This window comes from Chromohalobacter moromii (assembly GCF_023091865.1).
GTDB lineage: Bacteria > Pseudomonadota > Gammaproteobacteria > Pseudomonadales > Halomonadaceae > Chromohalobacter > Chromohalobacter moromii.
Genome location: NZ_JAHXDI010000004.1, coordinates 1 through 57671, shown reverse-complemented (window position 1 = coordinate 57671; position 57671 = coordinate 1). Strand labels below are relative to the sequence as shown.

54 protein-coding genes and 2 pseudogenes (1 of these 56 running past the window's edge) are annotated in these 57671 nt (G+C 59.3%); 21 read left to right on the top strand and 35 right to left on the bottom strand.

Annotated features, from left to right (window positions below):
- Positions 1–8 carry the 5' end (the start) of a Txe/YoeB family addiction module toxin gene (locus KZO83_RS13150; RefSeq protein WP_040239129.1) on the bottom strand. Its footprint begins 256 nt before the window's first position, so 8 of the gene's 264 nt are visible here — the first part of the coding sequence; it begins with the start codon at positions 6–8; its stop codon lies beyond the left edge, outside the window.
- A complete protein-coding gene (locus KZO83_RS13145) occupies positions 1–261 on the bottom strand; it encodes a type II toxin-antitoxin system Phd/YefM family antitoxin (RefSeq protein WP_075368827.1) in 261 nt (86 codons plus the stop codon). The genes KZO83_RS13150 and KZO83_RS13145 overlap by 8 nt, the downstream gene beginning before the upstream one ends.
- 231 nt (positions 262–492) lie before the next feature.
- On the bottom strand, positions 493–1353 hold the full coding sequence (locus KZO83_RS13140; RefSeq protein ID WP_247621132.1) for a nitrilase-related carbon-nitrogen hydrolase: 861 nt from the start codon (positions 1351–1353) through the stop codon (positions 493–495).
- A 256-nt stretch (positions 1354–1609) separates the two neighbouring features.
- On the opposite strand from KZO83_RS13140, the gene KZO83_RS13135 reads away from it, so the two are divergent.
- The 7 genes from KZO83_RS13135 to KZO83_RS13105 all read left to right on the top strand — a co-directional run bounded on the left by KZO83_RS13135 (position 1610) and on the right by KZO83_RS13105 (position 8490).
- Entirely contained in the window at positions 1610–2272 is a 663-nt protein-coding gene (locus KZO83_RS13135) for an ABC transporter permease (protein ID WP_075370130.1), read from the top strand.
- A 61-nt stretch (positions 2273–2333) separates the two neighbouring features.
- Positions 2334–3515 (top strand): ABC transporter ATP-binding protein, encoded by a 1182-nt coding sequence (locus KZO83_RS13130; protein WP_247621131.1) that lies wholly within the window; start codon positions 2334–2336, stop codon positions 3513–3515.
- Between the two features lie 4 nt (positions 3516–3519).
- A complete protein-coding gene (locus KZO83_RS13125) occupies positions 3520–4251 on the top strand; it encodes an ABC transporter permease (protein WP_097023069.1) in 732 nt (243 codons plus the stop codon).
- Positions 4252–4337: 86 nt separating this feature from the next.
- The gene (locus KZO83_RS13120; protein WP_247621130.1) at positions 4338–5222 is read left to right on the top strand and encodes a glycine betaine ABC transporter substrate-binding protein; all 885 of its coding nucleotides are present in this window, start codon (positions 4338–4340) and stop codon (positions 5220–5222) included.
- An 86-nt stretch (positions 5223–5308) separates the two neighbouring features.
- Entirely contained in the window at positions 5309–6211 is a 903-nt protein-coding gene (locus tag KZO83_RS13115) for a glycine betaine ABC transporter substrate-binding protein (protein ID WP_247621129.1), read from the top strand.
- A 104-nt stretch (positions 6212–6315) separates the two neighbouring features.
- The gene (locus tag KZO83_RS13110) at positions 6316–7635 is read left to right on the top strand and encodes an MmgE/PrpD family protein (protein ID WP_247621128.1); all 1320 of its coding nucleotides are present in this window, start codon (positions 6316–6318) and stop codon (positions 7633–7635) included.
- Between the two features lie 12 nt (positions 7636–7647).
- Complete coding sequence (locus tag KZO83_RS13105; protein ID WP_247621127.1) at positions 7648–8490, top strand: nitrilase-related carbon-nitrogen hydrolase; 843 nt, start codon at positions 7648–7650, stop codon at positions 8488–8490.
- Positions 8491–8573: 83 nt separating this feature from the next.
- Here the strand turns inward: KZO83_RS13105 and KZO83_RS13100 are convergent, their stop codons facing one another.
- Positions 8574–9050 (bottom strand): YbhB/YbcL family Raf kinase inhibitor-like protein, encoded by a 477-nt coding sequence (locus KZO83_RS13100; protein ID WP_247621126.1) that lies wholly within the window; start codon positions 9048–9050, stop codon positions 8574–8576.
- Positions 9051–9276: 226 nt separating this feature from the next.
- On the opposite strand from KZO83_RS13100, the gene KZO83_RS13095 reads away from it, so the two are divergent.
- A complete protein-coding gene (locus tag KZO83_RS13095) occupies positions 9277–9423 on the top strand; it encodes a DUF1153 domain-containing protein (RefSeq protein ID WP_247621125.1) in 147 nt (48 codons plus the stop codon).
- A gap of 184 nt (positions 9424–9607) precedes the next feature.
- Here KZO83_RS13095 and KZO83_RS13090 read toward each other — a convergent pair whose 3' ends face one another.
- From KZO83_RS13090 to KZO83_RS13065, 7 genes and pseudogenes are all read right to left on the bottom strand, one after another.
- Entirely contained in the window at positions 9608–11275 is a 1668-nt protein-coding gene (locus KZO83_RS13090; RefSeq protein ID WP_247621124.1) for a UvrD-helicase domain-containing protein, read from the bottom strand.
- Entirely contained in the window at positions 11272–13197 is a 1926-nt protein-coding gene (locus tag KZO83_RS13085; RefSeq protein ID WP_247621123.1) for an ATP-dependent nuclease, read from the bottom strand. Before KZO83_RS13085 ends, KZO83_RS13090 begins: the two co-directional genes overlap by 4 nt.
- A pseudogene (locus KZO83_RS13080) lies at positions 13187–13440 on the bottom strand (IS481 family transposase); the annotation flags it as partial. The pseudogene KZO83_RS13080 and the gene KZO83_RS13085, both read right to left, overlap by 11 nt.
- 320 nt (positions 13441–13760) lie before the next feature.
- Positions 13761–13975: pseudogene (locus KZO83_RS13075) on the bottom strand (aldehyde dehydrogenase family protein); the annotation flags it as partial.
- Between the two features lie 66 nt (positions 13976–14041).
- A complete protein-coding gene (locus tag KZO83_RS16500; RefSeq protein WP_418904311.1) occupies positions 14042–14524 on the bottom strand; it encodes a GNAT family N-acetyltransferase in 483 nt (160 codons plus the stop codon).
- A 97-nt stretch (positions 14525–14621) separates the two neighbouring features.
- Complete coding sequence (locus tag KZO83_RS13070; protein WP_247621122.1) at positions 14622–15026, bottom strand: VOC family protein; 405 nt, start codon at positions 15024–15026, stop codon at positions 14622–14624.
- A 459-nt stretch (positions 15027–15485) separates the two neighbouring features.
- Positions 15486–15851, bottom strand: coding sequence for a winged helix-turn-helix transcriptional regulator (locus KZO83_RS13065; RefSeq protein WP_247621121.1), 366 nt, complete (start codon positions 15849–15851; stop codon positions 15486–15488).
- Between the two features lie 92 nt (positions 15852–15943).
- On the opposite strand from KZO83_RS13065, the gene KZO83_RS13060 reads away from it, so the two are divergent.
- Entirely contained in the window at positions 15944–16678 is a 735-nt protein-coding gene (locus KZO83_RS13060) for an SDR family NAD(P)-dependent oxidoreductase (protein WP_247621120.1), read from the top strand.
- A gap of 225 nt (positions 16679–16903) precedes the next feature.
- Here the strand turns inward: KZO83_RS13060 and KZO83_RS13055 are convergent, their stop codons facing one another.
- From KZO83_RS13055 to KZO83_RS13015, 9 genes are all read right to left on the bottom strand, one after another.
- Positions 16904–17293: a VOC family protein gene (locus KZO83_RS13055; protein ID WP_247621119.1), complete on the bottom strand. Its 390-nt coding sequence runs from the start codon at positions 17291–17293 to the stop codon at positions 16904–16906.
- A gap of 129 nt (positions 17294–17422) precedes the next feature.
- Complete coding sequence (locus tag KZO83_RS13050) at positions 17423–18190, bottom strand: TIR domain-containing protein (protein ID WP_247621118.1); 768 nt, start codon at positions 18188–18190, stop codon at positions 17423–17425.
- A 176-nt stretch (positions 18191–18366) separates the two neighbouring features.
- Entirely contained in the window at positions 18367–18729 is a 363-nt protein-coding gene (locus tag KZO83_RS13045; protein WP_247621117.1) for a hypothetical protein, read from the bottom strand.
- A 644-nt stretch (positions 18730–19373) separates the two neighbouring features.
- Complete coding sequence (locus KZO83_RS13040; RefSeq protein ID WP_248287616.1) at positions 19374–20723, bottom strand: FRG domain-containing protein; 1350 nt, start codon at positions 20721–20723, stop codon at positions 19374–19376.
- 62 nt (positions 20724–20785) lie between these two features.
- Positions 20786–21457, bottom strand: a complete 672-nt coding sequence (locus tag KZO83_RS13035) for a hypothetical protein (RefSeq protein ID WP_247621115.1) — start codon at positions 21455–21457, stop codon at positions 20786–20788.
- A 142-nt stretch (positions 21458–21599) separates the two neighbouring features.
- Positions 21600–22253 carry a hypothetical protein gene (locus KZO83_RS13030; protein WP_247621114.1) on the bottom strand — a complete coding sequence of 218 codons (654 nt, stop codon included), beginning with the start codon at positions 22251–22253 and terminating at the stop codon, positions 21600–21602.
- Positions 22254–22688: 435 nt separating this feature from the next.
- Positions 22689–24176: a CoA-acylating methylmalonate-semialdehyde dehydrogenase gene (locus KZO83_RS13025; protein ID WP_247621113.1), complete on the bottom strand. Its 1488-nt coding sequence runs from the start codon at positions 24174–24176 to the stop codon at positions 22689–22691.
- 128 nt (positions 24177–24304) lie between these two features.
- On the bottom strand, positions 24305–25588 hold the full coding sequence (locus tag KZO83_RS13020) for a M24 family metallopeptidase (protein WP_247621112.1): 1284 nt from the start codon (positions 25586–25588) through the stop codon (positions 24305–24307).
- 124 nt (positions 25589–25712) lie between these two features.
- The gene (locus KZO83_RS13015) at positions 25713–26594 is read right to left on the bottom strand and encodes a HalD/BesD family halogenase (protein ID WP_247621111.1); all 882 of its coding nucleotides are present in this window, start codon (positions 26592–26594) and stop codon (positions 25713–25715) included.
- A 120-nt stretch (positions 26595–26714) separates the two neighbouring features.
- Here KZO83_RS13015 and KZO83_RS13010 point away from each other — a divergent pair, with 120 nt between their 5' ends.
- A complete protein-coding gene (locus KZO83_RS13010; protein ID WP_247621110.1) occupies positions 26715–27599 on the top strand; it encodes a LysR family transcriptional regulator in 885 nt (294 codons plus the stop codon).
- Positions 27600–27650: 51 nt separating this feature from the next.
- Here the strand turns inward: KZO83_RS13010 and KZO83_RS13005 are convergent, their stop codons facing one another.
- From KZO83_RS13005 to fadB, 3 genes are all read right to left on the bottom strand, one after another.
- On the bottom strand, positions 27651–28253 hold the full coding sequence (locus KZO83_RS13005) for a Yip1 family protein (protein WP_247621109.1): 603 nt from the start codon (positions 28251–28253) through the stop codon (positions 27651–27653).
- Between the two features lie 207 nt (positions 28254–28460).
- Complete coding sequence (gene fadA, locus KZO83_RS13000; RefSeq protein ID WP_040239174.1) at positions 28461–29639, bottom strand: acetyl-CoA C-acyltransferase FadA; 1179 nt, start codon at positions 29637–29639, stop codon at positions 28461–28463.
- 26 nt (positions 29640–29665) lie between these two features.
- A complete protein-coding gene (gene fadB / locus KZO83_RS12995; RefSeq protein ID WP_247621108.1) occupies positions 29666–31849 on the bottom strand; it encodes a fatty acid oxidation complex subunit alpha FadB in 2184 nt (727 codons plus the stop codon).
- A 328-nt stretch (positions 31850–32177) separates the two neighbouring features.
- On the opposite strand from fadB, the gene KZO83_RS12990 reads away from it, so the two are divergent.
- Entirely contained in the window at positions 32178–33308 is a 1131-nt protein-coding gene (locus KZO83_RS12990; RefSeq protein ID WP_247621107.1) for a DUF5924 family protein, read from the top strand.
- A 79-nt stretch (positions 33309–33387) separates the two neighbouring features.
- The gene (gene slyA, locus KZO83_RS12985) at positions 33388–33834 is read left to right on the top strand and encodes a transcriptional regulator SlyA (protein WP_247621106.1); all 447 of its coding nucleotides are present in this window, start codon (positions 33388–33390) and stop codon (positions 33832–33834) included.
- A gap of 127 nt (positions 33835–33961) precedes the next feature.
- Here slyA and KZO83_RS12980 read toward each other — a convergent pair whose 3' ends face one another.
- Complete coding sequence (locus tag KZO83_RS12980) at positions 33962–34462, bottom strand: preprotein translocase subunit YajC (protein ID WP_247621105.1); 501 nt, start codon at positions 34460–34462, stop codon at positions 33962–33964.
- Between the two features lie 96 nt (positions 34463–34558).
- Between KZO83_RS12980 and KZO83_RS12975 the strand changes: the two genes are divergently transcribed.
- Positions 34559–35014 carry a universal stress protein gene (locus KZO83_RS12975; protein ID WP_247621104.1) on the top strand — a complete coding sequence of 152 codons (456 nt, stop codon included), beginning with the start codon at positions 34559–34561 and terminating at the stop codon, positions 35012–35014.
- A 96-nt stretch (positions 35015–35110) separates the two neighbouring features.
- Here the strand turns inward: KZO83_RS12975 and KZO83_RS12970 are convergent, their stop codons facing one another.
- Positions 35111–37060 carry an ATP-binding cassette domain-containing protein gene (locus KZO83_RS12970; protein WP_247621103.1) on the bottom strand — a complete coding sequence of 650 codons (1950 nt, stop codon included), beginning with the start codon at positions 37058–37060 and terminating at the stop codon, positions 35111–35113.
- 162 nt (positions 37061–37222) lie between these two features.
- Here KZO83_RS12970 and KZO83_RS12965 point away from each other — a divergent pair, with 162 nt between their 5' ends.
- Together KZO83_RS12965 and KZO83_RS12960 are read left to right on the top strand one after the other, a co-directional pair.
- Positions 37223–38029 carry a TatD family hydrolase gene (locus KZO83_RS12965; protein WP_247621418.1) on the top strand — a complete coding sequence of 269 codons (807 nt, stop codon included), beginning with the start codon at positions 37223–37225 and terminating at the stop codon, positions 38027–38029.
- A gap of 1 nt (position 38030) precedes the next feature.
- Entirely contained in the window at positions 38031–38507 is a 477-nt protein-coding gene (locus tag KZO83_RS12960; RefSeq protein ID WP_247621102.1) for a hypothetical protein, read from the top strand.
- A gap of 11 nt (positions 38508–38518) precedes the next feature.
- Here KZO83_RS12960 and KZO83_RS12955 read toward each other — a convergent pair whose 3' ends face one another.
- Both KZO83_RS12955 and KZO83_RS12950 read right to left on the bottom strand, forming a co-directional pair.
- A complete protein-coding gene (locus tag KZO83_RS12955) occupies positions 38519–39055 on the bottom strand; it encodes an HPP family protein (protein WP_261507621.1) in 537 nt (178 codons plus the stop codon).
- A 90-nt stretch (positions 39056–39145) separates the two neighbouring features.
- Positions 39146–39691, bottom strand: a complete 546-nt coding sequence (locus KZO83_RS12950) for an elongation factor P hydroxylase (protein ID WP_246942531.1) — start codon at positions 39689–39691, stop codon at positions 39146–39148.
- 159 nt (positions 39692–39850) lie between these two features.
- Here KZO83_RS12950 and KZO83_RS12945 point away from each other — a divergent pair, with 159 nt between their 5' ends.
- From KZO83_RS12945 to KZO83_RS12920, 6 genes are all read left to right on the top strand, one after another.
- Entirely contained in the window at positions 39851–41308 is a 1458-nt protein-coding gene (locus KZO83_RS12945) for an MATE family efflux transporter (protein WP_247621101.1), read from the top strand.
- A gap of 101 nt (positions 41309–41409) precedes the next feature.
- Positions 41410–43323, top strand: a complete 1914-nt coding sequence (locus tag KZO83_RS12940; RefSeq protein ID WP_097023095.1) for a sensor histidine kinase — start codon at positions 41410–41412, stop codon at positions 43321–43323.
- Positions 43316–44701: a sigma-54-dependent transcriptional regulator gene (locus KZO83_RS12935; RefSeq protein ID WP_097023096.1), complete on the top strand. Its 1386-nt coding sequence runs from the start codon at positions 43316–43318 to the stop codon at positions 44699–44701. Before KZO83_RS12940 ends, KZO83_RS12935 begins: the two co-directional genes overlap by 8 nt.
- A gap of 311 nt (positions 44702–45012) precedes the next feature.
- The gene (locus KZO83_RS12930) at positions 45013–45990 is read left to right on the top strand and encodes a TAXI family TRAP transporter solute-binding subunit (protein ID WP_179000167.1); all 978 of its coding nucleotides are present in this window, start codon (positions 45013–45015) and stop codon (positions 45988–45990) included.
- An 86-nt stretch (positions 45991–46076) separates the two neighbouring features.
- Complete coding sequence (locus tag KZO83_RS12925; protein ID WP_247621100.1) at positions 46077–48254, top strand: TRAP transporter permease; 2178 nt, start codon at positions 46077–46079, stop codon at positions 48252–48254.
- 167 nt (positions 48255–48421) lie between these two features.
- Positions 48422–49123 (top strand): hypothetical protein, encoded by a 702-nt coding sequence (locus KZO83_RS12920; protein ID WP_179000165.1) that lies wholly within the window; start codon positions 48422–48424, stop codon positions 49121–49123.
- 12 nt (positions 49124–49135) lie between these two features.
- Here KZO83_RS12920 and tusA read toward each other — a convergent pair whose 3' ends face one another.
- The 8 genes from tusA to KZO83_RS12880 form a co-directional block, all read right to left on the bottom strand.
- On the bottom strand, positions 49136–49387 hold the full coding sequence (gene tusA / locus KZO83_RS12915; RefSeq protein ID WP_247621099.1) for a sulfurtransferase TusA: 252 nt from the start codon (positions 49385–49387) through the stop codon (positions 49136–49138).
- Between the two features lie 57 nt (positions 49388–49444).
- Positions 49445–50518, bottom strand: a complete 1074-nt coding sequence (rlmM, locus tag KZO83_RS12910; protein ID WP_247621098.1) for a 23S rRNA (cytidine(2498)-2'-O)-methyltransferase RlmM — start codon at positions 50516–50518, stop codon at positions 49445–49447.
- Positions 50519–50634: 116 nt separating this feature from the next.
- Entirely contained in the window at positions 50635–51762 is a 1128-nt protein-coding gene (locus KZO83_RS12905) for an ABC transporter ATP-binding protein (RefSeq protein ID WP_247621097.1), read from the bottom strand.
- 14 nt (positions 51763–51776) lie between these two features.
- Positions 51777–52655, bottom strand: coding sequence for a carbohydrate ABC transporter permease (locus tag KZO83_RS12900; RefSeq protein ID WP_179000161.1), 879 nt, complete (start codon positions 52653–52655; stop codon positions 51777–51779).
- Complete coding sequence (locus tag KZO83_RS12895; protein ID WP_179000160.1) at positions 52648–53577, bottom strand: carbohydrate ABC transporter permease; 930 nt, start codon at positions 53575–53577, stop codon at positions 52648–52650. Before KZO83_RS12895 ends, KZO83_RS12900 begins: the two co-directional genes overlap by 8 nt.
- Positions 53578–53649: 72 nt before the next feature.
- A complete protein-coding gene (locus tag KZO83_RS12890; protein WP_179000159.1) occupies positions 53650–54903 on the bottom strand; it encodes an ABC transporter substrate-binding protein in 1254 nt (417 codons plus the stop codon).
- A gap of 360 nt (positions 54904–55263) precedes the next feature.
- Positions 55264–56706 carry an ATP-binding protein gene (locus KZO83_RS12885; protein WP_247621096.1) on the bottom strand — a complete coding sequence of 481 codons (1443 nt, stop codon included), beginning with the start codon at positions 56704–56706 and terminating at the stop codon, positions 55264–55266.
- Entirely contained in the window at positions 56703–57416 is a 714-nt protein-coding gene (locus tag KZO83_RS12880) for a response regulator (RefSeq protein WP_179000158.1), read from the bottom strand. The genes KZO83_RS12885 and KZO83_RS12880 overlap by 4 nt, the downstream gene beginning before the upstream one ends.
- Between the last annotated feature and the right edge of the window lie 255 nt (positions 57417–57671).

Below are 57671 nucleotides of genomic sequence, written 5' to 3'. Positions count from 1 at the left end.
CTATTCATCCCCATCTATCAACTCACGCTCGGCGACTTTTCCAGCCTTGTATTGTGCAATTGACTTATTCAGATGTTCGGCATTGGCAGGGGAACGCAGCAGATGGACCGTTTCCATCAGGCCATTGTAATAGTCAAGCGACATTACCACCGCGTTCTCGGCATCACGACGCGTAATGACCGTGGTGTCGGCATCGTTGACCACGTTATCCAGTACTGCCTTGAGGCTATTGCGAGCCTCGGTGAAGGAAATAATTCTCATCGGCTCTCTCTCCTGTACCGCTTACTGTACAATTCTAGCCTAACCTGCAGACATGTACAATATCCTGTCACACTCAACGCGTATCGGCACTTCTCTAGGCACTGCCTGAAAAGTCGACGAGCGAAGGTCAGACAAGGCGACGTACTGCTCTCGGTGCGTCAGGGCGAAATAATCATGCAGCGAGAACCATCTCGGGTAACCAGCGAACGCTATATTCTGGCCTGACTCGCCTCAACCACGCCGCTCCCGCTCCAGCCGCTGCGCCATCAGCGAGGCCACCAGCGGCGTATCGGCGTCGCGGTGGGTCGGCATCGCGAAGCGCGCGGCGTCGATCTCGTCGGTGTCGATGTCGGCGCTGACGAGGGTCTCGCCGTCCTCGGCCCGCGCCAGCACCCGGCCGTCGACGCCGACGATGCAACTGCCGCCCCAGAACCAGGCGTCGCCCTCGGCCCCGTAGCGATGCGCCATGACCATCGGCGTGGCGTACATCATGGCGTAGAACTTCAGGCAGATAAGCCAGTTGCCTTCGTCGTCGAAATCGCCGTCGACCATCCCGGTCGCCGCGTTGACCGGCGCCAGCAGCACGTCGGGCCGCTCCAGCATGGCCGCGTGGGCCAGGCCCGGATTCCAGAGGTCGGCGCAGATCATCACCCCGCAGGCGAGGCCGTCGGCATCGGTGACGGTGAGCGTCTGTCCCTTGCCGAAATGCTTGCCCTCCTCGTGCCCACCGTAGGTGCAGAGGTTGAGCTTGCGATGCACGGCGACGACGCTGCCCCCGCACAGACACGCCATAGCATTGGCGTACTCGCCGCGGGCGCAGCGCTCGACGAAGCCGACCACGGTCAGCATGTCGCCGGCGGCATCCGCCAGCTGGAGCAGACGCGGATCATCGCGGTCCATTGCGACCTCAGGGACGCGCGCGCCCAGGTCGTAACCGGTCAACGAAAGCTCGGGGAACACCAGGACATCGACGTCCCGGTGGCGCGCCGACTCAATGACGCGACGATGCGTCTCGAGATTGCACGCGACATCGGCCAGGACGCAGTTCATCTGGGCGGCGGCGAGTCGGTAATTCGTCCGGCGAGTGCTCAAGGGGCGGCCTCCTGCAAGGAAAATCAAAACACGGCATTATCGCCAACGAGCATACGGCGAAGTCGATGCGTTGCCTATCGAACGCCCATTGCCACTGAAAATGAATGAGATGACACATCCTAATGCCCAAAACGGGGGGCACTCGCGGAGAGCGTGTTATGCTCTTCACATAATACGAACTTATAAAAAGCCTTTCATATAAGAAATTTATACAAGTTCAAACAAACCACTCCATCGCGAGTGCGAGGTCCGTGCCGTGGAATTACTGCAATATTTTCTCGACAATCTCGAGTTGCTGGGGACCCTTACCCTCGAGCATATCAGTCTGGTGGGTGTCGCGGTGGGGATCGCCACGCTGACCGGCGTCCCCATCGGTATCGCCATCACGAAAAATGAGCGCATCGCCAAGACCGTGCTCTACATCGCCTCAATCATCGTGACCATTCCCTCCATCGCGTTGTTCGGGATCATGATTCCGATCCTCTCGATCATCGGCCAGGGCATCGGCTACATGCCGGCGGTCATCGCGGTGCTGCTGTACTCGCAGCTGCCGATCATCCGCAACACCTACACCGCCATCAACAACGTCGACCCGGCCCTGCGCGAAGCCGCGCGCGGCGTCGGCATGAGCCAGAACCAGCGCCTGCGCATGGTCGAGATCCCACTCGCCGTGCCGGTGATCATGGCCGGCGTGCGTACCGCCGTGGTGCTCAACATCGGTGTCATGGCGATCGCCGCCTACATCGGCGCCGGCGGGCTCGGCACGCTCATCAGTCGCGGCATTTCCCAGTCCGATCCACGTCAGCTGATCCTCGGCGCCGTGGCTGTCAGCGTGTTGGCGATCATCGTCGACTATGCGCTGCTGGCCCTGCAGAAGCGGCTGACGCCCAAGGGCATGGAACGCGCCGCCATCACCTGATTCGCCTCCGCGCCACGCGCTGCAAACCACAACAGGCTGCCGACCCGACAAGGACCGCTTCATGATTCGACTCGATAACTTGACCAAGGTCTTCGACACGCCCAAGGGCGCGGTGACCGCCGCCGACCACATCAGCATGGAGGTGCCGAGCGGCGAGATCTGCATCCTGCTCGGCCCCTCGGGCTGTGGCAAGACCACCACCCTGAAGATGATCAACCGCATCATCCGCCCGACCTCGGGCAAGGTGTTCATCAACGGCGAGGACACCACCAGCCTCGACACCCAGGACCTGCGCCGCAACATCGGCTACGTGATCCAGCAGATCGGTCTGTTCCCCAACATGACCATCGAGGAAAACATCACCGTGGTGCCCAAGCTGCTGGGCTGGGACAAGGCCAAGTACCGAGAACGCGCCCGCGAGATGATGCACATGATCGCGCTGGAGCCGGATGCCTTCCTCAAGCGTTATCCCAGCGAGCTTTCCGGCGGGCAGCAACAGCGCATCGGCGTGGCCCGGGCGCTGGCCGCCGATCCCCCCGTGATGCTGATGGACGAACCGTTCGGCGCCATCGACCCGATCAACCGGGCGGTGATTCAGGACGAATTCCTGAAGATGCAGCAGGACCTCAAGAAGACGATCATGTTCGTCAGTCACGATATCGACGAAGCGATCAAGATGGGCGATCGCATCGCCATCTTCCGTGAAGGCAAGCTGGTCCAGTACTCGGAGCCGGACGAGCTGCTCGCGGCGCCCAAGAACGACTTCGTCGAATCCTTCCTGGGCGAAGACCGGGCGTTGAAGCGCCTCAACCTGGTCAAGGTCCGCGATCTGGCCAGCGAGGAAATCGGCCTCGTCCGTCCTGACGACACCCTGGCCACCGCGCTACAACGCATCGAATCCTACGGTTATCTGAACAGCATCGTGATGGTGAACCACAAGCGTCAGCCGGTGGGCATCATCACCGCCCCCGTCGCCCGCACCACTCAGGGCCATTGTCGCGATCACTACCAGAGCGTGCCGGTGGTGGTCAGCCTCGACGACGACCTGCGCAAGGTCGCCTCGCTGATGTTCGCCCACGACATGACATGGGTGCCTTGCGTCGACGACGACGGCCGCATCGTCGGCCAGATCACCCAGCGCGCGATCACCCATCACCTGGGGTCGCGCTACCGCGCCCATTCCAAGGGCGATGACGGCGTCGCGCTCGACGAGGCCTCTCCGTCATCGGCCCCCAAGGAGTAAGCCCATGCCGACGCTGAATCTTGCCGGCGCCGGGCGTTTGCTGGTGCTGGTGGCCGTCTTCCTCGCCGGTGTCTGGAGTCAGTCCAGCGGCGTGATCGACGACTTCATCTTCTATCTGCCCGACGTCCATTACCTGGCCGTGCAACACCTGTGGCTGACCGTCATGTCCGGTGGCCTGGCGATCCTGGTCGCCATCCCGCTGGGCATCTGGCTATCGCGCCCCAGCATGGCGCGGGTCGCCGAATCCATGATGCAGGTCCTCAACGTGGGCACCACCATCCCCACGCTGGCCGTGCTGGCGCTGTCGATGAGCTTTCTCGGCATCGGCACCGTCCCGGCGGTCTTCGGGCTGTTCGTGGCCACGCTGCTGCCCATCGCCCGCAACACCTATACCGGGCTCAAGGGCGTCGATCCGGCCCTCAAGGAAGCCGCGGCGGGCATCGGCATGTCGCCCACCCAGCGCCTGCTGCGGGTCGAACTGCCCAATGCGCTGTACGTCATCTTCGCCGGCATCCGCACGGCGCTGGCGATCAACATCGGGACGGTGCCGCTGGCCTTCCTGATCGGCGCGGGCGGTCTCGGTGAGCTGATCTTCACCGGCATCGATCTCTACGACCCGGTCATGATGCTCTCCGGCGCGATTCCCACGGCGTTGCTGGCGGTCGTGGTGGACATGCTCATCGCCATCACCGCCTTCGTGGTAGTGCCGCGCGGGGTGAATCCGGGCCGCGCCTAGCGGACGCCCTCGACGGCTCGAACCCGACAATCAACCGCTATCCAACAAGCAACGGCTGTCCAACAAGCAACGAAAGGAGCGACACCATGAAAACCTTGATTCCCCTGCTCACCGGCGCAGTGCTGGCCAGCAGCCTGGCCACCGCCCAGGCGAACGAGATCGTGGTCGGCGGCAAGAACTTCACCGAGCAGCAGATCCTTTCCAGCATGACCACCCAGTACCTGGAAGGCCTCGGCTACGACGTCGAGAAGCGCGCCGGGCTGGGCTCCGCCGTCCTGCGCCAGGCTCAGGAAAACGGTCAGATCGACCTCTACTGGGAATACACCGGCACCTCGCTGATCAACTACAACGACGAATCCGCCGAAGGGTTGACCGTCGACGAGACCTACCAGAAGGTCAAGGAACTCGACGCCGAGAAGGGCCTGGTATGGCTCGAGCCCTCCGACGCCAACAACACCTACGCGCTGGCCATGCGCGAGGCAAGCGTCGAGGAAACCGGCATCACCTCGCTCAGCGACCTGGCCCAGGCAGTCAACGACGAGCAGGGGCTGACCTTCGCCATGAACGCTGAATTCTACGCCCGTGAAGACGGCTGGCGCCCGCTGCAGCAAGCCTATGACTTCCGCGCCAGCCGGGGCGACGTCAAGCGCATGGACTCCGGCCTTGTCTACCAAGCGCTGCGCGACGAGCAGGTCGACGTGGGGCTGGTGTTCGCCACCGACGGCCGCATCCCCGCCTTCGACTTCCAGGTGCTCGAGGACGACCAGAACTTCTTCCCGGCCTACGCGCTGACGCCGGTGGTGCGCCAGGCGACCCTGGACGCCAATCCCGAGCTGGCCGAGCAGATGAACACCCTCTCCGGCCTGCTCGACAACGACACCATGTCCACCCTCAACGCTCAGGTCGATGTCGACAAGACGCCCATCGAACAGGTGGCCGAGAACTTCCTCGAGGAAAACGACCTGCTGTAATCGCCATTCCGCAGACAGCGGGCACCGTGCCGGCCGACGGCGCACGGTGCCCGCTGCCTTCCCCTTCTCAGGCAAGAGTGTCACCCATGCGACAATCCCTGCTCCCGCTGATCGGCGGCCTGGCTCTCGCCAGCACCCTCGTCAGCCCCCTCACCAGTACCGCCGCCCACGCCGAGGACATCACCGTCGGCGGCAAGAACTTCACCGAACAGCTCATCCTGTCGAGCATGACCACGCAATACCTCCAGGCCCATGGCTACGAGGTTGACCAGCGCGCCGGCATGGGCACCACGGTGCTGCGCCGCGCCCAAGAGAGCGGCCAGGTGGATCTCTACTGGGAATACACCGGCACCTCGCTGATCAGCTACAACAAGGTGACCGAGGACCTCTCGCCGGAGGCCACCTACGCGCGCGTCAAGGAACTCGACGCCGAGAAGGGGCTGATCTGGCTCGAGCCCTCCGAGGCCAACAACACCTACGCCCTGGCCATGCGGAAAGACGACGCCGAAGCACGCGGCATCGCCACCATTTCCGATCTCGCCGACGTCATCAATGGCGGCCAGGAACTGGTGCTCGCCTCCAACGCGACCTTCTACTCGCGCGATGACGGCCTGCGCCCGATGCAGGAGACCTATGGCTTCGAGTTCGGCCGGCGCAACGTGAAGCGGATGGACCAGGGCCTGACCCTGACCTCGCTGGATCAGGAAGAAGTCGACGTGGCGATGACCACGGCGACCAACGGGCGCATCCCGGCCCTGGACCTGACCGTCCTCGAGGACGACAAGCACTTCTTCCCCGACTATGCGCTGACCCCGGTGGTCCGCGAGGAAGCGCTCGAGGCGAACCCCGATCTCGACGAACGCATGAACGCGCTCTCCGCCCTGCTCGATGACAGCACCATGGCGCGCCTCAATGCCCAAGTCGACGTCGACAAGCAGCCCGTCGAGAAGGTCGCCGAGCGCTTCCTCGAGGAGCACGACCTGCTGTAATCGGCACGCGGAGCCAGGCTCCGCCGCCGACCGCGACGCGGGCCGCTTCATACCGGCCCCGTCTTTCGTCACGCCTTTCTTCGCCAGCACCCGAGGCCACTGCCATGCACGACCACGCCCCCCTCGACTGGATGCACGGGGTCGATCTCTCCACCCTGGACGACGCCCACCTCCATCAGGCCAAGCGCTGCCTGCTCGATCTGCTGGGCGTGGCCGCTGGCGCCACCCGCACGCCGCTGGCCGACAAGGCCACGCGCTTCGTGACCTCCCAGCATGGCGGCGACCGCCCGCTGCTATTCACCGCCGGCCAGGCCTCGCCCACCGGCGTCGCCCTGCACGGGGCCTGGCTGATCGACGCGCTCGACGCCCACGACGGCCAGGTGCTGACCAAGGGCCATGCCGGCGTGGCCCTGCTGCCCGGCTTGCTGGCGCTGCCCGAGGTGGCCGACCTCTCCGGGCGCGACTTCCTCGCCCTGCTCGCCTACGGCTACGAGATCGCCACCCGCGCGGGGATCGCCCTGCACGCCACCAGCCCGGACTACCACACCTCCGGCGCATGGAATGCCCTGGGCGTCGCCGCCGTGGCCGCGCGCCTGCGCGGGGCCGATGTCGAGACGTTGCATCATGCCCTCGGCATCGCCGAGTTCTATGGCCCGCGCAGCCAGATGATGCGCTGCATCGACCATCCCACGATGCTCAAGGACGGCTCCGGCTGGGGCGCGATGACCGGCATCTCCGCCGCCCTGCTGGCCGAGGATGGCTTCACCGGCGCCCCGGCGCTGACCGTGACCGCGCCGGACGTGGCCACTCTCTGGCAGGACCTGGGCGAGCGCTGGTATCTCCACGAGCAGTACTTCAAGGCCTACCCGGTCTGCCGCTGGGCCCAGCCCGCGGTGGAAGCCGTGCTGTCACTGCCCGCGGAGCAACGCGACCCCGCCGCCATCGCGCGCATCGAGATCGTCACCTTTCACGAGGGCAAGCGCCTGCACGTGACGCACCCGACCACCACCGAGCAGGCCCAGTACAGCCTGCCCTGGTCCGTCGCTTGCGCTTTGGGCCGAGGCACCGTGGATGTCGCCGGCGTCAGCGACGAACTCGACGCCCCGGATCTCAAGGCCCTGGCCAGCCGGGTGGAGATTCACGAGGATGACACCTTCAATGCGCGCTTTCCCGCCGAGCGCTGGGCGCGCGCCCGGCTGCATCTGGAAAGCGGCGAGGTCATCGAAAGCGCCGACTTCGAGGCGCGCGGCAACCCCGATCGCCCGCTTTCGGACGCCGAGATATTCGCCAAGTACTGGGCGCTGGCCGATCCCGTGCTGGGCGAACGCGCAGCCCGGCTGCACGACGTGGTGATGAGCCTCGAGGCACGTCCGGCAAGCGACCTGCTGGCGCTGCTCGGCGCACCCACGTTTTCCAAACAATAGCGAGACGCCACCATGCACTACCAGGATCACCTGCGCGTCGGCGCCGCGCAGATCAACGCCAGCCTCGGCGATGTCGACGCCAACCTCGAACGCCATCTCGCGTTCATTGCCGAGGCACGCCGCAAGGGGCTCGAATTGCTGGTCTTCCCCGAGCTCTCGCTGACCGGCTACGGCCTGGGCAACCGGGTGATCGACGTGGCCTGCCCGGCTCATGATCCGCGCCTGGTCGAGCTGGCCCGCGCCGCCGACGAAATGCAGGTGGTGGTCGGCTTCGTCGAGGAAGCCAGCCCCGGCGAGTACTACAACGCCCTGGCGATTCTCCAGCACGGCAAGCTCCAGGCCGTGCACCGCAAGCTCAACCTGCCCACCTACGGTGGCCTGGAAGAAGGCAAGCTGTTCACCCATGGCAGCGAGCTCACGCATCTTCCGGTGTGCCCCGGCTGGTCGGCGACCTCGCTGATCTGCGCCGACCTGTGGAATCCGGGGCTGGTGCACGCCGCCCTGCTGGCCCGCCCCACCGTTCTGTGCGCGCCGATCAACTCGGCCTCGGGTATCGTCAGCGATGATTTCTCCAACGAAAAGAACTGGCCCCTCAACCTGCAGTTCTACGCCATGACCTACGGCACCCCCGTGATCATGGCCAACCGCTTCGGCCCCGAAGGCGACAGCCATTTCTGGGGCGGCTCATGCATCCTCGGCCCGCAAGGCGAGACCCTGGCCGTGGCCGAGGATGGCGAGACGCTGATCGAAGCGACTCTCTCACGCACCGCTATTGCCCGCGCCCGCTTCGAGCTACCCACCCACCGCAATGCCGACACGCCACTGGTGCGCGAGTTGATGAACGGCTATCGCTGAACCAGGCCCCAAACGACACTCGGCGCCTCCCAAGGGAAGGCGCCGAGTGTGTGTGAAGCGGGATCTAAACAGTCAAAGACGAATCAGTCGCGGCGATAAGTCCCCACCAACCGACTCATGCCAAGAATATGCGGCTCAAGCTCGTTGAGCAGTTCCGGCTGCGTCAGCCCCTCGGGCAGTTCGGTTTGGGTGTCCAGCGCCAGCACCCAGAAATAATACTGGTGCGGCCCGTGGCCCTCCGGCGGCATGGCACCGCCATAACCGATGGCGCCGCCATCATTGATGCCGGCAGTACCTGTCTTAGTGCCCTCTTCCAGCGAGGTGACATCCGCCGGCAGGTTGTAGAGCAGCCAATGCACGTAACCGTAGCTGCCATCCTTCACCAGCGGCGCATCCGGATCGTGGCAGATCACCGCGAAGCCCTTGGTCCCCGCCGGCGCATCCTTCCAACTCAGGGCCGGGGACACATCATCACCTTCCGACGAATGGCGCTTCGGAATCGCCCCATTCGGCGTGAAGGCGGTGCTTTCGACTTGCATGCTGGACGGTGCAAAAGGCATGGCGATCCTCCCATGAAACGCATTGAAACAATGAACCGAGCAACGCCCTCATGGCGGCTCTTCCCTACAAGGTGATGGCACCAGTGGAGGATTCAACCCTTTGGTGCGGCCCAGGTAAACGCTGGGCTGCTACCTAAGATGTGAGTTCTGTGTACGAATGCTTAGGAGGTCACTTGCCGAAAAGTAAGAGGGATGTGGCTGCAAACGGCCAAAAGCGGTCGACGAGATGGGCAACGAACCCACCGTCAAATGCTGGAGCGCGAAGCGCAAGGCCGCTGTGGTCATGGACATCTTCAAGGGCAAGACCACCGTCGCTGAAGTGGCTCGACGGCATGACCTCAACGTCTCTGAGGTCGAAGGCTGGATCGATTAGGCCCAGCGCAGCATGGAGAACGGGGGCAGGGCCCGACCCAAGGATATCCGCAAGCAGTATGAGTACAAGCTGCGGGAAACCTAGGAGGAGCTGGGCGAGGCCCATCTGCAGATTTATGCACTAAAAAAAGTTGCACTGCCTGCTCAACGAGGACGAGAACTCGGTACTGACAGCGGGGTAATTATCACCTCACGAACGGTATGACATAGCCTAAGTACTCAGCTTGAGAAGAGCGTTGCTCATCCCAGCGTCTGGTGTGCCCAGCCGGACGCTCCCGCTGGTCTGTATGGGTTAGCACAAGGCGCCTTTTAGCCCGCGATACGCCAACAAAATATGCGCAACGGTTTTCATCTTGGTTACCAAAGAAGATTTCGTTTTCAACAGCCATGATGATGACCGAATCGAACTCAAGACCTTTGCTCTTGTGAATGCTTAAAATGCGTACCGCCTGGTTATCTGAAAACCGGCCAAGAGCTTTCGGTAAATCGGGTTCCAGCTCGAGAAGCTCATGTATGCGTGCCTTAGTGCTTCGGATGACCTCTTTGAGCCGATCATGAGACTCATAGTCAGGCGATAGAGCTACGAGGGTTTTGAGACTGACTTGTTGCAAAAAGGCTTTAACAAACTCCCACCAGCCAGAAAAAGGGTCGTCGGCCAGGGCAGTAAGAGCCGCTTCTTTCCGTTGTTGCTTTATAAGTTGGTTTAAATCCTTTCGAGCATTAGCCTGAATATCTTCATCTGCAAAGGGAACCAGCTGATTCATGAGCCGAATCCAGGCTTGTGGCTCGCGTTGACTGTAGAGGCAAGACAGGTAGTCTACAATCAATCGAGCGGCGGGCTCGACCGTGATGTCCTGCATTTGCTGTTCATTGCGAAAAGGGATGCCTCGCACCTCCAGTGCCGTCATGAGGTGGTCCGCGTAAAGATCGAGCTGCTTGGAAATGAGAACCGCAATTTCCGCGGGCGGTAGCTGTTCATTCTTTATCCAGCTATCAATCAAGTCTGCTAGATACTCAGCTTCCTTGCGGCTGTCCGCGAAGTGCCAGACAAATACCTCGCCCTCGTCACCGATAAGCTGTTCATCGGGCATGACGGACGTTGGATCGAGCACCCGGATGATTTCGTTCTGCAGGCGTAGCAATCTCGACTTTGAACGAAAATTGCGGTACATATTGAGCGGTGTCGCTGAAAAATCGACTGAAAAGGTCTGGAAAATGCCGTCCAGAGCCCCTGCCCAGCCCATGATTTTTTGCTTAGTATCGCCCACTGCCGTAAGGCGAATTTTAGTTCCTTGGAATGCGAGTTTCAGGAGCTTGTACTGAAGATTGGTGCAGTCTTGGAACTCATCAAGGAAGACATCGCTGTAGGTCTGTCGGATAGCATTCCGTGCCATTTCTGATTTTTGAAGGATCTGGATGGCAAGCGGAACCAGATCGGAAAATTCAATGAGGTTGCGCGAGGGCCCTGTTTTCCGGTCAGCAATTTTGTAACCGGCATCCAGCTCAGCATCACCGGTTAGCACTGGCCGGAAGCGGTCGATAATACGCTTGGCAAAAGCGTGAAAGGTGTAGCTGTCAAACCTTGAGGCCAGCTCAGAGCCACAGCGGTGCTTAACACGCTCCTTCAAATTGCTGCTAGCGTCGACCTTGAATGAGATAGCCAGAATTCGTTTAGGGTAACGGCAGGTGCCTGTACGTAGTAGGAAATCAGCCCGCTGCGCAAGCATTTCAGTTTTTCCTGCACCTGGGCCAGCCGTAAGAGCAAGGCTATGAATCTGCTCCTTGGCTGCACGCAGGGCGTTAGGCTCTAGCGTTAACCCATCTGCGGGCTGCCAGTCATCGACACTTATCACTCTGGTAACTCCTCGAGTTTAGCAATCACGGCATCGGCCAAGCGTCCTAGTGATCCGGGCATATTAGCGAGAATTTCCACATCGCGGAGGCTGGCGAGAGATTCGATATGCGCTGCTGGTTTACTGCCAAGCTTGAAACTATGATGATAAGTACCAAAAAACTCTTGTTCATACTCGCTGTATTGACTTGCATCGTGGTGACTTCTGCCGAGCACAGCCTTGATCGTTGAATTAACAGGCTTTTCTCTCACTACGCCGTAGGCATTCGGGTAGGCAAGTAGCATCGCAAAATCGAGATCTAACGGAGAGGAAAAAAAGATCCCCTTGCCTTCGAGGGTGTCGAAAACATCCGTCATGCTGTCACCAAAAAAATGATGAGTACGTATCGGTATCTCGTCATCATTCCATTTCGAAATTTCCCAATCAGTAGGAAGAGAATTCTGGGGATCAATTTTCTTCAGTTGGTCGTTTACATACTTGATTCGACCCCATCCAGCGTGGTAGCGCGAAACATCTAGATCAAGTAGGGTCAGATAGGGAATTTGAAGATTAGAAAGTAGACGCCAAAAGTGGTTAACATGACGCCCTCCCAAGGGCGCTATTGTGACTCCAGACTCATCTACAGGAGCACCTTTGGACTGAAGTAGTCGGGGAAGGACAATTTCTTCGCTGTCTCCCTCACCTAGAACTACAAGGCGAGAAAAATAGACTTCCGGAAAAGCTTGCACTGCCTCTCGCACAAACTTATGTGCTTCGTCCGAGGTGTCAGGCAGCTGGATGTGGGTAACTCGCGATGTTCGCCCATCGGTCAGGCGCAGGTACCGGATCTTCTCGGGATCCACGCGCCGCAGCATCGATGGTGCGTGAGTGGCAATCAGCGCTTGCGCGTCGCCTTCTCCGGTCATCAAGTCCAGGGCTTTGACAATACGCCCGAGGTAATGGGGCGAAAGACTGTTTTCTGGCTCTTCCACTGCAACCAGCGTAAAGACAGGTGGCCGCAACTTGTCAGCATCGAAAGATTTATTTTTTCCTGCAAGTACGGAGCGGCTTATAGCCTGCGATGATAGCACGAGTGATAGGTATAGCATCGACTTCTGACCATCACTCAGTCGTGAGAAGTCCACCAAATTCTCATCGTGTCCTGGTGAAAAAGACACCGACATATGCCTCAGTAACGCTTCAATCTCAGAGGCCACGAAGGTGATTTTCGGAGAGGTAAAAAAACTGCCTTTGTGTAAGGTTTCCCAAGAAGCTTTCAAGCTTTTGCTGAATGCATCTACCGATGGATTGGCTGCTAGGCTATCACTAATTTGGTCAGTGAGACCATTTATGACGTCACGTTCTGCATCCCAGTTTACCGCTCGCAGCATGCGCCCAAGCAACGCATTGGTGCTGTAGGCAATGTGGTCGGCCGGATCACGGCGGGCTGGCAAGTAGTGAACATAGATATGATTGCGCTCAGATCGGGGTACCTGCGCTGTGTTGAGCGGCGAACCATCATCATTAATGTCCAAGATATAGACCAAGTTTTCTTCAATGTCGCCATCCGGTCCCATGCTAGCACTGAGGCGAAAGCGCACCCGCGGGATGCCATCCGCCTCATCAAGTCGCATGTGGCCAAAGTTAGGGGCAACGGTGCTGTTATCTTCATCTTCTGTCAGTTCGTGGAATAAGAAGTCGGCTTCTATCCAGAGCTGGCGCTCTTCCGGCACTTCAGCCTCATCGAAGGGGACGTGAAAGTCAGATCGCAGAATGCGGCGCAAGGATGGGTCGAAAGCAAACATGCGACACAGCGCTTGTAGTGCAGCTGTCTTACCTGAGCCATTGGGGCCAATAAGGAAAGATATATCATCTAGCCCGAGTTCTTCTGGCTGCGCCCCAAAAGACTGGAAATTGCATAGACGAATCGTTTCAAGTTTCATATATGTCGGGCCCCGTGTAATTAACCACCCGCTTGGTAAATAGTTCAGGATGTTTGGTCTGCCATTCCTTCATCATCGCAATTGGTGATTGATGGTGCAGCGCCTTCTGCGGGATATGGTGATTGTACAGCCCAGTGTAGCGTTTGAGCGTCTGCTTCAGGTCCTCGCCTGAGGTATACTGATGTGGCCGTTGAAGCGTTCTACCATGTCATTCGTCTGCAGCTTGCCCGACTTGATCAGGCGGCATGTCGAGAGATGTCATGGGATCTCCTACGATTTTCATGTGGCCTAACAAGCATGCAGCATTCGCCGGCTTGGCCGCTTGGGTCGATACCAGCCTCCCCCTCTAGCCCCTACCGCTTCGGCCACGTTACCGCTATGCAAAGCACTGAACGCTCTACCATCCGGTTCATCAGGTTGTATCGGCAACACCGAACAATACTTAACCTAGCTTAATTTAACGTCGATTAACATAGCGCTACACGAAAGGCGTACACACAAAACGCCCGCGCCGTGTGGGCGGCGCGGGCGTGGGGTTCAGCCGTGCGGGTGGTACATGAGGTGAAGCTGAACTGGGCGGTTTCCTGGGCGGAGCGCTTCGGCCAGCGTTGGGAGATGGCCTTACGGCGGGTGTAGAAGCGCACGGCGTCAGGGCCGTAGGCGTGCAGGTCGCCGAACAGTGAGTCCTTCCAGCCACCGAAGCTGTGGAAGGCGACCGGAACCGGCAGCGGGACGTTGATGCCAACCCCATGCCGACTTCGATGGCGTCATCTTTGCGAAGCGTAAAAAGGCTGTCCGGCGGGGCCCATTCGAGCCGGAACGCACTGGAAGGACTGCCTAATACCTAATCCTCGGTTTTAGCCATATATACCGCCTCTTGCCCATATGCCGATAGATCACTCTTAAGCGGCTCACCTACATGCACAATTTTGAAGCCATGACGCAGCCAATACGATGACGCCCCTTGGATAGCGACCAAGGATATTCTTTGGTATCCCCTGTGCCGTACGACATCTAGCACAGCGTCCAGCATGTGTTCTGCGGCACCAGCTTTACGGGCAGTGGGAGTTACCGCCATATCATGGATGCACACACTATCCGCATTGGGAGGCACTGGGTACGCAGCGCCATTTAAGTCAGGCACTTCACCAAACACCCATGGAAGAGATACAACGTAGCCCACCACCAGATCCCCCTGGACTGCCATGAAACAAAAATCAGGGGCAACAGAGAGCTTTGCGGAAAAGGAATCTACTGTTTCAAGAAGGCTCTCGCTGTAGCACTCCCGCTGTATGCGAGACACTTCCGGCAGGTCGGACGGTGACATTCTTCGGATTTTCACGTCAGGATACACCCTGTATTTTTTAAGTATAATGCTGCCCCCACTCTAGTGGGAGAAGTCCACATCGTTGTACTTGTCCTTATTATGTATCGTTACCATCTCTTTCCATCCAAACATTTGCTTTTTCCTCAAAGTCAGGACGCTGTACAGGCACCACGCAGAAACGTTGGCCACTCGGTGCCTCCAGTATCGTGAAATGACGTACTTTCCCCACCTTCTTCGCGCCTAGTCGCTCAAGTCTTACCACTTCGGCTTCAATGTCATCAGCTTCTATATCTAGATGAACACGACTGGGATGGCTTACTTTCTGGATAAGTATCTTCGGCTGTGATGGATCGGCTTTTAGCTCTCGGTAGTTTTCGTCCCCAGGCTCCATATTGCAGTCAAGGACTTCACAGCCTAGCGCAGATCCCCAGAACGCAGCGTCACTGGCAAGGTCATCAGTTTCACAATCTATAACGAGCGTTTGCAGTCTGCTTTTATGCATATATCAGCTCCTGAAGATGTATAAAAACCATCATATAGCGAGCTCGTATAACAGGTTTAACGAGCATCCGCGTTCATAATTTTATGCTCCGCACCAAACCTTTTATTCACAATGACTATACGTTTTACCTCGCCATATAACACCAATAACCACGCCTACCACTTTGCCCCAATGTGGGCCTCGCGCCGACATCGCCCACTCGCCCCGCTATCTTCCACCTACGCTACCGCCAAGTGCAGCGTTGCATGCTCCACCGCTTCGCTATCAATGTACCTGAGCTTCTTTGTGCTTCCTAAGAAGGCAAGTCCTTAATTCCCCAACCTAGCGTGATCTAACGTCGATTAATAGACACAGAAACGCCCACACCGCTGTGAGCGGCGCGGGCGTGGGGTTCAGCCGTTGGCGTGGTTCAGGAGGGGAAGCTGAACTGGGCGGTTCCTGGTCGCTGCGCTTCGCTTGCTACCGACTGGTTTTCCGGCGGTCCATCGCCGCGGCAATGTCCTCTTCGTGCTCTTCGCCCCAGCCACAAAGCGGCTCCATGGCCCGCACCAGACTCGCCCCGAACGGCGTCAGCGAGTAGTCGACGCGCAGCGGGATCTCTCCATAGTCGGTTCGCTGGACGATGCCGTCAGACTTGAGCTCCTTCAACTGTTGGATCAACATTTTGTCGCTCACGCCCCGGACGCTTCGCTTGAGCTCGCCGTAACGCGTCGGTCCCTTGTCTAAAAAGAACAGAATCAACGGTTTCCACTTCCCGGAGATCACGTGCAGCGTCGCATGCAGGCCGCAAATGAAACGTGGGTTTTCTGAGTTTTCTTTCGCCATAACGAGTACTTACCAAAAGGTGCATACTTGAACATTTGTAAGCGGCTTATATATCGTTAAAGCGAATCGAGTCAATACACGGAGACCCAACTATGAGTCGGCTACACGGTAAAATCGCATTGATCACAGGCGGAGCCAGCGGCATCGGCCTGGCCTCGGCCCAACGCCTTATCGAAGAAGGCGCCTTCGTCTTCATTACCGGACGGCGCCAGGACGTCCTCGACAACGCGGTTGAGGCACTGGGATCCAACGCCCGGGCCGTCCAGGCGGATGTGACGAAGCCGGAGGATCTCGACCGCGTCTTCGACACGATCCAGAAAGAAAAGGGGCATCTGGACGTCCTGGTGGCCAACGCGGGCGTCGGCGAATTCGCCAGCCTGGGACAGATCACCGAGGAGCACTACGACTACATCTTCGATATCAACGTCAAAGGCACCCTCTTCACCGTCCAGAAGGCCCTGCCCCTGATGAAGAACGGCGGCTCCATCATCCTTACCGGCTCCACGGTGGGCAGCATGGGCACCCCCGCGATGAGCATCTACAGCGCCTCTAAGGCGGCTGTCCGAAACCTGGTGCGCAGTTGGGCCCATGACCTCAGAGGCACCGGCATTCGCGTGAACGTCATGTCTCCTGGCCCGACCAAAACAGACAAGCTGATGGAACTGCTCCCATCCGACGCCCTGAGCGAGATGAACCGGACTGTACCGCTCGAGCGTCTGGGCGATCCCAAGGAAACCGCAGGCGCAGTGGCGTTCCTGGCGTCCGACGACAGCAGCTTCATGACGGGGAGCGAGGTGTTCGTTGACGGGGGCTACGCGCAGGTTTAGGGCTAGGCGGAGAACGGGAGGCAATGAACCAAAAGGGGTCAGATAGATTTTAAATCGGTCAGCTTGGTTAAAAACAAATCCACCTGCCCCATTTACATTGATCAAATAGAACCGATCTTCCCCTTTGGTTTTGGCTTTCCTTGCACATAACGATTTGCATGAACGGCGCGTCCGGTGGAGGCTCATCGGGCCGGAACAAATTTAATGCATTTGTCGGGCGCGCGCTCATGGAAACGAGAACATGTTGACAAGTAGCCCGTTCGGGTCCGCTATCATAAACCGCCTCATCCCGAATTCCTCATAGCATAGCTCGTGTGCCAATTCGAAACCACGGGCCTTCACTGCAGCGTATTTCGACTCAACATCTTCTACCTGCACCGAGATGATGACGCCCTGTGCAAGGTGCTGGAAAGGCCGGGGGGTAAACTCATGGTCGAGGCGCATGATACCGATTTGCAGTTCCGGCTTTTCGGGCGACGCCATCTGGATGTACCAGCCCTGATGCTCGAATCCAACGACAAAACCCAGCAACTCTTTGTAAAAGTCGCGAGTCTCTTCCATTTTGTCAGTGCAAATGTTCGGAAGCAGCCTCGTAACGGCGGTGCCTTCAGTCACAGTTCACCCGCTTGGTTTGATCAGTGCTCGATGCTCAACGCATAACTAACCGGCGCGAGGTACGAGCGTCCGGTTGAGTGCCGTGTTAGCGAGCCGTCAGCGCCTGAGCCTGCAGCAACGGAGGACTACTCACTCTTCCTCCTCCGGAATTACCGCCGCCGCGATCTTTTTGGCGATGTCCTCAACTGAGTTGTACTCCGTTGTAAATCCAGCGAGGTCGGGCAGGATTCCACTGTATTTCTTAACATCCTCGAACGTGGCGTTGTGAAGGACAGGGATCAAGATATTCTTGCTTAATAAGGCACCAAGCTCCCTTTCGGTCCAAAACCGACCGGTGAGATAGGCTGGCGTGAGTAGTGCAATGCCCGACCGAGCCTTCTGCAGACCTGCGTCCATCTGCAGCGACTGACTGCGCCCAGGGACGATTGCTACTTCGTCGAACCACACTGCAACTCCGAGTTCTTCGAGGGCGTCCCGAAGCGCGGATGCGACTTCCCCTCCATCGATTCGAGCGTAGCTCAGGAAAGTGTCATACTCTCTGGGGTCGAGCTGACCGACCGCAGTATGCACGCGGTCGGCCAGCTGCTGTTCAGGTTCAGTATATCGGACGCCGGTGGGGCTAGACCGAAGCTGACGATTAAGCTCGGCAATGACCTTTTTATTGTGGGTATTACGTTTTCGCACCCCGGCATTGTAGTCAGAGACTACTTTTCTGTTGTGAGCTTCGACTCGGCGATTGTGAGCGTCCACCTTCCTTTTATTCTCGCGGTTCACCTTGTCGACTTCGCGCTGTAACTTCTGCTCCGCCTGGCGCGCTTGCTGCTTGGCTTTCTGCTCGGCCTGGCGTTGCGCTTGGCGTATCTTCTGATTTATCTGGTTTGGATTGAAACGCGCCATGCCTACCTCCCTATCGAAACGTGTTCACCCTAGCTTTAGGGTCCATCGTCTACTTTCGACGACTCAAACGTCCCTCCGCAAAACTCGCCACCTCGAGCCGCTAAAGCCCGCAGTATGCGCGGCTTTGTAGTGAAGGCGAAGTCGCAACGAAAAAGTCGTCGCCGTGCCTGCGATTGTTATGACTCTTCATCAGGCTTGGCATCTATCACCATTACGCTACAAGACTGCGGAAGAAGTTCTTTGATCTCTGCCGCCGAGTATCCTTTTGCGTGAAATATTTTTTTATCTTCGGTAGTGATTATAACTTCCCTACTGTTTCTGGCTTCGATCCAAGCAATTATCACCTTGGCGATTGCATTCCAAGGCATGGCGTCAGAAACAGCGCTAATTACTTCTTTGAACCCAGAGGCTTGCGGGGCCGTAGAAAACGTTACAGTCCGACTATGAGCAATGCCAGCTTCGTCTAATGCACGCAGGAAGGATTCTTCACTATGCTTAAATAGAGTGAGCTCCAAGACACTTACACTTTCTGTTTCCATGATTTGCTACGCCCCCTACTTAAAGTCATAAAGCTTTGCTCACCGGAAAATTGGGAGCGCAGCGAGTAATTTATCCTTGTGCTGCAATTTGTTATGTGCTTGCATCCCCCAGCAACCTCTCGATTTCGGATTCGAGCAATGACGGCTCTGGGTACAGTCTTTTCGAATAAAGCCAGTTTCTACGCGGGCCAATTACAAATACACCACTATACAGCCTGTAGCCTGGATAAACTCTAAAGTCACGAGCAGAGAGAATTTCTCTTGCTTGATCTTTCGAGAACCGCCACTGGAGATCCTTACGCTTACTTCCCCTGTCGTCTTCCAGGTAGCATTCAAGGCCCACATCCGTAACCTTCAACCATGTCTTTTGGTTTGATGTCTCAAAGACTTTGACGCTTCTCGGGGCGAGCTCCTCTACATCAGGAGCTTCTGGTGCTTCGGGCTCCGGTTCTTGGACAGGAATACGCAGTAGCGTTTGGTAAGCGACCCAGGCACCAAACCCAGCGATCAATGTCATCGCAACTTGCGATACGACATTAACGATGTCGACGAAACAAGACCAAGACAATTTATGTCATTCTTCCCCACACACATAACGCCAGAGCGAACCGGCGCACTTCAGTGCGTCCGCGTTACGCGATTTGTTAGGCATACTCCACTTCATGATGTACAAAATCCAAAGCGCTTCTCTGGCTCATTTTCTCATGTTTAATAGCTTCATTTAGATGCCTCAGAATAGAAAACTGAAGTATATGGCGAAGGTCATTATTGCAAGGACATTGTTCTGGATGATCTTGCTTTAACCATCCATCTTGACCTAGCTTGTAGACCCACCCCGTATTAACACCAACTCCCCTTACCACATGTCCAGGGTGATGAACCACTAACCCGGAAACTGCAACATTTCCATCACTCAGTCTCTCAACATAGATCCCTTTCTCAAACTCGGAATCAACAGCCACTTCTGGCACATTAATCAGCCCATCTAGCTCAACAACGAACTTCCCATATCTATTGACCAGCGCAGTCACATGATCAATTTCAAAATCATCGTTGGTGTTAGCAAAGTATGCGAATTTTGGCAGTCGGAAAAAAGGCAACTCAAAAAATGGAGAGGTCTTTTCTCCGCGATTCTCTGCAACCCAAAACCCAGAAAATAAGGCCGGATATGACCCTAAGTGTTTAACAAACTTGTGATCGTACTCGGGCAACTCTAAGCCTCTTCGATACGCCGGGATAGGAAACTGTTCTTCAGTCATAATCAATTCCCAAGGGATATCTAATAGAGCTTGGAGCAAAAAGTCGTGCTTCCGCTTTGGAAAAACATCTTCGACGTTGCTTATCCCAGATTGGGAGCAATATTCAACGAGTACATTGTGCTCAATGACTAGATGATAAATAACAGCATCAGGGGGCAGCTTGCCATTTTCCCCTTCTACGAGACATGCCTTTTGAGAATCGAATCGTAGTGTGCCTTCTTGAATTTCGAATTCGGTAAGATCATGCATAGAAAGCTCATGACTTTCCAGGCGCGCTCGATCTATGACATAGACGTTGCCTGGTTCCGCCACCTCTTCATATGAAGCATTCCTCACAACGAGCCATACAGGCTCTTCCTCGAAATTTTCGCACATCTCAATTCCTTTTGACTCAGAGTATCGGTTGGTGGCAAACCATCCAGCCACACTGAAGGATTTAGTGAGATCCACGAAGAAGGAGCGCCAACCATAATGCTGCAATATCGCCTGCGAGGTTCCTAAATCTATTTCATGGTAATTCATACCTGAAAATGCTCTAATGAGAGCTCTTGAGTAATGCGTCCAAGCAAACATGACAGGCGGAATACAGCCATGTCGCTGGAACGAAGTCGGAATGCTCACTTCACCTCTGTCATCGGTGTAGTGACGTGTTTGCCCCCGAAATAGCCAACTTTCCTCAGAGCCTCTAATAAAGTCCTCAAGCTCCTGACTATTGGTAATCCTAAGAGTCTTCATAATGCTCACTGTATGCCTAACGCGAAAGGTAAGCGTCGCGAGGTAACCAGCGTCCGTTTGACCTACTGGTTAGGATTGATTTCAATTTGATCCATGCGCGTCACTACATTTTCTATGAAATCCGCGCAAGTCGCCCCGAAATCTGGACTTATTTCACGGGGCTCATGATTGTTGTCTAGATCGCCCTCATGAGCGATTTGGTTACGTCTTTTGGAATATCGTTCCAAGCGGCTGGCAATATGGTTTCTTTCGGTATTAGGGCCTCGCCATCTATCCGCGACCTCCTGAATAACGTCTGGAACACCGATAACTCTATAGGCTTCAACAACTTTATCCGGTGCCTGGTACGCCTGAAAACCGAGAACATTCTCACGAATCGCATCTGCTAGTCGATCCGTTCCAGTCGGAGACCGCATATACTGGATTGCTCCCCCAACATGCGACGCGTTCTTTATTGGCGCGACTCGAACAACCATTTCACTTAGCCTGTCTGGGATGCTATCCGCGTGCTTCAAAAACTGCGGTATGTATCTGTACAGCACTTGATGGACATACGCGTCAAGTGAACTCATGGAGCTAACAATAGATGCACGAGGTAGCCACAGAAGATACTTGTTATTCGCATCTAATGCGCCCCTAGCACCTAAGCTCTTCAGTCTCCGGAGTTCGCGGTACATGTCCAGATACTTTCTCGCCGCGTCGATATTAATTTGGAATTGCTCAATTGGTTCCATTGGCCTGAACTACTCCTAAAGCTTCAAACACCGGTTCAGCTTTGCTGCATCCGAGTGCTTTGAGTTGTTAGCGCAGTTTATACTGGGCAGCCGGATTCATCGAATATCGATTACGCAAACAGGGCTGACGTAGCCAGTTATTTCAAGTAGCCTCATTGTTGCCCTTAACTTTCTGCATTACTGAATCTTCTAAAGAGTTAGCCTCGATCAGGTTTGATAAATTCCTCACATCTTGATTGAGGTTGCCTACGCTTTTTCCTAAACCGTCTATGGAATCCACGATCTTCAGTAAATAAGGTTTGTTGATTAGCCCCGGCAGACCAGCATACGGCTTAACATCCAACAGATAGTCTTCACATTTTGCATTCGCTCCATTCAAGCTAGTCCACTCTAAGCGAACACTAAAAGGGGGCATAGGCTCGTTGGAGTCTGAATCTTTAGGCTTAAAGAGTTGGAAACCGATAGCAAACAATATCGAAATTTTCTCTCCTTGGGGAATTAGAGTTATAGGGCCTCTTTTTGTGGCGCAATCTAGGATTAAGTTATAGCGGGTAAATTGCTCAGACTCTCCCAAGAATTGAAAGCAAACATTTCTTGCCGGGCCCGTACCCACATTTGCGATCGAAATGTTCAAGCCACCTGTTCCATCTGGGTGTGGCTCAAAATACGCAACTAAATTCGGCTCTGAGCCTGCCTTCCTCAGCAACCGGTTCTCGCGCCATAGAAATACGGTAAGAATAGCGATTACAACTGTGGAGAAGCCGCTGAGGATCGTAGCTATGTCGTCTAAGCCCATTATTTCTTCCTGTCGTATCGGTGCCTACTGGTTTAAGCACTAACAGCTATTAGACCGCGCGCTCGTTTTACCACTTGAACGATCAGGCGCGTTAAAAAATCTTGTCGAGCCAGTCTGTGCACTCTTAAGCTTCTGATTTTACAATACACTAAGAAAAGTTCGGCGCGATGAACCCGCGCCCCTGCTGCCTTTGCCGGCTCTATCACCTTGGGACCAACATGATCCCCTGCCCCGCTACCATTTCGGCCACGCTACCGCCAAGCAAAGCACTGAACGCTCCACCACCCGGTTCATCAGGTTTTATCGGCAATACCAAACAATACTGAACCTAGCTTAATTTAACGTCGATTAACATAGCGCTACACGAAAGGCGTAGACACAAAAAGCCCGCGCCGTGTGAGCGGCGCGGGCATGGGGTTCAGCCGTGCGGATGGTTTAGGAGGGGAAGCTGAACTGGGCTGTTTCCTGGGCGGAGCGCTTCGGCCAGCGTTGGGAGATGGCCTTGCGGCGGGTATAGAAGCGTACGGCGTCGGGGCCGTAGGCGTGTAGGTCGCCGAACAGCGAGTCCTTCCAGCCGCCGAAGCTGTGGAAGGCGACCGGCACCGGCAGCGGAACGTTGATGCCGACCATGCCGACTTCGATGGCGTCGGCGAAACGCCGCCCAGCTTCACCGTCACGGGTGAACACGCAGGTGCCGTTGCCGTACTGGTGGGCGTTGATCAGGGCGATGGCGTCTTCGAAGGTCTCGACGCGCACCACGCACAGCACTGGACCGAAGATCTCGTCGCGGTAGATGCTCATCTCCGGCGTGACGCGGTCGAACAGCGTGGCGCCGAGGAAGTAGCCCGGCGAGCCTTCCACCAGCGGGTGCTCGCGGCCGTCGACCACCAGCTCGGCGCCGGCGTTAGCGCCCTGCTCGATGTAGCCGGCGACCTTGTCGCGCTGGCCGGCGTTGATCAGCGCGCCCATGTCGAGGCCACGCTCGGTGCCCGGGCCGATCTTCAGCTCGCGGGCCTGGGTGGCAAGGCGCTCGACCAGGGCGTTGGCGGTGGCGTCGCCCACGCACACGGCCACGGAGATCGCCATGCAGCGCTCGCCGGCACTCCCGAACGCGGCGCCGATCAGCGTGCTCGCGGCGTTGTCGAGATCGGCATCCGGCAGCACCACGGCGTGGTTCTTGGCGCCGCCGAGGGCCTGCACGCGCTTGCCTTGCCGGGTGCCACCCTCGTAGATCTTGCGCGCCACGGGGGTAGAGCCGACGAAGGAAAGCGCGCGCACCTCGGGCGCTTCGATCAACGCGTCGACGGCCTCGCGATCACCGTGGACGACGCTGAACAGCCCCTTGGGCAATCCGGCTTCGTCGAGCAGTTCGGCCATCTTCACGGCGGCCGAGGGCGTCTGCTCGGAGGGCTTGAGGATGAAGGCATTGCCGCAGGCCAGCGCCATGGGATACATCCACAGCGGCACCATGGCCGGGAAGTTGAACGGCGTGATGCCGGCGACCACGCCCAGCGGCTGGTGGTTGGACCAAGTATCGATGCCCGGCCCGGCGTTGTGGGAGTACTCGCCCTTCAAGAGTTCCGGCACGCCGCAGGCATACTCGACGTTCTCGATGCCGCGCTTGAGCTCGCCCATGGCGTCCTCGAGCACCTTGCCGTGTTCCTCGCTGACCAGCGCGCAGATCTCGTCGGCGTCGCGCTCGAGCAGGGTCTTGAAGCGGTACATCACCTGGGCGCGCTTGGCCGGCGGCATGTCGCGCCAGGCGGGCTGGACTTCACGGGCGGCATCGATGGCGCGTTGCACGGTGGCGGTATCAGCCATCGCCAGGCGGCGAACCGGCGCGGCGGTGGCCGGGTTGAGCACGTCGATGGTGCGCTCGCCTGTCAGCCGCTCGCCGGCGATCCAGTGGGATACGTCTGTCATAACATCTCTTTTCTATCGAATATGGGCGCCATGTAAGGGGCGCGAACCTGGAGCTCCATTCACAACCGATGAACGGGATGGGCTTACCCGGCGCCCATCGTTCATTCCGAGCGTTTGAACAAGAACTCTTAGAATTCCCGGCCGAGCAGGGCTTCATCGAACGGGTAGCGCGAGAGTTTTTCGATGCCGGTGTCGGTGACCAGCACTTCCTCTTCGAGCTTGACGCCGTCGGCGCCGCCGACCTCGCCGATGTAGCTTTCCACCGAGACCACCATGCCGGGCTCGAGGATGCCGTCCTTGGAGAAGCGGTCGAAGTCCATGTGGTGGGCGACCAGCGGGGTCTCACCGTGCATGCCGACGCCATGGATGATCGAGGGATAGCGACGGTCGAGAAAGCGCTCGGGAATCTTCCAGGCGTTTTCGGCGATCTCGCGGTAGCTCATGCCCGGCTTGAGGATGCCCATGTTGTGGTGCACCTGGTCATAGGCCATCCGGTAGAGGCTCTGCTGATAGGCGGTGGGTTTGCCGGGGCCGACATGGAAGGTGCGCGAGAAGTCGGAGTAGTAGCCGTGGCAGCCGATGGTGTCGGTATCCAGCGCGACCAGTTCGCCGGGACGGATCACCCGGTTGCTGGCTTCGTTGAACCAGGGGTTGGTGCGCGGGCCGGAGGACAACAGCCGCGTCTCGATGAACTCGCCGCCCTGGCGGATGACGTCGCCGTACATGATGGCGAATAGCTCGTTCTCGGTAACGCCGGGCTTGATCGCGGCTTCCACGGCGGCCACGGCGGCTTCGCTACCGGCCATCGACTGAGCCAGACAGGCGATTTCCTCGGGCGTCTTGATGCGCCGGCAATGCAGGGTGTCCTGCATGCAGTCGTAGACATCCAGCCCCTGGGCTTCCAGCGAGCGGGCCAGGTTCATTGTGCAGCGATCCATGCCGATCTTTTTGTTGCCCTTGCCGTGCTCTTCCATCAGCTCGGCGATCTCGATGCCAAACGGGTCGGAGGACATGTTGTCGCGCTGATTGACAGCGGACCACACCACCTTGGAGGTGCGCGCTTCGTCGATGGTCTCCAGCCAGGTGGAGACGTGCGCGCTGCCCGGATACTCGAACAGGATCACCGGGCCTTCGAGCGGCACGTAGATGTAGCGCGTGGAGTTGCGCAGGAAGTAGCCGAACATGTTGCGCGAGCCGGTGGCGTAGCGCTGGTTGTAGGGGTCGAACAGGACCAGCGCGGCATAGCCTTGCTCGGCCATCATCGCACGCAGACGCTTGAGGCGCCCGCCGCGCAGCTGTACCGGATCGAAGGCGGTGGGAATGCTGTCGCCGTTGGCCATGGGGGCGGAGGGCACGACCGGGATGGCGTCGGGTTCGTTGTCGGTCAGGTTTTCGAAGTCGACGATGCTCATGATCAAGCTCTCTGTATCTGTTCGTTATGGGGCGCGCTTCGTGATGGGGCACGCTCGCCGTCGCGGGAAGTGTCTCCGCGACGGCGAGCATGGGCCGGGGTCGGCGGCCGGTGATCCGATATTGTCAGTCGGCGAGGCTGTCGCTGCGCTGCATGCCCTCTTCCAGCAAACGCTCGTGAACCGGCGCCATGCGCCCGAAGATGCGCTTGGCGCGCTCGGGGCGGCCGATGAAGCCCGGTTCCTTGGCGTAGGCGAAGATCACGGTGTGGCGCTCGCGGTCACCTTCCACCGGGGTCACGCGGTGCAGCGAGTAGCGGCCGAAGAAGACTTGCAAGTCGCCCGGCTGGAGATCCAGCGACTTGATCTGCGAGCGGTCGCCGTCGATGACCTTTTCCACCCCGTCGAAGTTCTCGCCCTCGGGGCTGCGGATGCCCGGCGCGTACTCGAAACGACCGCCACCGTGGGACTGCCGCGTCATCATGGTGACGATGAATTCGTTGGTGTCGTAGTGCCACGGATGCTGGCAGCCCTCGCGCAGCACGTTGACGACCAGGTCGGCAAGGGGATCGGCGTACTGGTGAATCTCTTCCATTCCCACCACACTGGCGATGAAGCGCTGGAAACCGGGATCGGAGTAGACCTGACGAATGATGGTGTCGGCGCCGATGCGGTCCCCGGCGACGAAGCCGTTGGTACGGTCGCCGAAGCGGTTCTTGGGATGCGAGGCCGGCAGGCTGGAGTCGCCGTCGCTATTGTAGGGGTTGGTTTCGGTCTGGTTGTAATGCGCTTCCGGCGAGAGTCGCTCGGTTTCGCGTTCCAGCCGTGTCAGGGCCTCGTCGGGCACGAAGCCCTTGAGTACCACACAACCGTCCTGACCGAGCTGGGCACGACACTCGTCGACGAGAGCCCGGCCGCGCTCGCCATCCAGTTGGTCGATGGGATATCGCTCGAGATCGATCAGACCGTGGAGTGCGTTGTCGTCTGCCTGCGTAGCATTGGCTGGCATGCGGATCTGCTCCTGACTTTTCCAAGGACGTTTCCAATAACGTATGGACAGGGTAGTCAGCCGGGTTTAATAATAGAAATGAATGGTTAAGATCAAAAAGATTGCAAAGGCTCATAGATCATGGATACCGACCTGCTCCGTGCCTTCGTCACGGTCGCCGAGTGCGAGGGCTTCAGCGCCGCCGGCAAGGTGCTGCATCGCACGCAGTCGGCCGTCAGCCTGCAGATCAAGCGGCTCGAGGATCAGATGGGCGAGTCACTCTTCGAGCGCACCAGTCGCAGCGTGGTACTGACGCCGCCAGGTGGGCGCTTGCTGCCCTACGCGCGACACATGCTCAAGCTTCAGGACGAGGCACGCCGGGTGATGGGGGTGGACCGCCAGGGCGAACTTATCCGCCTGGGCACCTCGGAGGAACAGGCGAGCACCTACCTGCCCGAGCTGCTGCCGCGTTTCGCCGCCCGCTTTCCCGAGGTGCGCCTCGAGGTGAACTGCAGCATCAGCGGCTCGCTGGTGCATGATTTCCAGGAGGGGCTGCTGGATGTCGCGCTGGTGGTGCGCCATGGCCCCACGCAGACCGGCCGCCTGCTGGGCCGTGAGCCCATGGTGTGGGTGGTAGCCGAGGATCGCGCCATCGACGACTGGGAGACCCTGCCCCTGGCGCTGAACCCCGAGGGCTGCATCTTCCGCGCCCATGCATTCGCCGCGCTGGGGCCCACCGAGCGGCGCTGGGACGTGCGCTACTCCAGCCGCTCCCCCACCGGCATCAACCTGCCGGTTCAGGCCGGCCTGGCCGCCACGGTCAAGACCCCGCGGAGCGTCCCCGAGGGCTGTCGCATCGTCGGCGAGGAAGAAGGTTTGCCGCCGCTCGGGCACGTCGAGATCGAAATGCACCGCACGCCCGGCCACTCCAGCGACGCCTTCGTCGCCTTCTGCGACGAGCTGGAGCACATCGTCACCGCGACCGACTCGCTGGAGTCGCTGGAATACGTGGCCGCAGAAGGCTGAACGCCAACGGCGCCCCGCGAGGCGCCGTTGTCGTTTGCTTCATTGGAGAGATTACAACTCGATACCCAGTAACTTGGCGCCGTAGCCCCATAGCAGCACTGTCACGGCGAGCAACGCCTCGAGCACCAGCACACCGATACCCAGTGTCGAGCCGGTGACGATGAAGCCCTCTTCGGAGCTGATATCGAGGAAGTTGGGAATCCCCAGATACAGCAGATAGGCGCTGTAACAGAGCCCGACGATGGTCGCCAGCATGCACAGCCAGACCAATGGGTAGAGCGCGACGACCCCACCGACGAACATCGGCGTGGCGACATACCCGGCGAAGATGATGCAGCGTCGACGACTCGGGGGATTGGAATAACGCTGCGCCATCCAGTGGATCACCGAGCCCATGAAGCCCACCGCCACCAGGATCGCCACATAGAAGGCGACACCCGCGAAGAAGGCGTCAAGATAGTTGAGCTGAATGGTATGCCCACCCCCGAAATCCCAGCCGACCTGGGTGGTGCCAATGAATGCACATACCACCGGGATCAATGCCATTTCCAGAACGTGGTGACTGTAGAGGTGGGTAATCGTCTCCTTTTCGTCGTGGATCTGCTTCCATTCACGGTTCGGGTGCACCAAGAGTCCCCAGACATGCGTGAGCATAGAAAACACCTCCTCCATCGCCGATATGCGCATCACGTCGCGGCGCGCTTCATGATCGATGTGCCCCGACGTTTTTATCAGTGTAGTCAGTATTTTGCTCAGCAATATCAGATTTACCGCTTGAAACGGCATGCACGTAAAAAAGCGACACCCAAGGCGGGTGTCGCTTTGCTATCGCTGTATTTCAGGCGAGATGCGAGTAGTGCGTTACTTCAAGCGTTCGAAGACGGTCGCCACGCCCTGGCCCATGCCGATGCACATGGTCGCCAGGCCTAGGGTGGTGTCTTGCTGACGCATGACGTTGAGCAGCGTGGTGCAGATGCGTGCCCCGGAGCAGCCCAGCGGATGGCCCAGGGCGATGGCGCCGCCATTGAGATTGACGACCTCGTCCATGCGCTCGCGCAGGCCGAGATCCTTGAGCACTGGGATCGACTGCGCGGCGAAGGCTTCGTTGAGTTCGACGGTCTGGATGTCGTCGATGGCCAGGCCCGCACTTTTGAGGGCCTTCTGCGTTGCCGGTACCGGGCCGTAGCCCATGATCGAGGCATCGCAGCCGGCGACGCCGGTGGAAACCACTCGCGCCAGCGGCTCGAGCCCCAGCGCTTGCGCGCGCTCGTAGCTCATCACCGCCAGCGCCGAGGCGCCGACCGAGAGCGCCGAGGATGTGCCCGCCGTGACCGTGCCGCCCTTGGGGTCGAAGACCGGCTTGAGCTTGCCCATGTCTTCCAGATTGGCGTCGTGGCGGATCACCTCGTCGCGGTCGACTAGACGCCGGAAGCCATTCGCGTCGTGCCCTTCGACACCGACGATCTCGTTATCGAAGTAGCCGTTTTCGTTGGCGGCCACCGCGCGTTGATGCGAGCGCACACCGAACGCGTCCTGTTCTTCACGGCCCACGCCGTGCATCTTGCCCAGCAGCTCGGCGGTCAGGCCCATCATCATGGCGGCCTTGGCGGCGTACTTGCTGGCCGCGGGATTGACGTCGACGCCATGGTCCATCGGCACGTGTTCCATGTGCTCGACACCGCCGATGATGTAGAAGTCCCCCATGCCGGCCTTGATGTTGGCCGTGGCGATGTGCAGCGCGCTCATCGACGAACCGCATAGGCGGTTGACGGTCTGCGCCGGCACGCTGCGCGGGATACCGGTCATGATCGCGGCGTTGCGCGCGATGTTCATGGACTGCTCGAGGGTCTGGTTGACGCACCCCCAGATCACGTCGTCGACCTCGGCGGGCACCAGGTTGGCGTTGCGATCGAACAGTGCCTGCATCACCGAGGCGGATAGATTTTCGGCGCGCACGTTGCGGAAGGCCCCGTGCTTGGCCTTGGCCATGGCGGTCCGAACGGCATCGACCACCACGATATCTCTAGGATTCAAACTCATTTTCGCGCTCCTCGTTGCGTGGTGGCTCATTGATCGGATTCGGACGTGTCGGGATAGAAACGCTCGCCCTTGGTGGCCATGTCACGCAGCCGTTCGGTGGGGCGATAAAGCGGTCCGAGTTCCTCGGCCAGCGTCTCGGCCTGAGCGACGAACGTCTCGACGCCCAGCGCATCGATGTAACGCAATGCCCCACCCCGGAACGGCGGGAAGCCGATGCCATAGATCAATGCCATGTCCGCCTCGGCGGGCGTCGCCACGATGCCGTCTTCCAGGCAGCGTACGGCTTCCATGCACAGCGGGACCATCATGCGCGCGACGATATCGTCGTCGCTGAACTCACCACGCGTGTCGACGGCTTCTTCGACCAGCGCATGCGCCTGCTCATCGGAGACCTTCTTGGGCTTGCCTTTCTTGTCTTCTTCGTAGCGATAGAAGCCTTTGCCGTTCTTCTGGCCCAGGCGATCCTCGTCGTACATGCGTTGAATCGCTGTCTTGCCACCGTTTTTGGCTTCCTGCGCCATGCGGTCGGGGAAGCCTTCCGCCATCACCGCCTGCGCGTGCACGGCGGTGTCCATGCCCACCACGTCCAGCAGGTATGCGGGGCCCATGGGCCAGCCGAACTTTTCCATGACCTTGTCGACGCGTTCGAAGTCGGCGCCCTGCTCGACCAGGAGGCTGAAGCCACCGAAATAGGGGAACAGTACGCGGTTGACCAGAAAGCCCGGGCAATCGTTGACCACGACCGGTGTCTTGCCCATCTGACGGGCATACGCGACGGTCGCGGCCACGGCGGCATCGCTGGTTTTCTCGCCACGGATGACCTCGACCAGCGGCATACGATGCACGGGGTTGAAGAAGTGCATGCCGCAGAAGTTTTCGGGACGCTTGAGATTGGCCGCCAGGCGGTCGATGGAGATCGTCGAGGTGTTCGAGGTCAGCGTGGCGTTGTCATCGAGTAGCCCTTCGACCTCGGCCAGCACGGCTTCCTTGACCTTGGGGTTCTCGACCACGGCCTCGACCACCAGATCGACATCGCCGAAGTCGCCATAGGAGAGCGTGGGGCGAATGTTGGACAGCGCCTCGGCGACTTGATCGCTACTCAGGCGGCCACGTTCGAGCTGCTTGCCGAGCAGCTTGCGGGCTTCTTGCAGGCCCAGTTGCAGCGCTTCTTCCTTGATGTCCTTCATCAGGATCGGCGTGCCCTTGTACGCGCTCTGATAGGCGATACCGCCGCCCATGATCCCCGCACCCAGCACCGCCGTCTTGTTCACGGCAGCCGCCTGGTTGGCGTACTGCTTGCCCTTTTTCTTGACCAGTTGATCGCTCAGGAACAAGCCGACCAGGTGATAGCAGACATCGGTCTTGGCGAGTTTGGCGAACGCCTTGGCTTCGATGGCCTGGGCGCGTTCACGGCCTTCGCCGGCGCCCTTCTGGATGACCTTGATCGCCTCGATGGGGGCCGGGTAATGCGGCCCGGCCTTGCCTGCCACATAGCCCTTGGCGGTCTCGAACACCATCATCTGCTCGATGGCGTTGAGCATCAGCGGGGACTGTTTGACGCTGCGGCGTGCCTGGTGGTCGAGTTCACCGGCGTTGGCACGGCCCAGAATATCCAGCGCGGCGGCTTCCAGAGCGTCCCCGGAGACGACGGCATCCACCGCGCCGACTTTCAAGGCGGCATCGGCACGGTTTTCCGTCCCGCCAGAAATCCACTCGATGGCGTTGTCGGCGCCGATCAAGCGTGGCAGACGCACGCAACCGCCCCAGCCCGGCAGGATCCCCAGCTTGGTCTCGGGCAGCCCTAACTTGGCGCTGTCGCTCATCACTCGGAAATCGCACGCTAGGGTGATTTCGCAGCCACCGCCGAGTGCCAGGCCGTTGATCGCCGCCACGCTGGGAAACGGCAGATCCTCCAAGGTGTTGAAGATGCCGTGCACGCGCGTGTTCATGTCGACCAGGAAGTCTTCGTCGCGGCGGAACATGCCGTGGAACTCGGTAATGTCGGCCCCGACGATGAAGGCGTCCTTGGCGCTGGTGATGACCAGACCTTTGACATTCACTGCCTCTCCGAGCGCCGCCAGAGCCGCTTCGAACTCTTCGATCATCTTGCTCGAGAGCGTGTTGACGGACTCGTCTTGCGCATCGAAGGTCAGCATGGCGATGCCGTCATCGCGCTGCACCACCGTGATGGCGTTACCTTGATAAATCATTCAGGGCTCTCCCTGCTGTTAGCCTGGACCTCACGATTCACGAAGGAGACATGCGCCGAGCTCAGGCGTGGCGCTGCTCCTCGCACACTTTCATACAGTCGTTTGAATGTAGATCAGCTTGCGCCAGCCAAGCGGTGGCGTCAAGTCTTCCGCCATTAGCGAATGGTCGCGTTGAAACACGTCTTATCGAGACACATCCGACGAGACAACTCCCGGTCGCGATGGACTCCTGATAGGATAGGCATCTTTGCGATCCGCCAACCATCGCGTCGCTTTTTTTACGCGCGCCCTTTTTATTAAACGCTGCATCGGAACATACATACGCCTCATGCCCTTACCCGCTAGCGCGACACTGCTCGCTCGCATCACGCCGCTTGTCGAAAAGCTCAAACGCTATGCCTGGTTGTGGCCGCCCACCGCCTTCGTCATCGGCTTGCTGGGGTTTTTCTTGGTCAATCGCCAGCAATGGCTGGGCGCAGTGCTGGCCCTGGGGCTGCTGTTCGCCTGGTGCCTGCTGCTGGCCGAAAGTCTCTTGACCCGGTTGCTCAACTTTCGCGGCCAACCCGGCCTGCCTCGCATGGTGACGACCTTCATCGCGCAGCTCATTCACCAGGAGACGTTGTTCTTCACGCTGCCCTTCTTTCTGGCCACCACGGTATGGGCAAGCGGCCAAGCCATCTTCACGTTGCTGCTGATCGGCTGTGGCCTACTGGCGATTCTCGACCCCTTGTATTTCGGCCTCGCGCAACGCCATCGTTGGCTGTACTTCATGTTCCACGCATTGTGTGTGTTCGTGGTGGTGCTGGTGACATTGCCGATCATGCTGCATCTGACCACCGGGCAGAGCCTGATACTGGCGATCGTCGCCATGGCGATTTTCAGCGTGCCCAGCCTGATCAACCTGATGCAGCCTCAAGGTCTCTGGCGCTGGCTGGCGATGATCGGGCTGATCGTGGTGCTGGCCTCGGCGGCCTGGATAGGACGGTTATGGATTCCGCCGGCTACGCTGTGGCTCTCTGGCAACGCCCTCTCGCCGAGCTTCGATGTCGGGGCCCGCGAGCCGCGCGGCGAAAGCGTGCTGACCCCATCGACACTCTCGGGGCAAGGCTTGTACGCTTACACCGCAATTCGCGCGCCACGTGGCCTACGCGAGAAGATCTATCACGTGTGGCGGCACAATGGCGAAGTGGTCGATCGCATACCGTTGGTCATCCGCGGGGGACGCGAGCAGGGCTACCGCGCCTGGACGCACAAGCAGAACTTCCCCTCGGCATCGCAAGGGAACTGGCAGATCGATGTGATGACGGCCACCGACCAGCGGATCGGCACACTGCGTTTTCGTGTCGACGAAGACGCCTCGAAGGCCACGCATGCCGATGGCGACATCCATTCACCCCCGGGATTGCCTGGCTGGAACATCCGTCACTTGGTCGCCGGTTCGGACCAAGACGATGAATGAAAGGTCGACGATAGTGTGACTTGCAATAGCACGTCGCACTCGGGACAATCCCGTTAGGTTCCTAACCAATACAAGGCCCATGCATCAGGATATCGGACTCAAACTGTCGCGCGTACCACGCCTATGGCGCGCCATCCTCGACGAACGCCTGGCTCCTCTGGAGCTGACGCAGACACGTTGGGTGACGCTCTACCACCTGTCGAAAATGGGTGATGGCCAGCCGCAATGCGACCTGGCTCGCTCCATCGGCGTGGAAGCTCCGTCCTTGGTCAGGACACTCGATCAACTAACCGAGCAGGGGCTCATCGAGCGCCGCCCGAGCGATGAGGACCGCCGCACCAAGCGCGTCTACCTCACCGACAAGGCGACGCCACTGCTCAAGAAAATCGAGACCGTCGTCGAGCAAGCGCGTGTCGAAATGATCGAAGGGTTGAGCGACGACGACGTCGATCAGTTGGACGCGATACTGACGCGCATCGAGCAAAACGGGCAGCGGCTGCTATCACGCTCGTCTTGCGAGGAGTGAGCGCTCGCTTGATGTCGTCATGAGCGCCGCGTGGCTCATCACGCGGCGCTCATGCGAGGTGATACTTATTCTGTGCAGTACTCGTTTGTGCGGCGGTACTCGCTGACCGACCTCCTTGTCGGCAATGCTATTTGCGATGGCGGCCGCTTCCCCCCAATTGGCCGACGAGATCGACCAATGCACGCAGTGCTGGCTCGAATGCCTTAGCCTCGCGAGATTCTTCCCACCACAGCGTCAAGCCTTGCGGCCCCGATTCCACGACTAGCGCGTCTTCGGGCAAAGCAAGCAGTACCTCTTTCAAGCGGCGATCATTATCTTCGCTCAACGGTGGCAACGGTGCCTGACGCCAACGCCATCCCGCCATGGCTTCTTGCAACCGATCACTCGCGTGGTCGTCGCGTACCAGCGTGAAGTCACTCCCCGGCGCGGCTTGCGGATAACGCCAGCGATACCCCACCAAGCCCTCCACCGCTTGCAGCGGCGGCTTGTCGGCGCGGATCGCCGCACCCGATTCGCGCGCCGCCACCCGCAACGCGCTGCGGCGCTTTTCATGAAGCCCAGGCCTGAGCCACAAAGCGGGCGAAAGAATGAGAAATACCGCCAGCCCCAAGAATAGAAAGATCTCCAAGCCTGCCTCCGTAGGCGCTGATTGATCTAAAGCATTGTCTCGTCGATTCGGCACGCCTAAAGTGGACGTGTTCATCGACAAGGTGGGAGATGCCCCATGAGTAACGAGTACACACACGTTTTAGTCGCCGTCGACCTGACCAAGGATTCCCGTAAGGTACTCGAGCGTGCGATTCCCATCGCAGAACGTAACCAAGCCAAGCTGTCGATCATGCATACGCTCGAACCACTGGGGTTCGCCTATGGCGGCGATATCCCCATGGATTTGACCAGCATTCAGGACCAGCTCGACGATCATGCCAAACAGCGGCTCGCGGAAATCGCCGATCCTCACGGGATCTCGGCGGACAACCAGTACGTCGTGGTCGGCATGCCAGACACCGAGATCCATCGTTTCGCCGCCGAGCACGGTGTCGACTTGATCGTCGTGGGTTCACACGGACGCCACGGCTTCGCCTTGCTGCTCGGCTCGACCTCCACCGGCGTGCTACACGGCGCGCAATGCGACGTACTCGCGGTGCGCGTGGGGCAAGACGGGGAAGTCGACGAATGACCGGATGCGCCGGGCACGATCAAGGTGCCCGGCGCGACGCCATCTACTTTTCCTCGGCCACCTACGTTTCCTCGGCCACCGTCTTTCTCTCGGCCCTTACTCGCCCTCGGCCATGGCTTCCAGTTCCATCCAGCGCGACATCGCCTCATCCAGTTCGGCTTGCTTCGCCTCCAGCGCCTCCAGGCGCTGAGTAACTGTCTCGGCGTCTTGCTGGTAGAACTCAGGAGCGCCCACTTCCGCCTCGAAGTCGGCGATGTCGGCTTCCAGCGTCTCGATGGTCGCCGGCAATTGATCCAGCTCACGCTGCAACTTGTAGGAAAGCTTGACCCGCTTGGACGTGGCCGAGGCCGTTGAGGTCTCGCTCTTGCCCGTTTCAGGACCGGTGGGTTCGGGCGTCGAGGGCTCGGCCTCGCGGGCCGGCAGCACGTTCGCCGCATTGCCGAACTCGCCCGGCGCCGGGGGCAACTTGCCGCCCTGCCGCACCCAATCGCTGTACCCGCCGACATACTCTTGAACGCGACCCTCGCCCTCGAAGGCCAGCACGCTGGTCACCACGTTGTCCATGAAGGCGCGGTCGTGCGAGACCAGCAGCAACGTGCCGTCGAAATCCAGCAGCAGTTCCTCGAGCAGTTCGAGCGTCTCGACGTCCAGGTCGTTGGTCGGCTCGTCGAGCACCAAAACGTTGGCCGGCTGGGTGAACAGCTTGGCCAGCAGCAGGCGGTTCGACTCCCCACCCGAGAGCGCCTTGACCGGCTGACGCACGCGGTCCGGCGAGAACAGGAAGTCTTGCAGATAGCTCATGACGTGCCTGTCCTTGCCTCCCACTTCCACGCGATCGCTGCCCTGGGCCACGTTGTCGTAGACCGTCTTCTCGAGTTCGAGCCCGGCGCGCAGTTGATCGAAGTAGGCCACGCTGAGGTTGGTGCCCATCCGCACCTTCCCTTCGCTGGGCTCGAGCTCTCCCAGCAGGATCTTCAGCAACGTGGTCTTGCCGGCACCGTTACGGCCGATGAAGCCGATACGATCGCCACGCTGAATTTCCAGGGACAGATCGCGCACGACCCAATCGTCGCCGAAACGCTGGCTGACATCGGTAAGTTCGACGACGCGCTTGCCGGTACGCTCACCGCTATCGACGCTGAGCTGCGCACGGCCCACGCGCTCGCGGCGCTCGGCACGCTCGCCACGCATCTTCTCGAGCGCCCGCACTCGACCCTCGTTGCGTGTGCGGCGGGCCTTGATGCCCTGACGAATCCAGGCTTCTTCCTTGGCGAGTTTCTTGTCGAACTCGGCGCGCTCGCGCGCTTCGACCTCGAGCTCGTGCTGCTTTTGCTCCTGATACGCCGCGTAGTTACCGGGATAACGCCCCAGCAGGCCCCGGTCGAGCTCGAGGATGTTGGTCGCCAGCCGCGACAGGAAGGCCCTGTCGTGGGTGATGAACAGCACCGAGCCATTGAAGGCAAGCAACTGTTCTTCCAGCCAGCCAATGGTATCCAGGTCGAGATGGTTGGTGGGCTCGTCGAGCAGCAGTACATCCGGGTCGGCCACCAGAGCACGCGCTAGCGCCACACGCCGCCGCCATCCCCCGGAGAGGCTTGCCATTTCGGTATCTTCCGGCAGCCCCAGACGCGAGAGAATGGTGTCGATGCGTTGATGAAACGACCAACCATCTACCGATTCGAGCTGGGTTTGCAGCCGCTCGAGCTCGTCCATGTCGGGCGAATCGCTCATCACCAGGTGGTGATAGGCACTCAGCAAGGCGCCCGCTTCGGGGAGGCCCTGAGCGACGACATCGAAAATGGTGTTACCGCTGGCATCCGGCAGCTCCTGCGCCAGCACGCCCACCTTCAACCCCGGTGCACGCCAGATGTGACCTCCATCGGGCAACGTCTCACCGGAAATCAACTTGAGGAGCGTCGATTTGCCCGTGCCGTTGCGCCCCACCAGCGCCAAGCGTTCCCCTTTTTCCAGCGTCAGCTCGGCGTTATCCAGCAGAACCTGGGTGCCATAAGCCAATTGCAACTGTTCCAGACGTAACAGCGTCACGCGTAACCACCTCGTTGACAGACATTCGGAGTAAAGACGCTAGTGTAACGCATGGTCGCCTCCTAGGTCCGGGGGTAGAATGGTGGGTTTTCGCGACTCATTGGGCTGGAGAGATCTTCCGTGACACACGACGACGCCAATCCGCTACCTGACGCGCTGCGCATGACGTCGCCCGCGCCCCTGGTCGACATCGGCGCGAACCTGACGCACGAAAGCTTCGCCAAGGATCTCGACGCCGTACTCGCGCGCGCCCAGGCGGCCCGAGTAACGACCCTGATCCTGACCGGCACCGACTTGGCGCACAGTGAGCAAGCCACCGCTCTCGCGCATCGCCACGACGGCCTCTACGCCACGGCGGGATTGCACCCGCATATGGCGAGCCACTGGGATGCCACGCTGGAGAGCGCCATGCGTGCGTTGCATACCGATACCAAGGTCGTCGCCGTGGGCGAATGCGGACTGGATTTCAATCGCAACTTTTCCACCCCCGCCGAGCAAGAACACGCCCTCGAAGCCCAGCTCGGCCTAGCAGCCGAAAGCGGCCTGCCGCTGTTTCTGCATGAGCGTGACGCCGGCCCGCGGATGCGCGAGATCCTGCGTCACTGGCGCGACGATATCGGCGATGCCGTGGTGCATTGTTTCACCGCCGATCGCGAGACCCTGCATGGCTACCTGGATCTCGATCTGCATATCGGCCTGACTGGCTGGCTGTGCGATGAGCGTCGCGGCCATCACCTGCGCGAGGTTGTCGGCGACATTCCCGCCGAGCGCTTGATGGTCGAAACCGATTGCCCGTACTTGTTGCCGCGCAACCTGCCGGCCAAGCTCAAGGGACGCCGCCACGAACCGGCGCTGCTGCCCTGGATCGTCCGCGAGATCGCCCATTGGCGCGGTGAAAGCGAGACGACACTGGCCGCCGCGACGACAGCCACGGCGCGCCGATTCTTTCAACTCGACGAGGAGCAATGACATGGACTTTCCCGGTTTCATCACCATCGAAACCGGCGACGAGGACGCGCTTCCCGTCGCCATTTCCTGGGCCCTGCCCGATGGCCAGATCAAGCATGCGCTGATTCAACCCGACGACGACTGGCTCGACGAGGATCTCCTCAAACTCGGCGATTACAGCCTGGACGAGCTGCGCAGCCTGGGCCTCAGCCCCCTGGACGTATTGCGCGAGTTGGAGGCCGATCACTTCAACGTGACGCTCTATACGGCCGGAATCGGCGATGACGAAGCCGCACTGTCACGCCTGTTCGAGGACTTCGCGGTGACGCCTTTCGTCGAGCTGGCGCCGGCGGAAACGCTCTACCCCGACCTCGGCCCCGGGGAGTGGACGCGCGCCCGCGGCGAACTGTTCGGCGATCTCGGGCTCGAGCCCATGCGCGCCGATCACGAAGTGCAGGTCATGTTGTATCTGCACCAGCGCTTGCGCGGCGAAGAATAGCGCCGATGGCGTTATCTCCAATGCAAGGGGTAACGCCGATGGCGCGCCAGGTTATTGATCAGCACGGCCACGCTCAGCATGATCACGCAACCCGCCGCCACGGGAATGAACGCGAAGTGCCACGCTAATCCATGGACGTCGTCACTGCCAATGACGGCGATCAATGCCGTGGCACCCCCTGGCGGATGCAGGGTATGCGTAAGCTGCATTATCAGGATCGCAGTCGAGACCGCCGCCGCCGCTGCGATCCACCCCGCCCCAAGCAACTGAAAGCATGCCACTCCCACCAAGGCTGATAGCACACTTCCGCCAATCACATTGCGCGGCTGCGCGAGCGGGCTCTCGGGCGCAGCGTAAAGCAGCACCGAGGTAGCCCCAAACGAGCCGATCAGCAGCAAGCTATGGGCAGCTATCAATGCCTCACTGAGCAGTCCCACACCTGCCATGCCGAGGAATCCGCCAACCCATGACCACAAGGCGTCACGCACGCAGGGACGGGCTCGCTTGAGTGGCTCGCCACGCATCTTTCCCAGATATGTTTTGACCATAACGTTTGCATGTCTTCCCCAATAGGGAAAAACGCATCTCTTATCACTTAGAAAATAAAGGCGCTGCCGCTCAGGCAAGCGCTGTGTTCATTACGTCGCGAGGCGAGCCTGACCCTCGGCGATCGCTGCCTCGCGCGATAGCCCACGACGGTAGAAGGCATGTAATGCATCGCGAAATGCCGCCGCTCGAAGAGGGAGGCCGGTCTCGCGATAGCGAGCCGCGCGGGCATCGACACGTGCGGCGAAGGCGTGTCGGTCGACCTCGATGCCGTCCAGGTTATCGACACTGACGTTAAAACGCAGATCGCACGCCTCGCTGAACAGCGATTCGAGCGCCTGGGGGGCGATCTCGACGCTTTCGAACTCGCGTTGCCGCGCCTCATCGCGACCGTCCGGCGCGTACCAGTAGCCATAGTCCTCGAGCTGACGGCGACGTTCCCCGGCGATGCACCAATGACTGACTTCATGCAGCGCACTGGCGAAGAAGCCATGCGCAAAGATGATCCGATGCATGGCGTGCTCGCTGTCGGCGGGACAGTACAGGGGCTCATCATCACCGCTAACCAGGCATGTTCGATACGGCACGGCAAAGATGCCGTCGAACACGGCGATGACGTCGTCGATATGATGCTCCACGCGGCCTCCTTCGAAAGCGGAGGCACATTATAGGCACTCTGCCACACGATGAAAGGCATCCTGGGGCCGCTAGAAGAAAGGCATCCTGGCCGCTAGAAAAAAGGCGTCCTCGGCGCACCCTTGCTAGAATGCCGCTTTTGCCTATCCGGGAGGATCGGTTTGATCGCGCCACAAGCCTTGTTCGCCCACAGCCTTCGTGAATCACGCCTCTTGATGCGCCTGACGTTGCCCATCTGCGGTGCGCAATTGGCGCAATCGGGCATGAGCGCGGTCGACATCATCATGGCAGGGCGTGCCAGTGCCACCGATCTGGCTGCCGTCTCGGTCGGTTCAAGCCTGTGGCTACCGCTGATGCTCTTCATGACGGGCGCCCTGATGGGGCTCACGCCCATCGTGGCGCAGTTGCTGGGAGGTCAGCGCCAGACGGCTATTCGCCCTTACGTGCATCAGGCGCTATGGATCGCCCTGCTCTTGGGCACTTTGTCAGCGTTGCTGCTGTGGTTCGGCGTCGGCCCAGTTTTCCGGTTCATGGGGGTTCCTGAGCATGTGGCCGAGCTGTCCGCCGGTTATCTAGCCGCCGTGGCGTTCGGCATGCCAGGGGTCGGCCTCTATCAAGCCTTGCGCGCCTTCTCCGACGGTATGAATCATACCCGCCCCGCCTTGTGGATCAGCCTCTTGGGGCTGGGCATCAACATTCCCTGCAACTACGCGCTGATCTACGGTGGCCCCGGCATCGTCTCGCTGCTGGGCGGCCTCACCCCCGACTGGGTCGCCGCGTTGCCTGCCCTGGGCGCCGTGGGCTGCGGTATCGCCACGGCAATTTCCATGTGGGTGATGTGCCTGGCGATGATGGTTTATACGCATCGCGCCCGAGCCTATGGCAGCGTCACCTTATGGCACTCGCCGGTACCGCCCCGACGTCGCGACATATTCGAGCTGCTGCATGTCGGCGTGCCCATCGGCGTGGCAATCTTCGTCGAGGTCACGTTGTTCACTCTGATCGCGCTTTTCGTCGCGCGCCTGGGGGAAGTCGTCGTCTCCGCCCATCAGATAGCACTCAATTATACGTCGATCCTGTTCATGCTGCCGTTGTCGCTGAGTATGGCACTCACCGTGAGGGTGGGTAACACACTGGGGCGCGGTGATATGCACGAGGCACGCTTCGTGGCCTGGAACGGCATCGTCGTGTGTCTGCTGGTCGCGTTGTTCAATGACGCCATCTTGTGGGCGACGGCCTCGCCCATCCTCGCCCTCTATACGTCGAACGCGGAGGTGCATGCGCTGGCCATGTCGCTGGTCACCCTGGCGATGCTCTATCAGATATCCGACTCACTCCAGGTCAACCTGGCCGGCGCGCTACGCGGCTACAAGGACACCCGCATCATCATGTTGATCACGGTGTTGTCGTATTGGCTGATCGGACTGGCGGGTGGCCATTGGCTGGGGCGCGGCTGGGAAGGGCATTTCGCGCCCTTCGGCATCCACGGCTACTGGCTAGGGCTGTGCGCCGGGCTGACGGTGGCCGCCTTGCTGCTCGGCTGGCGTCTGCATCATCGCGCCCGCCGTAGCCTGGCGGTAAGCGACGACTCCTCGCTCGGGACCACGACTAAAGACTAAGCGCTGGCGCTTAACTTTAGGCAAACCGCCGCTCATCATGTGAACGTGGCCATGTGGCCCCGCGATACGCCACGTCATTTGCCACGAGTCAGCCCTTTTTCATGCCCTTTCAGCGCCGCTTTCCAATCCCGCTACGCCCGCGCACACTCTTGGTGCTGGGCGTCATCGCCGGTTTGATCCTCTGTATGTGGCAAACGTCGCGCCTGGCACGCGAGCAAGCGCTTCAGGCACTACGCCAAGATGCCGAGAACGAATTGCGCCTGTCGGCGGCGAGCCTCGTCGGCCATTTGTCGCGGCACGATTACTTACCGGAACTGCTGGCCTCCCGCGAAATGGTCAAGCGCTTCCTGAGCGATCCCGACGCGCAGGACCCGATGCCGCTGAACCGTATGCTGGATCGTTTTCGGGCCACCGCCAATGTGTCGGATATCTATCTGCTCGACCACACCGGTGAAACCATCGCCGCCAGTAATTGGCATCGGCCCGATACGTTCATCGGCCAGAACTATCGTTTCCGCCCTTATTATCAAGAAGCCATGGCCGGGAAGAATGGCAGCTTCTTTGGTCTGGGTATCCAGTCTCAGGATCGTGGCTACTATTTCTCGGCACCGGTGTGGCTCGACGAGAGCGCCAGCGAAGATCGTCCCGATGGCGTCATGGTGCTCAAGGTCCTGCTCGACACGGTGGAAACGGGGTGGGCCGAGCAGGATGCCGAACTCCTGGTCACCGATCATGATGGAGTCATCTTCATGGCTAGCCATCCCGAGTTGCGTTTGACGACCATGGCGCCGTTGACGACCGCCCAGCGCCAGGCCGTGACCGCTTCCCGACGCTACGGGGACGCAGCGCTACCGCCCTCGGGGCTACGTGAACATCATCGCCGAGATACCCGTACGCGTCTCGTGGGCTTCGACTCGGGCCCGCTCGCCGGGCAACGCTATCTAAGCCTGGCCCGTCCCATGGCCGATTTCGACTGGCATATTCATATCCAAAAGCCGCTGACACCCGTCCATCAGGCCCAGTGGCTAGCGGCCGTGCTGGCCGGTGGGCTCTACGGGCTCATCGCGCTAGGCGTCGGCATCGGTTGGCAGCGCCTACGCTTGCGTCGCGAGCGGGAACGCTTCGCGGAGCGCGAGCGACACACCCTGGCCCAGGCACGGGACGAGCTCGAACGCCACGTAGAAAGCCGAACCCGTGATCTGGTCGCCACCAACCGTCGGCTGTCGGCGGAGATCGAGGAGCGCCAACGTGCCGAAGATAGTCTACGCGCCACACGGGATGAGTTGGTTCAAGCCGCCAAGCTCGCCGTCCTCGGGCAATTGGCCGCCGGCATCAATCATGAGCTCAACCAACCCCTGGCGGCCATTCGCGCCTATACCGAGAACGCGCGCGCCTTCATCGCTCGACAACGAGTCGAGAGCGCCGACGCCAATCTGGCCCAAGTCCTCGAGCTCACCGAGCGTATGGCGGATATCAGTGCCCAACTCCGCCAGTTCTCGCGCAAGAGCGGCGACAACCTCACGGCAGTGGCCGTCACGCCCTGCTTTGCGTACGCGCTGCGCCTGTTTCAATCGCGCATTCAGGAAAGCCAGGTCACCATCGCGCAGCATTGGCCCACGCAGGAGGCATGGGTACGTGCCGACCCGGTACGCCTCGAACAGGTGCTGGTGAATCTCATCGGCAATGCCCTGCAGGCAATGAGCGAGATACCCGAGCCCCGCCTGACACTCGCTATCGTCGCCGAAGCTACATGCGTCCATCTGGATGTCATCGATAATGGTCCAGGCATTCCCGAAGCGCATTTGACACGCATTTTCGAGCCCTTCTATACCACGAAGACCATGGGCAGTGGGCTGGGGCTAGGGCTTTCGATCTCGCGACGCATCATCGAAGATCTCGGTGGCCAGCTCGACGCCAGCGGTCATAATGACGGCGGCGCCCATTTCCGTGTCACACTTCCCCGCATCGCGGATCCCGATGATCCCGCGCGCCCCGAGGAAAGCTCTCATGCATGAAACGTCCGCCATTCCTGTCATGCTCGTCGACGACGAGGCCCATCTGCGTATCACCGCCAGCCAGACATTGGAGTTGGCGGGCTATGCGCCCGATGTGCATGAAAGCGCGGAATCTGCGCTCGCGGCATTGAGTACGGACTTCCCAGGCGTGCTGGTTAGTGACATCCGCATGCCCGGCATGGATGGCATGGCCTTGCTGCGCGAAGTCCGCCATCGCGACCCCGACTTGCCGGTGGTATTGATCACCGGGCACGGCGATATTTCCACCGCCGTGGAAGCCATGCGCGATGGCGCCTGGGACTTTTTGGAGAAGCCTTTCGCGGGAGAACGCCTGGTGGAGGTCGTTCGGCGTGGCATCGAGAAGCGTCGCCTGAGCCTGGAAAATCGTCACCTGAAGGCTGAACTCGAGGCGCAGCAATCGACTCCGGGGCCCCGCCTGGTGGGGCGCGCGCCCGCCATTCAGCAACTCGCCTCGATGGTGCAGCGTATCAGCCAAGTCGAAACCGATGTGTTGCTCTACGGCGAGACGGGCACCGGCAAGGACCTGGTCGCACGCGCCGTTCACGAGCGCAGTTCGCGCGGCGGCAAACCCTTTGTCGCCATCAATTGCGGGGCCGTGCCGGAAAGCACCATCGAATCCGAGTTATTCGGGCATGAAAAAGGCGCCTTTACCGGCGCGGTGGAACGTCGCGTGGGCAAATTCGAACATGCCAACGGCGGCACCGTGTTCCTCGACGAAATCGAGTCGATGCCGCTGTCGCTGCAGGTCAAGCTGCTACGTGTGCTTCAGGAACGTGCCGTGGAGCGTCTCGGGTCGAATGACTTGGTGACACTCGATATACGCGTGATCGCTGCCACCAAGACGGACCTCAAGCTCGCCGCCGAGGCGGGACAATTTCGCGAGGATCTCTATTACCGACTCAATGTGGTGACTTTGCCGATTCCCTCGCTACGCGAGCGCCGCGAGGATATTCCCTTGCTCTTTCAGCACTTCGTTGCCGTCTCCGCCAGCCGCAGCGGGCTGGAAGCGCCGCCGCTCGACAGTCAGGGGGTTTCTGCCTTGCTGGCCCACGATTGGCCGGGCAATGTCCGCGAGCTACGCAATGTCGCCGAGCGCTACGTGTTGCTGGGGGCGACCTGTGACTATAGCCTTGAGACGCTACTTCAAGGCGCACATAAAGATAATGGCGATTTACCGCTTGCCCAACAGGTCGAAGTGTTCGAAAAGAGCGTGATCAATCAAGCACTGGTTCGCTACCAGGGATGCGTCACCGATATATGCGATCGACTGGGCGTGCCTCGCAAGACACTTTACGACAAACTGAAAAAACACGGCTTGAAGGCTGAGGATTACCGCCACATCGTCGAGACGGAGTAACCTCGCTTACTTGAGGCGGCACTATTCTCGGCGCTTGAATAAGCCCCATCGCCCTCCTTCCCTCTATGCATCAATCTCTCTGTGCGGAAATCCGCACAAGGTGTAGGCCACTTTGTGCGGACTTCCAGCCATGAAAGGTCGACACCTCTTCCACCTTCGTCGAATAGATGTGGCGTAACTTAATGAAAAATAAAGATTAATCAAAACATGGAATGGCGGTTGCCCTGATAGTACGTATTTAACGAGTTTGATGCCCAGCATCGCTCGGCAATGGATACGCATAACCACAATCGATATCGGGAGAATTCGCCATGTCTATCAAGACACACGCCTTGACCGCCACTATCGCGGGGGCCATGTGCCTCGCCACCGTGGCACAAGCCGACCGTGAGGATTGGCCGGAAAACTTTACCGTGGGCACCGCCAGCCAGGGTGGCACTTACTTCGTGTATGGCTCCGGCTGGGCCAACATGATCGCCGATGAACTAGGGCTCTCGGGGGGCGGCGAAGTCACCGGTGGCCCCAACCAGAACCTGGCCTTGGTACACACGGGTGAGGTGGCTCTTGGCCTGACCACCATGGGCCCAGCGGCCGATGCCGTGGCCGGCAAGAGCTCACTGGCGCCGGGCGTGAAAATGGACAATGTCTGTGCGCTGTTCCCGATGTACGAGACGCCGTTTTCCATCACCACGCTCGCCGACAGCGGGATCGAGTCGATCTCCGATATTCCCGACGGGGCCAGCATCGGTTTCGGCCCAGCGGCTTCCACCTCGGATACCTACTTTCCGGCCATGCTCGAAACGCTGGGGGTCGAGTTCGATCGTCGTAACGGCGGCTGGAATGACCTCGGCGGACAATTGCAGGACGGCCTGATCGACGTCATCGCCTTCGCCGCCGGTATTCCGATTCCCGCCGTCAGCCAACTCGAGGTGCAAACCGACGTCAATATCGTCGAGTTCACCGAAGAGGAACAGGCCAAGGTGATGGAAGAATTCCCGGTCTCGGCATTCTCGATTCCCGCCGATACCTACCAGACCCTCGAAGACGATGCGCGCGCGGTCTCCATGTGGAACTTCACCATCGCCGGCTGCGACCTCCCCGAGGACTTCGTCTATGAGATCACCAAGCTGAGCATGGAAAACAACGACAAGATGCGCGATATCCACCGCAGCGCCGAGTTCAGCGTTCCGGAGAACCTCAAGTACAACACCGTACTGCCCTTCCATCCGGGTGCAGTGCGCTGGTACGAGGAAAATGGCTACGACATCCCCGAAAAACTGAAGCGCTAAGTCGGTCGTTTAGCTAAACGCCACCCCGCGTCGCCACGATGCGGGGTGGCATGCATGCCATCCTATTCACACCCAAGGGTGTTTTCATGTCTCAACATTCTCAATCCCGTGACGAGGGAGCCGACGACGTCGTCCAGTCCGTCAATGCCGACGGTGTCGACGAGGTCGCCGTCGAATCCAACCGACGTCTCTACGGCGGATGGCAATGGTGGCTGTTCGGCACCCTGGCCATCGTCTATTCACTGTTTCATCTGGTCTCGCTCAACCTCTACCCTCTCGAGACTTGGTCGTTTCGTATTTTGCACATCGCTGGTGCCCTGATATTGGGCTATGGCTTCTACGCTGGTACCCAATTCGCCGAGACTCCACAGGCGCGCTCGAGTGCTTGGCTGCGTTGGTTGAGCTATGCCATGTTGATCCCTGCGCTCTATGCCTTGGTCCGGGTGGCGATGATGTACCAAACGATGAACGACGGCGCCATGCGCATCGCCCCCGAGATTGAAGCCTGGCACTTCGGCTATCCGTTGCTGCTGGCCACCGTGGCAGGCATCGTGCTGTCGTGGAGCTATCGCCAAGTACGTGACGGGCTATCGCCGGCGGATGCAGTGTTGATGGTCTGCTCGATGGCCGTGGCCGGCTACCTGCTGGTGATGTTCAACAGTCAGCTACGCGCCTCCACCGGCACGCCATTCGCTCCCATGGGGATTTCCTACGCGGCCATTGCCGGTTCGCTGCTGATTCTCGAATTGACGCGCCGCGTCGCCGGTCTCGCACTGGTGATCATTTCTTCGATCTTTCTGGTCTATGTCTTTGTCGGGCCTCATTTACCGGGCTTCCTCGGCTACCCGGGCCTCTCGGTGGGCCGCTTCTTCAGTCAGGTCTACACCGATGCCGGTATTCTCGGACCGACCACCGCCGTTTCCTCGACCTATATCATATTGTTCATCATCTTCGCGGCGTTTCTGCAGGCTTCCAAGGTCGGTGACTATTTCGTCAACTTCGCCTTCGCCGCCGCCGGACGTGCGCGTGGTGGCCCCGCCAAGGTCTCCATTTTCGCTTCTGGCTTGATGGGCATGATCAATGGCACCTCCGCCGGCAACGTGGTGTCCACCGGTTCGCTGACCATCCCATTGATGAAGAAGGTCGGCTATCCGCCACGCAGCGCCGGCGCCATCGAGGCGGCCGCTTCCACCGGCGGACAGATCATGCCCCCGATCATGGGTGCTGGGGCCTTCATCATGGCCGAGATCACCGGCATTCCTTACACCGAGATCGCTATCGCGGCGCTGATTCCGGCTATCCTGTACTTTGCCTCGGTCTATTTCATGGTTGATTTCGAGGCCGCTCGCAAAGGCATGCGCGGCATGCGCAAGGACGAGATCCCACGGTTCTCGAAACTCATCAAGCACGTCTACCTGTTCGCGCCGATCGTGATCTTGATCGTCGCGCTATTCATGGGCTACTCGGTGATTCGCGCGGGTACGCTGGCGACGGCATCCGCCGCCGTGGTGAGCTGGCTATCACCCCACAAGATGGGCATTCGCGCCATTCTCAAGGCGCTGCAACTGGCCGGCACCATGTCGATTCAAATCATCGCCGTGTGCGCCTGTGCCGGGTTGATCGTCGGCGTGATCGCGCTCACGGGGGTCGGGGCACGCTTCTCATCGTTGCTGCTAGGCCTGGCCGGAGTCAGCCAATTGCTGGCGCTGGTCTTCGCCATGTGCATCAGCATTCTGCTGGGGATGGGTATGCCGACCACCGCCGCCTACGCCGTCGCGGCCTCCGTGGTGGCGCCCGGCTTGATCGACATCGGTATTCAGCCGCTGGTGGCACACTTCTTCGTCTTCTATTTCGCGGTCGTTTCGGCCATCACGCCACCAGTGGCGTTGGCATCCTACGCGGCAGCGGGGATATCGGGCGACAATGCCATGGGTACCTCCATGGCCTCGTTCAAGATCGGCCTGGCAGCCTTCATCGTGCCGTTCATGTTCTTCTACAGCCCGGCCATGCTGATGGAGGGCTCGTGGCTGCAGATCCTACGTGTCGGCGTCACCGCCACGCTCGGGATCGTGCTGCTGTCGGCCACCGTGCAGGCGTGGTTCTTCGGGCCGGTCAAGGCCTGGCAGCGCCTGGTGATGCTGATAGGCGCGCTGTGCATGATTTATGGCGGTATCTACACCGATATCATCGGCCTGATGATCGGCGTGGGGCTTTATGCCATGCAACGCACTCGTAATGGCACGTCTACCGCCACACCGAGCTGACCGCCTGGAAACGCCTCACCTCAAAACGCCCTCGTTCGGCCTGACCGTTCGGGGGCGTAACGCGTGGTACTCAAAAAAACACTGCATCAACGCTTAACTTTCCATGTTGGCCTGTGCTAATAGTGAAACTAGGTCTTGGCCTATTAATGCTGCGCAAGGAGGTTGCCATGGGTATCGTTTCGTCCCCACGCACCGCCCGGGTCATTGACCTGGACACCATGAGGCAGCGACGTCAGGCGCAGCGCCGCATTCTACGCTTAGCGCCTGAACTGGATGGCCTTGAAATGCTGTATCACCTGGCCTCGGACCCTGACACGCTGTATGGCATGCCGCTGTTGGCCTGGGGGCTCCGCGAAAGCGGCGAGGTGGTTGGCCTGGTACCTTGGATGGAAGCCCTGATCGCCTGTCATGAAATGGACAGTCCCGATCATGGGCGCTTTTTTGGCTATCGCGATCCCGAGACGGAAGAGATCTTCCACGCACCGCCCGAGCATAAAGTCTATGAGTTGGAACATGCCGCCGCGTATTTCGAGTATGAAGAAACGTCGGCCCCGACCTTGATACAGCAGTTGCCCGATACGCAGGGTACGCATGCGCTGTGCCTCGCCAGCGACGGGGAAAGCTGGCAACTCAAGCAGGTATTTGGCTGGCGCTTGTACAACGACGGCAGCGTGGAATCGCTACTCGTCGACGAGAAACGTGTCGAGCAGACGCCGATCGTGGCGGGTGATGCCTGCCTCTATGCCGGCCATAGCCGCCATGCGACGGTGTATTACTTCCAGCGTCATATCGCCAACCAGATCAAGCAGCAAGACCCCACCACAATGGAGGCCCTCGCCGTGATGACGACACCTTCATCATCGCCTTGACGGAGAGCGGCGTCAGGCTAGACGAATGACATAGTGGTAGCGTTCATCTTCCTGCGACTGCGCGACGAGTTCATGGCCCAGGAAGGTGCAAAACTTGGGGACGTCGCGTGTCGTGGCGGGGTCCGTGGCGATGACCTCTAGAAGTTGGCCAACGTCCATATCCCGCACCTGATTGTGCATCATCATGATCGGTTCAGGACAATACAAGCCAGTGGTATCCAGCACGGCATCCGGTGGGGGCAGGGACGTATCGGGATCGGACATAAATGACGTAACCTCGTGTTCGCTCAAACTCGATGATGCGCTATCGCCGTGGCGACCTCAATCCTGCAGGTACACATGCACGGTCACTTCCTCGCGATCGTGGTAAAGGTGTCGAGCGCGTATCCGAGCCCGCACGCCGGCTCGCTGCAGGCTATCATCGAGACGTGTCAGGCAACGCGTCACTTCTTCCCAGCGCTTCTTCATGGGCAGTTTCAGGTTGAAGATCGCTTCACGACACCACTTCTGGATCAACCAGCGCTCCACCATGTCGATGACGCGCATGGGTTTGTCGACGATGTCGCACACTAACCAGTCGAGACGCATCGGCGGCTCCCAGACAAAAGCATCTTCGCGTAAGTGCTCGACTTGCCCTGTGGCCATCAGCGTAGCGTCCATGGGGCCGTTGTCGATGGCGTAGACATACATGCCTTGGCGCACGAGCTGATAGGTCCAGCCCCCAGGAGCGGCGCCGAGATCGGCCGCCTGCATGGCATCGTTGAGGCGCGCCGGCCAAGCGTCACGTGGCACGAAGACATGCCAAGCTTCTTCGAGCTTGAGGGTCGAGCGACTCGGCGCTTCACGTGGGAACTTCAGGCGCCATATGCCGCCGAGATGTTCAGCGCGGTTACCGGGGAAACTCATCGCCAGTTGGACACGATCCCCCGCCGTCCAGAATAGATGCAAGCGCCGACCACCAGCCTTGCGACGCAGCGCACCACGCTTTTTGAGCGTGCTTTCCAACGGCTTGCGCAAGGCTTTCATCAAACCGGCCAACGCCTTCTCTTCGTTGGTATCCGGCGTTTCCTGCCAGACCGATTCGAACGACCAGCCGCTGGCGACGACGAGATCGACGATCGCCGTCAGCCGATCGTCACGCGGCAAGTCTTCCAGGGGCGGGAACGCCACCAGCGATTGCCGCGCGAACACTAGCGTCTCGAGCGGTAGGCCACGATGCACGTCATTGGCAGGCGTGGCGGGGTCGAGCACGAAACGCACATGGCCGCTGCCCGGCGACGCGACGGGGTATCCCGCCTGCCCCACGTGGGCAACCTTGTCCGAGAGTTCGGCGCTCAGGTCCTTCTCGAAACCGGGACGGCAATAGAGTAGCCACTCGTGCGGACAGACGGCCATGTTGGACTCCAGAATCGGCGGGCCGGCAGTCTAACGAGCGGAGAGTACGCGAGGCAAGGACTCATGCCCCGCGCCCTATTCCAATACCGGCCGTGCCACGCGCGTCTGGTACCCTGCTATGCTAGGCGCCGCTGGGTCTTTTCATCGAACAAGACAGCGCGACTCAAGTCGGCGCGCAATGCCACTCGGTCTCCCGCCACTACGCGACTCTTCGGACCAAGGCGAGCCGTTATCTCGTTGCCACCTAGCCACGCTTGCAGCAGGGTATCCGCACCGGTCGGCTCGACCACCGTCGCCGTTACCTCGAGCCGCGTCCCCTCCCCTGACGTTTCTTGTATGGCGTCGTCTTCGAGAAAATGCTCGGGCCGCAATCCCAGGATCAGACGATCGCCGACACGGGACGAGAGTTCCTGAGTGTCACGCTCCACCGGCCATGGCAACGTCAACGCCGTCCCGCCTTGTTTCTCGTCGTGGACTTGCAAGGCATAACCGCTTGCCTGACTCACGAGCGTGACGGGCAGGAAGTTCATCGATGGCGAGCCCATGAAGCCTGCCACGAACATGTCCACGGGGTCGTTATATACTTCGTGGGGCGTCCCTAACTGCAGAATTTCTCCGTCGCGCATCACCGCGATTCGATCGGCCAGCGTCATGGCTTCGATCTGGTCGTGTGTGACATAGACGATGGTGGTCCCGAGACGCTGATGCAATTTCTTGATCTCGGTACGCATTTCCACGCGCAGCTTGGCATCCAGGTTCGAGAGCGGTTCGTCGAACAGATAGATCTGCGGCTCACGCGCCAAGGCGCGGCCCATGGCCACGCGCTGGCGCTGCCCACCCGATAGTTGTGAAGGCTTGCGATCAAGCAGCGGCGTGATTTGCAAAAGCTCAGCCACGCGCGAGACCGCCTCTTCGCGCTGGGCCTTGGGCATCTTGCGCATCTCCAACCCAAAGGAAATGTTCTGCCGCACGTTCATGCTCGGATAAAGCGCATAGGACTGAAACACCATGGCGATATCGCGCTCGGATGGGGTATGCCAGGTCACATCTTCATCACCGATGCGTATTTCACCGCTAGTGACGGGCTCGAGCCCTGCGATGGTATTCATCAAAGTCGACTTCCCGCAGCCCGAGGGGCCGACCAGGATCAGGAACTCCCCGGAATCGATCGCCAGTGAGATATCCTTGAGTACCTGCGTGCTACCGAATGTCTTGTTGACGTGACGGACGTTCAAAGCGGACATAATGACCTCTGTAATCAACCCTTGACGGATCCCGCGGTCAACCCGCGCACGAAATATTTTCCGGCCAACACATACACCACCAGGGTCGGTAAGGCGGCGATCATGGCCGCTGCCATGTCGACGTTGTACTCCTTAACGCCGGTGGAGGTATTGACCATATTGTTGAGTGCCACCGTCACCGGCTGCGAGTCGAAGCCCGCGAACGACACTCCAAACAAGAAATCATTCCAGATCTGAGTGAATTGCCAGATGACCGTCACGGTGATGATGGGACCCGATACCGGCAGCAGGATGCGCCAGAAAATACGCCAGAAACCCGCGCCGTCTAGCTTGGCGGCAGCGATCATTTCATCGGGTATCGACACGTAATAGTTACGGAAAAAAAGCGTGGTGAACGCGATGCCATACACCACATGCACAAGCACCAAGCCACTGGTGGAACTCGCTAGCCCCAGCCAGCCCAACGTCCTCGCCATGGGCATGAGCACCACTTGGAACGGCACGAAGCAGCCGAAGAGCAGTAGTGCAAAACATAGGTTCGCGCCCCGAAAACGCCACTTGGTCAACACGTAACCATTAAGCGCGCCTACAAAAGAAGAAATCGCCACAGCGGGGACGACGATGGCTATCGAGTTGAGGAAGTAGCCCGACATGCCGTTGCAACGCATACCCGTGCAGGCCGCCCCCCATGCCTTGCTCCAGGCCTCGAAGGAAATCGTGCTGGGCAGTGACAAGAGGCCACCGGCGCGAATGTCATCCAAGGGCTTCAGCGATGTCAGCAGCATTACCACGAGCGGCAACAAATACACCAGCGCCGCCACGATCAGCAGCGTATATAGTCCGGCGCGCCATAGCCGTGCCGAGGTTGTATGTCGACGTACCATGTTAGCCATGTCGCTGCCCTCGCAATTCGGAATACAGATACGGCACCAAGATCGCCAACACGCCGCATAGCATCATGATCGCGCTCGCCGACCCCAGACCGATCTGCCCTCGTGTAAAGGTGTGTGCGTACATGAAAGTAGCGGGCAGGTCGGTCGCGTAGCCGGGACCGCCTCCTGTCAGCGCCATGACCAGATCGAAACTCTTGATGGCGATATGGGCGAGAATCATCACGGAGCTGAACACTACGGGGCGCAGGCTCGGCAAGACGATGCGTGTGTAGATACGCGGTAAACTGGCACCATCCAGCGCCGCCGCCTGAAAGAGGCTGTCGTCGATACTCCTGAGACCGGCCAGGAACAAGGCCATCACGAACCCGGACGCTTGCCATACGGCAGCGATCACCAGGGTGTAAATCGCCATGTCACTATCGACGAGCCAGTTGAAGGTAAAGTCTTCGAATCCCCAGCCACGCACCATCGCCTGGATACCCAGCCCTGGGTTGAGCAACCAGCGCCAGACGACACCGGTCACGATCAAGGAAAGCGCCATCGGGTACAGATAAACCGTACGCAACGCGCCTTCTTGTCGGATACGCTGATCGAGCAAAATCGCTAGCAGTAACCCTATCACCAGACAGCTCACGATGAATAAGCCACCGAACACCACCAGGTTCGTAGCCGCTACGTGCCAGCGTTCATTGGCAAAAAGTCGCGCGTACTGCTCGAATCCTACGAAATCGTATTGCGGCAACATCCGCGAGTTGGTCATTGACAGCAGAAACGTCCAGAGCATGTAGCCATAGACGAAAAACAACGCTACTGCGAGCGAGGGCGCGACGACCAGACGGGGCAATACACGTTCAATATGGCCCGCCAGAGAGCGACGGTGTCGTCGCTCTCTGGAAGCAGGCGCAGATACATTTGATGGCATCGACGATATCCTTTTGACAAGACACGGTTGCTCGCTACCGACTCAAGCCTCGGCAGCGAGCAACGACTCACCTCACTCGGCTGCGCGCACGGCGCTGACCAGTCGCTCTGAGGCGGTTTCGGCCTTCATGTCAGGATCATTGAAGAAGTTGGTGATGACATCGAACACCGCACCTTGCTGGCTATCCGACACCGCCATGCCATGTGCCAGACTAGGCACCAGCCCACCTTCATCCATGGCGACATCGAAGGCTTCACGCGAAGCCTTCGCGCAGGCATCGAAATCGTCGAGGGAGACATCCAGGCGCACTGGAATCGACCCTTTGGCCTGGTTGAACTGGACTTGGAAATCCTTCGACAGAACGATACTCGCCAGGTCCAGTTGGGCCTGTTGCTTACCTTCGTCGTCGACATCGAACATGGCCAGGCTATCGGTGTTGTAGGAGAACATGCTTTCGGTCATCGGCGGCGCAACGCATTCATAGTCTTCGCCAGGTGTCATGCCCGCAGCGGTGAACTCGCCCTTGGCCCAGTCGCCCATGATCTGCATGGCCGCCTTGCCATTGATGACCATCGATGTAGCGATGTTCCAGTCACGGCCGGCGATGTTTTCGTCCATGGTGCCGCGTAGCTTCTTGAAGGTCTTGAGCGACTTGATCATGGTGTCGCTGGTCAACGCCTCAGGGTCCAGGTCGACGAACGCCTTGCGATAGAAATCGCCACCCCCGATCCCCATCATGACCACTTCGAAAACGGTCGCATCCTGCCAAGGTTGACCACCGTGAGCGAGCGGAATGTAACCCGCTTCGCGAATCTTGTCGGCAGCGTCAAAGAACTCATCCCAAGTCTGCGGCACGTGATCGACGCCCGAATCTTCTAGAACCTCGGGGTTGGCCCAAATCCAGTTGATACGATGAATATTGACGGGGACTGCGGCGTAGTGGCCGTCGACTTTATCGGCATCGACGATTTCCGCAGGAAGGAAGTCGTCCCATCCATCGGCTTCGGCGGCTTTATCGATGTTACCGAGGAACCCCATGTCGCCCCATTCTTTAATCAAGGGCCCTTTGATTTGCGCCACCGCCGGTGGATTTCCCGAGATCGCACGCGATTTGAGTACCGTCATGGCACTATCGCCCGCACCACCGGCAACCGCGAAATCTTTCCAGGTGTGACCTTTGGCTTCGAGTTTTTCCTTGAGCAGATTGGCGGCCTTGGCTTCACCACCCGAGGTCCACCAATGCAGGACCTCAATTTCAGCGGCATTGGCCTGTCCCACGGCAGCAGCCAGCAGAGCACCTGCGGCGAGCGCATGGATCGTTTTCATGGCGTAACTCCTTATGGTTGTTATAGCGACATGGGTCGCTCAATCACGAGGGAGTGCCTCGTGTCTTACCAGTCTCGGGAGCGGGCGGCGAAGCGTCGACGGGGCGAGGAAAGGCCAAAGCATGCCCGAAGGGCGGTCGCCCAGTACTGTTCACACTCGAATGAATGGCGCCATCCGCGGCCGTTATCGTTATGACGTCAGTCCCTTAGTGGCGACCATGAGCCGGCGGATCGAACGCCCCCGATCCCTGGCTTCGAGCGTAGCGTATGCCAACATGCGTTTGGGTTACCGAGTCTTACAAAGTCTTGGCGACATATTGCAGTTCTGTAATATCCAACCCCAGCTACAATCGCAGGCAATTCAATGTGCCAAGGGTAAGCTTATCCGGATGCTCAATCCCCCTTCGGTGGACTCATTCAAGGAGATTTCCCCACCGTGGGCTCTCACGATATGCCGAGCAATGGAAAGCCCCAGACCACTTCCCCCCGTGTGACGACTCCGAGAGGTCTCAAGCCGCACGAAAGGCTCGAAGACACGCTCCCGCTGTGTCTGAGGAATGCCCGGTCCATCGTCACTGATCCCGATGACAATATGCTCGTAATTCCGGTGAAGCGCGATATTCACATGCTGCGCATAAAAAATGGCGTTCTCGATGAGGTTGGCCAGGCAACGCTTGAGTGCCAAAGGTTTCGCAGACAACCACCCCGCGTGCCCTTCAAGATGGACCGAAGCCCCTTCATGTACGGCGAGCTCTTCCATGATGTCTTTCACCAGCACGTCTACGTCGAGCGCTGAAGTCGTCTCATGAAGGTCCAACCCTTTCACAGAAGCCAAGGCGCCCTTCACCAACTGATCCATTTCATCCAGAGAGCGTATGAAAGCCTCGCGCTGAGCGGATGAGTCGAGCATCTCGGCACGTAGGCGCAAGCGTGTGATGGGAGTTTTGAGATCATGCGAAATGGCGGAAAACAAACGTTCACGTTCCTCGACCTGATGGCGAATCCGTTCACTCATGCGGTTGAACGCCATGGCAGTATCGCGCAATTCACGGGGCCCGCGTTCGGCAAGCGGCGGCGATTCTAGATCGTCCCCTAGACGTCGTGCCGCCTTGGCCAGGATCGAGAGCGGTCGCGTCGACCAGCGTATTCCGCATAACGACAATGCGATGACCGTCAGCAATACAGCTATGGAAACGAAGAGCCGATCACCGGATAGCCATGTAGCGTCTTCCAAGGACTCCGCCATGGGAAGGGAGGTCGCGACGAACAACCAATTGCCCCCTTCGAGAGGCATTTGCACGACGAGAATGGGCGTCGACAACGGTGTGATAGCCAAGCTGCGGTGCGCCCAATGGGCGGGGAGTTCCGCGAGGGGAACCTCATTATTAAACACACGCAGGTCGCTGGGCCGTGAAAACCCGATGTACATCTCTCGCTGCCCAAGCTCTTGCACGAGTCCATCTTGCAAATTAGCGGCCACCATCTCGCGCGCGTTACCTCCACTGGTGCTCGGCAAGGCAATGCGATGATCGTTGACGCTCACGAAGAAGCGGGTGCCCCCCATATCACGTAATTGATCGAGCACGATATGCCGATACTCATACGGCAAGGAACTGAAGTACCGTACGGTGGCCGCCAAGCTTTCGGCGAGATGACGCGATAGGCTATCGAGCCTCACCATGCGCTCGCGATTTTCCTGCCAGCTCCAGATCCCGTAGCTGGCAATCTGTGCGCCTAACACGCCCAGCAACATGATCAATACGAAACGTCCCCTAAGGGTACGCGGACGCCACCATCGCTTCACATCACCGATTCCACGGGGGTGGCCAGGACATAACCTGCCCCACGCACGGTACGGATCAATTGCGAATGCTGGGCATCTTCTCCCAGACGCTGACGCAAGCGGCAGACGTGTACATCGATGGAACGATCCAAGGGGGGAGCTCGGCGTCCCCGACTAAGATCGAACAAGCGCTCGCGGGACAACACCTGTTCGGGATGATCAAGAAACACGCCGAGTAGCTGATAATCCGCGCCCGATAGATGGCTTCGATTACCCGCATCGTCGATCAACTCGCGCGTAATCCTATCTAGTGACCAGGGCCCGAACCGGATGATACGTGTGGCCGCAGCCGGTAATGGCTTGACGCGGCGCAATATCGCTTTGACGCGCGCCAGTAGTTCACGTGGGTTGAACGGCTTGGCCAAATAGTCGTCGGCGCCTAGTTCGAGTCCGAGAATACGGTCAGTCTCATCCACACTGGCGGTCAGCATGATGATAGGTAAGTTGCTGTGGCGGCGAAGATCGCGACAAAGCGATAATCCATCTTCCCCCGGCATCATGATGTCGAGTATCAGCAAATCGGGGTCTTCATTACGTATCAAGGTAGGTAAGGCATCGCCGTCGCCCCCCAACACGACCTTGAAACCGTGCTGCTCAAGGTAAGTTTGCAACAATTCACGAATTTCGACGTCGTCATCGATGACAGCTAGTGTCGTATGATTCATCGTCATAGTGGGAGACGCTCCCTGCCGCTGCTTCTCAATTCGACAGAAGGCACTGCGGATATTTGTTGGTTATCGTCACGATTCTTTATCGATGATGCGATGGCCTCTTCTGAGCATCAAGCGAATCATGGAGCGACAAGACCAAAGGGGGAGGAATATAACGCACATAGCGCAATATGGATGGGTTTTATGGGCACCTGAACGCTTATCAACGTAGTAGCTTTTCATCTACCAGGGTCAAACCCATCGTGTTTTCATCCA

Excerpts from the sequence above, each read along its gene's own strand:
- KZO83_RS13145 (WP_075368827.1), bottom strand. The coding sequence starts at position 261 with ATGAGAATTATTTCCTTCACCGAGGCTCGCAATAGCCTCAAGGCAGTA.
- KZO83_RS13130 (WP_247621131.1), top strand. The coding sequence starts at position 2,334 with ATGATTCGACTCGATAACTTGACCAAGGTCTTCGACACGCCCAAGGGC.
- KZO83_RS13125 (WP_097023069.1), top strand. The coding sequence starts at position 3,520 with ATGCCGACGCTGAATCTTGCCGGCGCCGGGCGTTTGCTGGTGCTGGTG.
- KZO83_RS13120 (WP_247621130.1), top strand. The coding sequence starts at position 4,338 with ATGAAAACCTTGATTCCCCTGCTCACCGGCGCAGTGCTGGCCAGCAGC.
- KZO83_RS13115 (WP_247621129.1), top strand. The coding sequence starts at position 5,309 with ATGCGACAATCCCTGCTCCCGCTGATCGGCGGCCTGGCTCTCGCCAGC.
- KZO83_RS13110 (WP_247621128.1), top strand. The coding sequence starts at position 6,316 with ATGCACGACCACGCCCCCCTCGACTGGATGCACGGGGTCGATCTCTCC.
- KZO83_RS13105 (WP_247621127.1), top strand. The coding sequence starts at position 7,648 with ATGCACTACCAGGATCACCTGCGCGTCGGCGCCGCGCAGATCAACGCC.
- KZO83_RS13100 (WP_247621126.1), bottom strand. The coding sequence starts at position 9,050 with ATGCCTTTTGCACCGTCCAGCATGCAAGTCGAAAGCACCGCCTTCACG.
- KZO83_RS13095 (WP_247621125.1), top strand. The coding sequence starts at position 9,277 with ATGGGCAACGAACCCACCGTCAAATGCTGGAGCGCGAAGCGCAAGGCC.
- KZO83_RS13085 (WP_247621123.1), bottom strand. The coding sequence starts at position 13,197 with ATGAAACTTGAAACGATTCGTCTATGCAATTTCCAGTCTTTTGGGGCG.
- KZO83_RS16500 (WP_418904311.1), bottom strand. The coding sequence starts at position 14,524 with ATGTCACCGTCCGACCTGCCGGAAGTGTCTCGCATACAGCGGGAGTGC.
- KZO83_RS13070 (WP_247621122.1), bottom strand. The coding sequence starts at position 15,026 with ATGCATAAAAGCAGACTGCAAACGCTCGTTATAGATTGTGAAACTGAT.
- KZO83_RS13065 (WP_247621121.1), bottom strand. The coding sequence starts at position 15,851 with ATGGCGAAAGAAAACTCAGAAAACCCACGTTTCATTTGCGGCCTGCAT.
- KZO83_RS13060 (WP_247621120.1), top strand. The coding sequence starts at position 15,944 with ATGAGTCGGCTACACGGTAAAATCGCATTGATCACAGGCGGAGCCAGC.
- KZO83_RS13050 (WP_247621118.1), bottom strand. The coding sequence starts at position 18,190 with ATGGCGCGTTTCAATCCAAACCAGATAAATCAGAAGATACGCCAAGCG.
- KZO83_RS13045 (WP_247621117.1), bottom strand. The coding sequence starts at position 18,729 with ATGGAAACAGAAAGTGTAAGTGTCTTGGAGCTCACTCTATTTAAGCAT.
- KZO83_RS13040 (WP_248287616.1), bottom strand. The coding sequence starts at position 20,723 with ATGAAGACTCTTAGGATTACCAATAGTCAGGAGCTTGAGGACTTTATT.
- KZO83_RS13035 (WP_247621115.1), bottom strand. The coding sequence starts at position 21,457 with ATGGAACCAATTGAGCAATTCCAAATTAATATCGACGCGGCGAGAAAG.
- KZO83_RS13030 (WP_247621114.1), bottom strand. The coding sequence starts at position 22,253 with ATGGGCTTAGACGACATAGCTACGATCCTCAGCGGCTTCTCCACAGTT.
- KZO83_RS13025 (WP_247621113.1), bottom strand. The coding sequence starts at position 24,176 with ATGACAGACGTATCCCACTGGATCGCCGGCGAGCGGCTGACAGGCGAG.
- KZO83_RS13020 (WP_247621112.1), bottom strand. The coding sequence starts at position 25,588 with ATGAGCATCGTCGACTTCGAAAACCTGACCGACAACGAACCCGACGCC.
- KZO83_RS13015 (WP_247621111.1), bottom strand. The coding sequence starts at position 26,594 with ATGCCAGCCAATGCTACGCAGGCAGACGACAACGCACTCCACGGTCTG.
- KZO83_RS13010 (WP_247621110.1), top strand. The coding sequence starts at position 26,715 with ATGGATACCGACCTGCTCCGTGCCTTCGTCACGGTCGCCGAGTGCGAG.
- KZO83_RS13005 (WP_247621109.1), bottom strand. The coding sequence starts at position 28,253 with ATGCTCACGCATGTCTGGGGACTCTTGGTGCACCCGAACCGTGAATGG.
- fadA (WP_040239174.1), bottom strand. The coding sequence starts at position 29,639 with ATGAGTTTGAATCCTAGAGATATCGTGGTGGTCGATGCCGTTCGGACC.
- fadB (WP_247621108.1), bottom strand. The coding sequence starts at position 31,849 with ATGATTTATCAAGGTAACGCCATCACGGTGGTGCAGCGCGATGACGGC.
- KZO83_RS12990 (WP_247621107.1), top strand. The coding sequence starts at position 32,178 with ATGCCCTTACCCGCTAGCGCGACACTGCTCGCTCGCATCACGCCGCTT.
- slyA (WP_247621106.1), top strand. The coding sequence starts at position 33,388 with ATGCATCAGGATATCGGACTCAAACTGTCGCGCGTACCACGCCTATGG.
- KZO83_RS12975 (WP_247621104.1), top strand. The coding sequence starts at position 34,559 with ATGAGTAACGAGTACACACACGTTTTAGTCGCCGTCGACCTGACCAAG.
- KZO83_RS12965 (WP_247621418.1), top strand. The coding sequence starts at position 37,223 with ATGACGTCGCCCGCGCCCCTGGTCGACATCGGCGCGAACCTGACGCAC.
- KZO83_RS12960 (WP_247621102.1), top strand. The coding sequence starts at position 38,031 with ATGGACTTTCCCGGTTTCATCACCATCGAAACCGGCGACGAGGACGCG.
- KZO83_RS12955 (WP_261507621.1), bottom strand. The coding sequence starts at position 39,055 with ATGGTCAAAACATATCTGGGAAAGATGCGTGGCGAGCCACTCAAGCGA.
- KZO83_RS12940 (WP_097023095.1), top strand. The coding sequence starts at position 41,410 with ATGCCCTTTCAGCGCCGCTTTCCAATCCCGCTACGCCCGCGCACACTC.
- KZO83_RS12935 (WP_097023096.1), top strand. The coding sequence starts at position 43,316 with ATGCATGAAACGTCCGCCATTCCTGTCATGCTCGTCGACGACGAGGCC.
- KZO83_RS12930 (WP_179000167.1), top strand. The coding sequence starts at position 45,013 with ATGTCTATCAAGACACACGCCTTGACCGCCACTATCGCGGGGGCCATG.
- KZO83_RS12925 (WP_247621100.1), top strand. The coding sequence starts at position 46,077 with ATGTCTCAACATTCTCAATCCCGTGACGAGGGAGCCGACGACGTCGTC.
- KZO83_RS12920 (WP_179000165.1), top strand. The coding sequence starts at position 48,422 with ATGGGTATCGTTTCGTCCCCACGCACCGCCCGGGTCATTGACCTGGAC.
- tusA (WP_247621099.1), bottom strand. The coding sequence starts at position 49,387 with ATGTCCGATCCCGATACGTCCCTGCCCCCACCGGATGCCGTGCTGGAT.
- rlmM (WP_247621098.1), bottom strand. The coding sequence starts at position 50,518 with ATGGCCGTCTGTCCGCACGAGTGGCTACTCTATTGCCGTCCCGGTTTC.
- KZO83_RS12905 (WP_247621097.1), bottom strand. The coding sequence starts at position 51,762 with ATGTCCGCTTTGAACGTCCGTCACGTCAACAAGACATTCGGTAGCACG.
- KZO83_RS12900 (WP_179000161.1), bottom strand. The coding sequence starts at position 52,655 with ATGGCTAACATGGTACGTCGACATACAACCTCGGCACGGCTATGGCGC.
- KZO83_RS12895 (WP_179000160.1), bottom strand. The coding sequence starts at position 53,577 with ATGCCATCAAATGTATCTGCGCCTGCTTCCAGAGAGCGACGACACCGT.
- KZO83_RS12890 (WP_179000159.1), bottom strand. The coding sequence starts at position 54,903 with ATGAAAACGATCCATGCGCTCGCCGCAGGTGCTCTGCTGGCTGCTGCC.
- KZO83_RS12880 (WP_179000158.1), bottom strand. The coding sequence starts at position 57,416 with ATGACGATGAATCATACGACACTAGCTGTCATCGATGACGACGTCGAA.